Source organism: Albimonas pacifica, assembly GCF_900113695.1.
Lineage (GTDB): Bacteria > Pseudomonadota > Alphaproteobacteria > Rhodobacterales > Rhodobacteraceae > Albimonas > Albimonas pacifica.
On record NZ_FOQH01000009.1, the window covers coordinates 240158 to 281940 of the forward strand.

38 protein-coding genes (1 of these 38 cut by a window edge) are annotated in these 41783 nt (G+C 73.1%); 33 read left to right on the forward strand and 5 right to left on the reverse strand.

Going from position 1 to position 41783, the window contains the following annotated elements; translation table 11 throughout:
- Positions 1-328 carry the 3' portion of an enoyl-CoA hydratase/isomerase family protein gene (locus BM064_RS20015; RefSeq protein ID WP_092862839.1) on the forward strand. Its footprint begins 473 nt before the window's first position, so 328 of the gene's 801 nt are visible here — the last part of the coding sequence; the start codon falls outside the window, past its left edge; its stop codon occupies positions 326-328.
- A gap of 195 nt (positions 329-523) precedes the next feature.
- The gene (locus BM064_RS20020) at positions 524-730 is read left to right on the forward strand and encodes a cold-shock protein (RefSeq protein WP_092862842.1); all 207 of its coding nucleotides are present in this window, start codon (positions 524-526) and stop codon (positions 728-730) included.
- Positions 731-900: 170 nt separating this feature from the next.
- On the opposite strand, the gene BM064_RS20025 is transcribed toward BM064_RS20020, so the two are convergent.
- Positions 901-2364, reverse strand: a complete 1464-nt coding sequence (locus BM064_RS20025; RefSeq protein WP_177236336.1) for a GNAT family N-acetyltransferase — start codon at positions 2362-2364, stop codon at positions 901-903.
- A gap of 42 nt (positions 2365-2406) precedes the next feature.
- Between BM064_RS20025 and BM064_RS20030 the strand changes: the two genes are divergently transcribed.
- The 9 genes from BM064_RS20030 to BM064_RS20070 all read left to right on the forward strand — a co-directional run bounded on the left by BM064_RS20030 (position 2407) and on the right by BM064_RS20070 (position 14093).
- Positions 2407-3741 (forward strand): cobyrinic acid a,c-diamide synthase CobB, encoded by a 1335-nt coding sequence (locus BM064_RS20030; protein ID WP_245779228.1) that lies wholly within the window; start codon positions 2407-2409, stop codon positions 3739-3741.
- A 221-nt stretch (positions 3742-3962) separates the two neighbouring features.
- Positions 3963-5162: a sirohydrochlorin chelatase gene (locus tag BM064_RS20035; protein WP_092862848.1), complete on the forward strand. Its 1200-nt coding sequence runs from the start codon at positions 3963-3965 to the stop codon at positions 5160-5162.
- Positions 5159-6811: a precorrin-8X methylmutase gene (locus BM064_RS28445; protein ID WP_342741383.1), complete on the forward strand. Its 1653-nt coding sequence runs from the start codon at positions 5159-5161 to the stop codon at positions 6809-6811. The genes BM064_RS20035 and BM064_RS28445 overlap by 4 nt, the downstream gene beginning before the upstream one ends.
- Entirely contained in the window at positions 6808-8031 is a 1224-nt protein-coding gene (gene cbiE / locus BM064_RS20045) for a precorrin-6y C5,15-methyltransferase (decarboxylating) subunit CbiE (protein ID WP_092862851.1), read from the forward strand. Before BM064_RS28445 ends, cbiE begins: the two co-directional genes overlap by 4 nt.
- Positions 8028-8729: a precorrin-2 C(20)-methyltransferase gene (gene cobI, locus BM064_RS20050; protein ID WP_092862853.1), complete on the forward strand. Its 702-nt coding sequence runs from the start codon at positions 8028-8030 to the stop codon at positions 8727-8729. Before cbiE ends, cobI begins: the two co-directional genes overlap by 4 nt.
- Before the next feature lie 315 nt (positions 8730-9044).
- Complete coding sequence (cobJ, locus tag BM064_RS20055; protein ID WP_092862856.1) at positions 9045-10907, forward strand: precorrin-3B C(17)-methyltransferase; 1863 nt, start codon at positions 9045-9047, stop codon at positions 10905-10907.
- Complete coding sequence (gene cobM / locus BM064_RS20060; protein WP_092862859.1) at positions 10904-11677, forward strand: precorrin-4 C(11)-methyltransferase; 774 nt, start codon at positions 10904-10906, stop codon at positions 11675-11677. Before cobJ ends, cobM begins: the two co-directional genes overlap by 4 nt.
- A gap of 505 nt (positions 11678-12182) precedes the next feature.
- Entirely contained in the window at positions 12183-13421 is a 1239-nt protein-coding gene (locus tag BM064_RS20065) for an acetyl-CoA hydrolase/transferase family protein (protein ID WP_177236337.1), read from the forward strand.
- Between the two features lie 171 nt (positions 13422-13592).
- Positions 13593-14093, forward strand: a complete 501-nt coding sequence (locus BM064_RS20070) for a hypothetical protein (RefSeq protein ID WP_092862865.1) — start codon at positions 13593-13595, stop codon at positions 14091-14093.
- A 322-nt stretch (positions 14094-14415) separates the two neighbouring features.
- Here BM064_RS20070 and BM064_RS20075 read toward each other — a convergent pair whose 3' ends face one another.
- Complete coding sequence (locus tag BM064_RS20075; RefSeq protein ID WP_092862868.1) at positions 14416-15954, reverse strand: protein adenylyltransferase SelO; 1539 nt, start codon at positions 15952-15954, stop codon at positions 14416-14418.
- Between the two features lie 432 nt (positions 15955-16386).
- Between BM064_RS20075 and rpsB the strand changes: the two genes are divergently transcribed.
- From rpsB to ilvN, 16 genes are all read left to right on the forward strand, one after another.
- Positions 16387-17175 (forward strand): 30S ribosomal protein S2, encoded by a 789-nt coding sequence (gene rpsB / locus BM064_RS20080; protein WP_092862871.1) that lies wholly within the window; start codon positions 16387-16389, stop codon positions 17173-17175.
- Positions 17176-17363: 188 nt separating this feature from the next.
- Positions 17364-18260, forward strand: a complete 897-nt coding sequence (tsf, locus tag BM064_RS20085) for a translation elongation factor Ts (protein WP_092862873.1) — start codon at positions 17364-17366, stop codon at positions 18258-18260.
- A 215-nt stretch (positions 18261-18475) separates the two neighbouring features.
- A complete protein-coding gene (locus tag BM064_RS20090) occupies positions 18476-18904 on the forward strand; it encodes a hypothetical protein (RefSeq protein WP_143103391.1) in 429 nt (142 codons plus the stop codon).
- A 515-nt stretch (positions 18905-19419) separates the two neighbouring features.
- Positions 19420-20160: a UMP kinase gene (gene pyrH, locus BM064_RS20095; protein WP_092862879.1), complete on the forward strand. Its 741-nt coding sequence runs from the start codon at positions 19420-19422 to the stop codon at positions 20158-20160.
- Between the two features lie 39 nt (positions 20161-20199).
- Positions 20200-20763: a ribosome recycling factor gene (gene frr / locus BM064_RS20100; protein ID WP_092862882.1), complete on the forward strand. Its 564-nt coding sequence runs from the start codon at positions 20200-20202 to the stop codon at positions 20761-20763.
- 131 nt (positions 20764-20894) lie between these two features.
- Positions 20895-21680 carry a polyprenyl diphosphate synthase gene (uppS, locus tag BM064_RS20105; RefSeq protein WP_092862885.1) on the forward strand — a complete coding sequence of 262 codons (786 nt, stop codon included), beginning with the start codon at positions 20895-20897 and terminating at the stop codon, positions 21678-21680.
- A 5-nt stretch (positions 21681-21685) separates the two neighbouring features.
- Positions 21686-22513, forward strand: coding sequence for a phosphatidate cytidylyltransferase (locus BM064_RS20110; RefSeq protein ID WP_092862888.1), 828 nt, complete (start codon positions 21686-21688; stop codon positions 22511-22513).
- Complete coding sequence (dxr, locus tag BM064_RS20115; protein ID WP_245779229.1) at positions 22510-23727, forward strand: 1-deoxy-D-xylulose-5-phosphate reductoisomerase; 1218 nt, start codon at positions 22510-22512, stop codon at positions 23725-23727. Before BM064_RS20110 ends, dxr begins: the two co-directional genes overlap by 4 nt.
- 50 nt (positions 23728-23777) lie before the next feature.
- Entirely contained in the window at positions 23778-25145 is a 1368-nt protein-coding gene (gene rseP, locus BM064_RS20120; protein WP_092862893.1) for an RIP metalloprotease RseP, read from the forward strand.
- 715 nt (positions 25146-25860) lie between these two features.
- Positions 25861-26820 (forward strand): PfkB family carbohydrate kinase, encoded by a 960-nt coding sequence (locus BM064_RS20125; RefSeq protein WP_092862895.1) that lies wholly within the window; start codon positions 25861-25863, stop codon positions 26818-26820.
- Entirely contained in the window at positions 26817-27737 is a 921-nt protein-coding gene (locus BM064_RS20130; RefSeq protein ID WP_092862897.1) for a pseudouridine-5'-phosphate glycosidase, read from the forward strand. Before BM064_RS20125 ends, BM064_RS20130 begins: the two co-directional genes overlap by 4 nt.
- Positions 27738-27786: 49 nt before the next feature.
- Positions 27787-28692, forward strand: coding sequence for a tRNA (adenosine(37)-N6)-dimethylallyltransferase MiaA (gene miaA, locus BM064_RS20135; protein ID WP_092862899.1), 906 nt, complete (start codon positions 27787-27789; stop codon positions 28690-28692).
- A gap of 433 nt (positions 28693-29125) precedes the next feature.
- The gene (locus BM064_RS20140) at positions 29126-30550 is read left to right on the forward strand and encodes an MFS transporter (protein ID WP_177236338.1); all 1425 of its coding nucleotides are present in this window, start codon (positions 29126-29128) and stop codon (positions 30548-30550) included.
- 384 nt (positions 30551-30934) lie between these two features.
- On the forward strand, positions 30935-32689 hold the full coding sequence (locus BM064_RS20145) for an acetolactate synthase 3 large subunit (RefSeq protein ID WP_092862904.1): 1755 nt from the start codon (positions 30935-30937) through the stop codon (positions 32687-32689).
- Between the two features lie 31 nt (positions 32690-32720).
- A complete protein-coding gene (locus BM064_RS20150) occupies positions 32721-33365 on the forward strand; it encodes an NADPH-dependent F420 reductase (protein ID WP_092862906.1) in 645 nt (214 codons plus the stop codon).
- A 30-nt stretch (positions 33366-33395) separates the two neighbouring features.
- Complete coding sequence (gene ilvN / locus BM064_RS20155) at positions 33396-33965, forward strand: acetolactate synthase small subunit (protein ID WP_092862909.1); 570 nt, start codon at positions 33396-33398, stop codon at positions 33963-33965.
- Between the two features lie 647 nt (positions 33966-34612).
- Here ilvN and BM064_RS20160 read toward each other — a convergent pair.
- A complete protein-coding gene (locus BM064_RS20160; RefSeq protein ID WP_092862912.1) occupies positions 34613-35428 on the reverse strand; it encodes a DNA adenine methylase in 816 nt (271 codons plus the stop codon).
- 122 nt (positions 35429-35550) lie between these two features.
- Between BM064_RS20160 and BM064_RS20165 the strand changes: the two genes are divergently transcribed.
- Positions 35551-35949 carry a hypothetical protein gene (locus BM064_RS20165; protein ID WP_092862915.1) on the forward strand — a complete coding sequence of 133 codons (399 nt, stop codon included), beginning with the start codon at positions 35551-35553 and terminating at the stop codon, positions 35947-35949.
- Between the two features lie 3 nt (positions 35950-35952).
- Here BM064_RS20165 and BM064_RS20170 read toward each other — a convergent pair whose 3' ends face one another.
- Entirely contained in the window at positions 35953-36894 is a 942-nt protein-coding gene (locus BM064_RS20170) for a S24 family peptidase (protein ID WP_092862918.1), read from the reverse strand.
- A 21-nt stretch (positions 36895-36915) separates the two neighbouring features.
- On the opposite strand from BM064_RS20170, the gene BM064_RS20175 reads away from it, so the two are divergent.
- The 3 genes from BM064_RS20175 to BM064_RS20185 are packed head-to-tail and all read left to right on the forward strand — an operon-like array spanning position 36916 to position 37897.
- A complete protein-coding gene (locus tag BM064_RS20175; protein ID WP_092862921.1) occupies positions 36916-37128 on the forward strand; it encodes a hypothetical protein in 213 nt (70 codons plus the stop codon).
- Positions 37128-37499 (forward strand): hypothetical protein, encoded by a 372-nt coding sequence (locus BM064_RS20180; RefSeq protein WP_092862924.1) that lies wholly within the window; start codon positions 37128-37130, stop codon positions 37497-37499. The genes BM064_RS20175 and BM064_RS20180 overlap by 1 nt, the downstream gene beginning before the upstream one ends.
- Positions 37496-37897 carry a hypothetical protein gene (locus BM064_RS20185; RefSeq protein WP_092862927.1) on the forward strand — a complete coding sequence of 134 codons (402 nt, stop codon included), beginning with the start codon at positions 37496-37498 and terminating at the stop codon, positions 37895-37897. Before BM064_RS20180 ends, BM064_RS20185 begins: the two co-directional genes overlap by 4 nt.
- Positions 37898-37936: 39 nt before the next feature.
- Here the strand turns inward: BM064_RS20185 and BM064_RS20190 are convergent, their stop codons facing one another.
- The gene (locus BM064_RS20190) at positions 37937-38329 is read right to left on the reverse strand and encodes a hypothetical protein (RefSeq protein WP_092862929.1); all 393 of its coding nucleotides are present in this window, start codon (positions 38327-38329) and stop codon (positions 37937-37939) included.
- A gap of 254 nt (positions 38330-38583) precedes the next feature.
- On the opposite strand from BM064_RS20190, the gene BM064_RS20195 reads away from it, so the two are divergent.
- Both BM064_RS20195 and BM064_RS27055 read left to right on the forward strand, forming a co-directional pair.
- Positions 38584-39426, forward strand: coding sequence for a ParB/RepB/Spo0J family partition protein (locus BM064_RS20195; RefSeq protein WP_177236339.1), 843 nt, complete (start codon positions 38584-38586; stop codon positions 39424-39426).
- Complete coding sequence (locus BM064_RS27055) at positions 39426-41588, forward strand: DDE-type integrase/transposase/recombinase (RefSeq protein ID WP_143103392.1); 2163 nt, start codon at positions 39426-39428, stop codon at positions 41586-41588. Before BM064_RS20195 ends, BM064_RS27055 begins: the two co-directional genes overlap by 1 nt.
- Positions 41589-41783: the final 195 nt, after the last annotated feature.

Consider the following 41783-nt stretch of genomic DNA (forward strand, 5'->3'; position numbering starts at 1 on the left):
CGGCGGCTCGGTCGCCGCCGAGCTGATGCTGACCGGCCGCTTCATCCATGCGCCCCGGGCGCTGGCGACGGGGCTGGTCTCGGAGGTGGTCCCCGACGACCGGCTCGAGGCCGCGGCCCAGCCCTATGTGGACGAGATGCTCCATGCGTCTCCGACGGGCCTGCGCCTGACCAAGGAGGGGCTGACGATGGCGGTGGACGCGACCAGCCTCGAGGCGGCGATGGCGGTGGAGAACCGCAACCAGACGCTCTGCGCCCGCTCGGAGGACTTCGCCGAGGGCCGCCGCGCGTTCCTGGAGAAGCGCCCCCCGAGCTGGGCGGCCGGCTGAGCGGGGCGGGCCGGACCCGGCCCGCTCATTTCGATATGGTCCTTGCAATTGGAGGCCCGATGGTCCATATCAGCATGGCTATCGCTTGAAGCTTGACTATCGTCCGTCTCCAGAGGCTGCCGGTTATCTTGTTCTGACCGACTTGCCAGGGCGCGGCCTACTGCGCGCGCCGACCTAGACCAGGAGACCACGGACATGGCCACCGGCACCGTGAAATGGTTCAATTCCACCAAAGGCTTCGGCTTCATCCAGCCTGACAACGGCGGGCGGGACGTGTTCCTGCACATCTCCGCCGTCGAGCGTGCGGGCCTCGCGGCCCCCGCGGACGGCCAGAAGGTGTCCTACGAGGAGCAGTCCGGCCGCGACGGCCGCACCTCCGCCGAGCAGCTCGCCTACGAGTGAGCCTCCGGGCCTTCGGGCCCAGGTGGACTGAATTGGGGAACCCCCGTGGCGCAAGCCGCGGGGGTTTTTCGTTGTGGGGTGGGCCGCTGTCGAACGCGTCCGTCGACCGGAAAGCTCTGCGGCTCTCCCACGCCAAATAAGCGTCTCCAAACCGCACCCAGAGTGCCGCGCTAGTCCTCCGAGCCTGGATACCCCACCACGTAAAGCGACAACATCTCACTCTCGTTTAGGCGAGAAGGAAAGTCTCCGCCAAATTTGGCGAAACCAAGCTTCTTAAGGATCGCCACCATAGCCTCATTGCTGACTCGAGTAGTTGCGAAAACTCTTGCATCCCCAACGCACTCCCAAAGCTCCGCAAGCAAACTCGCCATTTTGCCTTTGCGGCGATGCGCTTCATCCAAGTAAATCCAACCAAGCTCGGATTTGCATGCGTCCTTCGCCAAATAACCAGCAGATACAAAGACGCGCTCTCGATAACTCTTTGCGGGCTTCTTGATCGCAGCCACCCCTACGGGAACATCATCGTGGGTAATTAAACCAAGCCAGTTGGCGCCCATTAGCCGAGCCTTCACACCAACAGCCACCTCCCCACCACGTTCGATCAACTCGGCCATAGAGGCGATCGAGTGCTCATCGAAATCTTCTGGAACGCCAACATAGGTCGTGTAGCGTTTTTGCTCGAAGGCTTCGCGCGCCTCATCAACAGAATCCTGCAAAATCTCCCGCACATCGTCGCGGCTCAAGAACTCAGCCGCCTCCCCGCGAAGTGTAAGTTCCACATTCTTACCGCTACTGATATGCTCCAGAATGCGTTCGTCTTCGGACGCCTGCTGTACAATTGAAGCCTTCAGATTTCGCCTTGCGCGCTCTTTGAGGGGATCGCTGCGACCATCTTGATTAAAAATAGCCTTGAACCGCAGAGCGCTATCACGTTGCAGCTTTATCACTTCCGAAATCTCCATCTTAATGTCGTCAAGGAGGCTTTCAGTGTCATCCAACTTCTGATCAGACCAGCCAAGAGTGTCTGACATGCGCTCTATATGCCCAGCTAGCGAAGACTCAAGTGCGCCCACCTCGCTGGAAATACTATCCGCAGCCGCCGCAAAGCGTGCTGCAAACGCCGCGGACTCGCTGTCTAGAAACAATTTAAGGAGCTCTCCAGGCTGAAGCGGACGGTTTCTACTTCCATCTCTTTGGCAGTAAATGCCCTTAGTGGTGCAATGCGGCTTTGAGGCACTGGCGGGTACGGCCACCTTAAGAAAAGGGGTCGCCGATAAATTTTCGACGTATATTTCGATGGCCACAGGCGGCACGCAGCTCAGCGCTTTATTTGTTACAGCTAACATTGTTGAATCGCTGACATCACAGCCAACGACTTCACCAACCTGCTCACCCATAGGGCCCTCCACCTCATTAACGCCAATTAGAATTATTCCTCCATCAGCGGAATTTGCGAAGCTGACAAAATCTTCTTGCGACACACCCTCTGGCTTGCGCTTGTAATCGACGAGCGCGTTTTCACCATGCGCGAGCAATTCTCTCGTGGCGGCGCTGATAGACTTAAGGCGGCGAGGGGATTTCAAAACGAAAATCCTTCTGCATAAAGGCACCTGTTGGACCAGCAGGCCTGCCACCGTTCCACCACTACCGCCGCCATGCAACACAAGACGATTGCCTTGCTCCCCACCCTCCTCCTCGCCGCCCCCGCCTCCGGCTCCGGCAAGACCCTGCTGACGCTCGGCCTGCTCCGCGCCTTCCGCGACCGGGGGCTCCACGTCGTCGGGGCCAAGTCGGGGCCGGATTACATCGATCCGCGGTTCCATCAGGCGGCCTGCGGGCGGGCCTCGAGCAACCTCGACGCCTGGGCGATGGCGGAGGGGGAGCTGAGGGCGAGGGCCCAGGGGGCGCTCGGGGGGGCGCTCGGGGGGGCCGGGGGCGACGGGCCCTCCGCCCGGCCGCTGCTGATCGTCGAGGGGGCCATGGGGGCGCTCGACGGGGCGCCGCCGGAGGGGAAGGGCTCGGCCGCCGATCTCGCCGCGGCGCTGGGGGCGCCGGTGGTGATGGTCGTGGACGCGGGGCGGATGGCGGGCTCGGCCGCGCTCGCGCCCGCAGGGCTGCGGGCGCTGAGGCCGGAGATCGAGATCGCGGGCGTGATCCTCAACCGCATCGGCTCGCCCCGCCACGAGGCGGCGGCGCGCCGGGCGCTGGAGGGGGCGGGGCTCGCCTGCCTCGGCGCGATGCCGCGGCAGGAGGCGCTCGCCCTGCCCTCGCGCCACCTCGGCCTGGTGCAGGCGCAGGAGCATCCGCAGCTGGAGGCCTTCGTCGCCGCGGCCGGCGCGGCGGCGGCGGCGCATCTCGACCTCGACGCGATCGCGCAGGCGGCGCGGCCGCTGCGGGCGGAGCCGGGAGACGCGGCGGCGCGGCTGGCGCCTCCGGGCCAGCGGGTGGCGGTGGCGCGGGACGCGGCCTTCGCCTTCGCCTACCCCCACCTGATGGCCGACTGGCGCGCGCAGGGGGCGGAGCTGGTCCCGTTCTCGCCGCTCGCGGACGAGGCGCCGGACGCGGCCGCGGACGCGGTCTATCTGCCGGGCGGCTATCCGGAGCTGCATGCGGGGCGGCTGGCGGGCGCCTCGGCCTTCCTGGGCGGGCTGCGGGCGGCGGCGGCGCGCGGCGCGACGGTCTACGGCGAGTGCGGGGGGTTCATGGCGCTGGGGGAGGCGCTGGTGGATGCGGACGGCGCGGCGCACCCGATGGCGGGGCTGCTGCCGGTGACGACCTCCTTCGCCGTGCGGAAGATGACGCTGGGCTACCGGCGCCTGGCGCCGCGGGCGGGGGCGCCGTGGGCGGGGGCGCTGAACGGGCACGAGTTCCACTACGCGACCATCGTCGAGGAGGGCCCGGCCGAGCGGCTGTTCGACGCGACCGACGCGGCCGGCAAGGCGCTCGCCCCGATGGGGCTGCGGGTGGGGCGGGTGATGGGCTCCTACGCCCATGTGATCGCGCCGGGCTGAGGGGTCGCTTGCGGGCCCCGGGGCGTCGGCGGCGCGCTTGCCCGGGCGGGCGGGCGCTGCTACCACCCCGCCAGACGACGCCGCGAGGCTGACCGGAAGGCGCCGCACGCCGACCCAGACCGGGGGCGGGGCGGGGCCGTCGTCGGGACGGGGGGCCGCCGCGGGCGGGCTCCTCCTCCGGTCTTGCGCGCGTCGGGCCCAGGCAGGCGGGAGGACGCGCGATGACCCAGACCTCGACCCAGGAAGCCCCCGTGCTGCGGGACGGCGCGACCGAGAAGATCGGCGTGATGATCTGCGGGCATGGCTCGCGGTCCCAGCGGGCGGTGGACGAGTTCGCGGTGCTGGCCGAGAAGCTGCCGGCGTTCCTGCCCCCGGAGTGGGCGGTCGAGCACGGGTATCTCGAGTTCGCCAACCCGGTGCTGCGCGACGGGCTCGACAAGCTGCGCGAGGCGGGGTGCACGCGGATCCTGGCGGTGCCGGGGATGCTGTTCGCCGCCATGCACGCGAAGAACGACATTCCCTCGGTGCTGAACACCTATGCCAGGACCCATGGCATCCGGGTGGATTACGGGCGCGAGCTGGGGGTGGACCCGAAGATGGTCCGCGCCGCCGCCGAGCGGATCGAGGAGGCGATCGCGAAGGCCGACGCCGAGGACGGCGTGGTGCCGCGGCACGAGACGCTGCTGGTGGTGATCGGGCGGGGCGCCTCGGACCCGGACGCGAACGGCAACGTCTCGAAGGTGGCGCGGCTGCTGTGGGAGGGGATGGGCTTCGGCTGGTGCGAGGTCGGCTATTCGGGCGTGACCTTCCCGCTGGTGGAGCCGGCGCTGGAGCATGCCGCCAAGCTGGGCTACCGGCGGGTGGTGGTGTTCCCGTATTTCCTGTTCACGGGCGTGCTGATCGACCGGATCTACGGCTTCGCGGACATGGTGGCCGAGGCGCATCCCGAGATCCGCTTCGTGAAGGCGGGGTATCTCAACGATCATCCGCAGGTGCTGGCGACGTTTGCGGAGCGGGTGACGGAGATCCTCGAGGGGGCTCCGGCGATGAACTGCTCGATGTGCAAGTATCGCGCGCAGGTGCTGGGGTTCGAGGCCGAGGTCGGCGCGCCCCAGGAGAGCCACCACCATCATGTCGAGGGCCAGGGGGCCTCGGCGCCGGGGTCGAACGTGGCGGACTGCCGGCTGTGCGACGACTTCTGCACCGGGGCCTGCCGGCTGGACCTGGGGCATGGGCATTCGCATGACCATGGGCATCATCATCACGACCACGACCACCCGCACGATCATGGCCACGGGCACGGGCATTCGCACGGGCACGGGCATCCGCACGATCACGACCATCACCACCCGCCCTACCCCCATGCGGACCACCCGCTGGGGCCGGAGAGCGTGCGCAAGCATCTGAAGGACCGTTCGTGAACGCAGCCCCGCTGTTCGACGTCCATGTCGCCGTCGACTGGTCGGCGGCGAGCGCGCCCACGGTCGGCAGGGACTCGATCTGGATCGGCCGGGCGCAGGGCGAGGGGCCGGCGGTCCTCAGCAACCCCGCCACCCGGGCCGAGGCCGTGGAGGCGCTGGCGGAGATGCTGGCGGGCGACCTCGCGGCCGGGCGGCGGGCGATGGTCGGGTTCGACTTCGCCTTCGGCTACCCGGCGGGGACGGCGGAGGCGCTGTTCGGCGCGCCGGGCTGGCGGGCGGTCTGGGCGGGGCTGGCGGAGGGGATCTCCGACGGGCCCGCGAACGCCAACGACCGGTTCGGGTTCGCGGACCGGCTGGCGGCGAAGGGCGCGCCGTTCTGGGGGCATCCGGCGGGGCGGGCGTTCGCGCATCTGCCGGCGAGGAAGCCCGCGGCGGGGGATTTCGAGGAATTTCGGGAGGCGGAGCGGTTCGCGCGGGCCCGCGGCGGGCGGCGGCCGTTCTCGGTCTGGCAGCTCTCGGGCGCGGGGGCGGTCGGAGGGCAGAGCCTGACGGGGATCGCGGCGCTGGAGCGGCTGAGGGCGGATCCCCGGCTGGCGGGCGCGGCGCAGGTCTGGCCGTTCGAGAGCGGGCTGGCGGCGCCCTCGGGGGGCGTCGTGTTCGCGGAGATCTGGCCCTCGCTGATCCCGCCGCATCCGGACGAGGCGGTGCGGGACGCGGGCCAGGTGCGGGCCTGCGCCGAGACCTTCGCCGCGATGGATCGCGCGGGGCGGCTGGCGGAGGTGTTCGCAGGACCCGAAGGGCTGGCCGGCGCGGCGCGCGCGTCGGTGGCGGCCGAGGAAGGCTGGATACTGGGACTGGGCCAGGAGTATCTGCTCGCCCGCTTCGCCGCAGGCGGGGGGGCCGGCGCGTCTGCTGATGCGCCTGCGGGCTCTGGCGGGCTCGCACCGGCGGGGCGGGCGTTCGGCCCGTGGCCGCCGTCGCAGGGCGCCTGGGAGCGGGACGGGGCGGCGATCTACGCCGCGAGTTTCGCGACGGCGCGGGCGGAGTGCGACCTGTCGGGCATGACGCCCGCGATGCAGGAGCTGGCGCTGCGGGTGGTGCACTCCTGCGGGATGCCGGAGGTGGCCTCGGGGCTGGTCTTTTCCGACGGCGCGGTGGAGGCGGGGGTGGCGGCGCTGGACGCGGGCGCCCCGGTGATCTGCGACGTGGGCATGGTGGCGCAGGGGGTCATCCGGCGCGGGCGCTGCGCGGGGGTCGAGGTGGTCTCGGCGCTCGATGCTCCGGGCTGCGCGGAGCTGGCGAAGGCGCAGGGGACGACGCGCTCGGCGGCGGCGATGGACCTGATGGCCGAGAGGCTGGGGGGCGCGGTGGTGGCGATCGGGAATGCGCCGACGGCGCTGTTCCGGCTGCTGGAGCTGATCGACCTGGGCGCGCCCAAGCCCGCCTTGATCCTCGGGTTCCCGGTGGGGTTCGTGGGGGCGGCGGAATCGAAGGCGGCGCTGGCGGAGGACCCTCGCGGCGTGCCTTTCGTGGCGCTGAGGGGCCGGGTCGGCGGCTCGGCGATGGCGGCGGCGGCGGTGAACGCCTTGTCGCTGGGATTGAAAGGGGACGGCCTGGCGGTTCCCGGGCGGGTGGGAGAGAGCGCATGAGCGAGCTTTGGCTGCAGATCGTGGGGCTCGGCGCCGACGGGCTGGAGGGGCTGCGGCCCGCCGCCCGGGCGGCGGTGGAGAGCGCCGAGGTGATCTTCGGCGCCGATCGCCACCACCAGCTGACGCTGGAGGTGGAGGCCGAGCGGGTGGCCTGGCCCTCGCCCTTCGATCATCTGCTCAACCGGCTGGAGGCGTTGCGGGGGCGGCGGGTGGCGGTGCTGGTCTCGGGCGATCCGCTGTGGCGCTCGGCCGGCTCGCGCATCGCGGCGGCGTTCCCGGAGGCGGTCGTGCATCCGCATGTCTCGGCCTACCAGCTGGCGGCGGCGCGGATGCTGTGGCCGGTGAACGGGTGCGAGACGCTGACGTTGCATGGCAAGGGGCCGGAGCGCTCGGTGGCGGCGATGCGGGTCTTCGTGCAGCCGGGCGCGCGGTTGCTGGCGCTGGCGGCCGATGGCGACAGCGCGCGGGCCGTGGGCACGGCGTTGACGGCCTGGGGCTATGGGCAGAGCCCGCTGCGGGCGATGTGGGATCTCGATGCGGAGACGGAGGGGTGGCAGGAGGCCCCTGCCTCCGCCTGGGCCTCGGGGAAGATCCCGCGGCCGGGGGATCTGTGCACGCTGGCGGTGGAGTGCCGGGCGGAGGCGGGGGCGCCGCTGGCGCCGGCGGTTCCGGGGCTGGCGGACGAGCTCTTCGAGCATGACGGGGTGATGACCAAGCGCGAGGTGCGCGCCGCCACCCTGGCGCGGCTGGCGCCGGCGCCGGGGCAGCTGTTGTGGGACGTGGGCTGCGGCTGCGGCTCGGTCGCCATCGAGTGGATGCGCGGCGCGCGCGCGGCGAAGGCCGTGGGGCTGGAGCCGCGGGCGGACCGGCGGGCGATGGCGGCGGCGAATGCGCAGGCGCTGGGGGCGCCGGGGCTGGTGCTGAAGGAGGGCTCCGCTCCGGAGGGGCTGGCGGGGCTGCCGGCCCCGGATGCGGTGTTTCTCGGCGGCGGGCTCTCGGAGGCCTCGGCCGAGGCGGCCTGGTGGGCGCTGTCGCCCGGCGGGCGGCTGGTGGCGAACGCGGTGACGCTGGAGTCGGAGGCGCTGCTGGTCAGGCTCGCGTCCCGCTTCGGGGGCGAGCTGAGCCGGATCCGGATCGAGCGGGCCTCGCCCGTCGGCAAGGGCGGGCCGCTGGCCTGGCGCCCGGCGATGTCGGTGACCCAGTGGAGCGCGCGCAAGTGAGCGGCGTGCTGCATGGGGTGGGGCTGGGGCCGGGCGATCCGGAGCTGATGACGCTGCGCGCGCATCGGCTGATCGCGGGGGCCGGGGTGATCGCCTATCCGGCGCCCGACAGCGGCGAGAGTTTCGCGCGGTCCATCGCGGCCGGGTCGATCCCGCAGGGCGTTGAAGAAATCCCCATCGTGATCCCGATGCGCGCCGAACGGTTTCCCGCGCAGGCGGTCTACGACCAAGCCGCGGGCGCGCTGGCGGAGCGGCTGCGGGCGGGGCGCGACGTGGTGGTGCTGTGCGAGGGGGATCCGTTCTTCTACGGCAGCTTCATGTATCTGTTCGGGCGGCTCGCGGGCGAGTTTCGCTGCGAGATCACGCCGGGTGTGAGCTCGATGGCGGCCGCGACGGCGGCGGCGGCGCGGCCGCTGTGCGCGAGGAACGAGGTGCTGAGCGTGCTGCCGGGGACGCTGCCGGAGGACGAGCTGGAGGCTCGGCTGGCGGCGGGAGGGGCGTTCGCGATCCTCAAGGTCGGGCGGCGGTTGCCGAGGCTGCGGGCGGCCATCGAGGCGGCGGGGCTGGGCGAGGGGGCGATGTATGTCGGGCACGCCTCGCTGGAGCGGCAGGTGGTGGCGCCGCTGGCCGAGGCGCCGCAGGACGCGCCGTATTTCTCGATGATCCTGGTTCCGGGGAGGGATCCGCATGTGGGCTGAGGGTCGCGCGCGCCGGCCCGCCGGGGTCCGCCCGGGCGAGGCTCCCGCCCACCCTCCCCGCCCGGCCCGGGCGGACCCCTTCGCGCAGGGCGCGCGGGGGCGGCGGGCCGGGGGCGCCGGGGGGCCGGGCCGGGGCCGCGCGAGGCTCGCGGTTCGCCCGCCTGCCGAGGGGATGCGCGCGGGGCGGGCCGGGGGCGCCCCGGGCCTGGCCCGGGGCCTCGCGCGGCCTGCCGCCGGGCGCGGCCTTGCCGGGGAGGGCGGAGGCGCGCCCTGCCCCGCCCTCTCTTCTTCCGTTTCCGTCGAGGACCGATCCGCATGACCGACACCCCTGTTTCCCCGGGCCTGCGCGCGCCCGTGTTCGTCGCGTTGACCGACGCGGGCGAGGCGCTGGCCCGGCGCGCGCTGGCGGCGGTGGCGCCGGGGGCGGACCTCGCCTCGGGCGTGGTGCGCTGCGGGCCGGGGGCGGCGCCGGCGGCCGAGACGCTGCGGGCGTTGTTCGCGGCCGGGCGGCCGGTGGTGGGCGTGATGGCGGCCGGGATCCTGGTGCGGGCGCTGGCGCCGATGCTGGGCGACAAGCGCGCGGAGCCGGCGGTGGTGGCGCTGGCCGAGGACGGCTCGGCCGCCGTGCCGCTGCTGGGCGGGCATCGCGGGGCGAACGCCCTGGCGCGGCGCTTGGGCGAGGCGCTGGGAGGGGTGGCTGCGGTGACCACCGCCGGCGACGTCTCGCTGGGGGTGGCGCTGGATGCGCCGCCGCAGGGGTGGCGGCTGGAGGCCCCGGCCGACGCCAAGGCGGCGATGGCGGGGCTGCTGGCGGGGCGGCCCGCGCGCCTGTCGGGCGAGGCGGAGTGGCTGGCGCCGCTGGCCGGGCGGGTCGCCGCGGAGCCCGCGGCGGAGGATGCGCCCGTCGTGCTGACGGTCGAGGGCTGCGCGCCGCTGGTGTATCGCCGCGCCCGGTTGGTGCTGGGCGTCGGCTGCGCGCGGTATTGCGCGCCCGAGCAGATGATCGGGCTGGTGCGCAAGACATTGGCGGAGAACGGGTTTGCGGCGGCAGAGGTGGCGGAGGTCCGGTCGATCGACCTCAAAGCCGACGAGGCGGCGATCCGGGCGCTGGGGGAGGACCTGGGCGTGCCGGTGCGGTTCCACTCGGCCGCCGAGCTGGAGGCGTTGACGCCTCGGCTGGCCAACCCCTCGGAGGTGGTGTTCGCCGAGGTCGGGTGCCACGGGGTGGCGGAGGCCTCGGCGCTGGCGGGGGCCGGCGAGGCCTCGGTGCTGGCGTTTGAAAAGGAGAAGAGCGCGGATGCGACGGTGGCCGGGGCGGTCATCGCCGGGGCCGCGGCGCCGTCGCGGGCGCGTGGGCGGCTCTCGGTCGTGGGGATCGGGCCCGGGGCGGCGGACTGGCGCACGCCGGAGGCCTCGCGCCTGGTCGCGGCGGCCGAGGAGGTGGTGGGCTACAACCTCTACATCGACCTGCTGGGGCCGCTGGCCGCCGGAAAACCGCGGGCGGATTTCGCGCTGGGCGAAGAAGAAGCCCGGTGCCGGCATGCGCTGGAGCGGGCCGGCGAGGGGCGCGACGTGGCGCTGGTGTGCTCGGGCGACGCGGGGATCTACGCGATGGGCGCGCTGGTGATGGAGTTGCTGGACCGGCCGGCCGAGCGGGGCGGCGTCTCGGACGCGGCGCGGCGGGTCGAGGTGGTGATGGCGCCGGGGATCTCGGCCTTGCAGGCCGCGTCCGCGCGGGCGGGGGCGCTGATCGGGCACGACTTCTGCGCGGTGTCGCTGTCGGATCTGCTGACGCCGCGGGAGGACGTGCTGAAGCGGCTGCGGGCGGCGGCTGCGGGGGATTTCGTGACGGCGCTCTACAACCCCGTCTCGCGCCGTCGTCGGGACCTGCTGGACGCGTGTCGCGAGATCATGCTCGAGCATCGCCCGGCGGAGACGCCGGTGCTGCTGGCCCACAGCCTCGGGCGGCCGGAGGAGCGGTTGGAGCTGCGGACGCTCGCGACGCTGAAGACCGACGAGGTGGACATGCTGACGGTGGTGATGATCGGCGCCTCGCGCAGCCGGGCGTTCCGCACCGGCGATGCCGGCGCCGGGGCGCAGGGCTGGCGGATCTATACGCCGCGGGGCTACGCCAAGCGCATCGACGCGGCCCCGAAGAGCACGGAGGAGGTCTCGTGACCGTCTATTTCATCGGGGCCGGGCCCGGAGACCCGGAGCTGATCACCCTCAAGGGCGCCCGCCTGATCGCGGCCTGCCCGGTGTGCCTCTATGCCGGGTCCCTGGTGCCGCCGCAGGTGGTCGAAGGGGTTCCGGAGGGGGCGCGGGTGATGGACACCGCGCCGATGACGCTCGACGAGATCCTGGCGGAGATCGAGGCGGCGGATGCGAAGGGGCTGGACGTGGCGCGGGTGCACTCGGGCGATCCGTCGCTTTACGGGGCGATCGCGGAGCAGATCCGGCGGCTGGACGCGAAGGGCATCGACTGGGAGGTGATCCCGGGCGTGCCGGCCTTCGCCGCGGCGGCGGCGGCGATGGGCAAGGAGCTCACCCTGCCCGAGATCGCCCAGACCGTGATCATCACGCGCACCGCCGGCAAGGCGAGCGCGATGCCCGAGGGCGAGGACCTCGACACGCTGGGCCGCTCCAGGGCGACGCTGGCGCTGCATCTCTCGGTGCGCAACCTGCGCGAGATCGAGCGGCGGCTGATCCCGCATTACGGCGAGGACTGTCCGGTGGCGGTGGCCTACCGGGTGGGCTGGCCGGACCAGGCGTTCCTCTACGGGACGCTGGGGGACATCCGCGAGAAGGTGCGCAAGGCCAAGCTGACCCGCACGGCGCTGATCTTCGTGGGGCGGGTGCTGGGGGACGAGGATTTCCGGGACAGCGCGCTCTACGACGGGGCGCATCCGCATGTGCTGCGGCCGAAGCGGAAGCTGGCCACGGGGTGACGGTCCGCAGGCGCCCTGCGGGCGGGCTTGGCTGCCGGGCGCCTGCGGGGAGGGTGCGAGGGGTTGGAGAGGGGGGAGCCTCCGGCGGGCTCCTGACTCACCCAAGAACAAGGCCCGCGCCTGTTCTCCGGAGCCGTCCATCGCGTCTGATGCCTGAGCGAGTCGGCCGGAGGGGTCAAGGACAAGCCCGCCTGCGGCGGGTCGCTGCGCGATCCTTGACCCCTCCGGCCGACTCGCTCTGATCGGCATCCGCGACGGACGGCTCCGGAGAACAGGCGCTTTGCGAGGCCTGGCCGGCGTCGCGCCCGGGCGCCCGGGCCGATGGGAGCGCGGGCCGGGGATGGCGGGCGGGGCGACGCGCGAAGCGCGAGCGTCCGTCCGCCAGCCCCGGCGGCGGGCTCGCCGGGCGCGCGCCGACGGGGCGGCAGGCGCGGGGGACGCGTTGGCGGGGGGCGGGAGCGGTGATAGTCCTGCCGGCAAGCAAGTTCATCTCCGGAGGATCCCCATGAAAGCCGCAGCCGACGCCTGGTCCCTGTTCAAGCCCGGAGACCGGGTCGCCCTGCATGGCGCAGGCGGCGAGCCGAGGGGGGCGCTGGCGGCGCTGGCCGAAGATCCGGAACGCGGGCGGGGCCTCGCCTTCGTCGGCATCTGGCTGCCGGGGATCAACGACATCGACCCCTCGGCGACGGCGCCCGAGTCGACCGCCGAGGTGATCTTCATCAACCCCGCCCTGCGCGAGGGCTGGGAAAGCGGCCGCGTGAAGCTGCAGCCGATCAACTACTGGCACTCGGAGAAGTGGATCGCGGGCGCCGCGAAGCTGGACGGGGCGGTGATGCAGGTCTCGCCGCCGCGCGACGGGTTCGTGACCGCCGGCATCGCCTGCGACTTCGACCAGGCCCTGCTGCGCGGCGCGAAGACCGTGGTGGGCGAGGTGAACCCCGCCATGCCCACGCCCCCCAGTGCGCCCCGGATCCCCGTCGAGCGCTTCGCCATGCTGACCGAGGCGCAGACCGAGCTGCCGGGCTATTCGGCGGGCGCCCTGCCCGAGGACCTCAAGGCCGTCGCCGCGCAGATCGCGGCGCTGATCGAGCCGGGCGACACCGTGCAGGTGGGCGTGGGCAAGGCGGCCTCGGCGCTGATGGAGGCGTTGGCCGACCACCGGGGCCTGGGCTACCACGCCGGCCTGATCATCGAGGAATTCGCCCCGCTGCTGGAGGCGGGCGTGTTCTCGGGCAGGATCACCACGGGGACGATCATCGGCTCGCGCGATCTCTACGACCGGGTGGCGGAGGATCCGCGGATCGCGTTCCGCGGCGTGGACTTCACCCACCATCCGGGGGTGATCGGGGCGATCCCGCGGTTCGTGTCGGTGAACTCGGCGCTGTCGGTGGATCTGTTCGGGCAGGCGACGCAGGAGTGGCTGGGGGGTCGGCAGATCTCGGGCCAGGGCGGCGCGGGGGATTTCGCGCGGGCGGCGCGGGCCTCGGAGGGGGGCCGCGGCGTGCTGGCGCTGCCGGCCACGGCGCGGCGCGGGACCGAGAGCCGGATCCGCCTGCGGCTGGAGCCCGACGGGCTGGTGACGCTGCCGCGGGTGGACGCGGACGTCGTGGTCACCGAGTTCGGCGTGGCCGACCTGCGCTGGAAGGACGTGGACGCCCGCGCCGCCGCGCTGATCGAGGTGGCGGCGCCGGCGTTCCGCGACGGGCTCGCGAACGAATGGGACGCGCTGCGGCGGACCATGTGAGCGGCGGCGCCCGCGGGGCGGCGGTCCTCGCGCGCCCTGCGGGCGGGCCCGGCGGGGCGCCGCCCTGGAGCCCGGGCGCGCGGCAGCGGGACCGGTCGCCTCGCGCAGGGGTTGCGGTTGCCGCGGCGGCGGGCCGGGGGCACTCTGTCGGGAACGGCAGGGGAGGACGGCATGACGGATCGGAAACGACGGCGGCCGGCGCGGCGGGGCCTGGGGCTTGCGGCGGCGCTGGTCGTCTGGGCGGGACCGGCCGCGGCGGCGGGCTCGGCGGCGCAGGCGGTGGAGCGGGCGCAGGCGCTCTGCGAGGACCTGGGCGGGCGGTTCTCGGTCGGCGAGGGCGCGGTGGGCGAGATCGATCTCGGTCCCGGCCGCGGCGAGGAGGGCGGCGACCGGGGCGAGACGCTCGACTACGCGAAGCTCGTCTGCGAGGGGGCGTATTCGGCCTTCTGCGGCTCCGGCGGGTGTCCGCTGCGGGTGCAGGTCGGGCCCCAGGCCTGGGAGTGGCAGGTCGAGGACTGGTCGATGATCCTCTTCGAAGGGTTTCCAGTGCTGATGCTGGCCCGCGACGGCGGCTGGTGCGGCGGCGCCGGGGCGCAGATCTGCTTCGAGGCGCTGAAGTGGGACGGGCAGCGGTTCCTCACCGTGGGGCCGGCGCCCGACCCGGCGGAGTAGCGGCCCCGGTTCGGCGGGCCTGAGGCGTCCCGCGCGAGGCGCCGCGTCAGGCCGCGCGCCGGGGCGCGCCGCCCGCCCGCGGCGCGGTGCGGCGGGGCGCCTGCGGCCGCCGCCGCCCGTGGCCGCGGTGCGCCCGGGGGGCCGGCGTCGCCGCCCGCGGGACCGCGGCGGCCGGCGCCGCCTTCGCCCCGGGCGCCCGGGCCCCCTGTCCGACGCCGGGACGCGCCGCGGGCGCGACGGCGGCGTCCGGCGCGCGGCCCGACGCGGCGCCGCGCTCCGCCGGCGCGGAGCGCGCGGCGGCCGGCGCGCGCTCCCCTCCCGGTCAGGTGCCGCAGAACGTCGCCGTCACCGCCTCGTCCGGGGTCGCGGGGAGGGCGAGGTCGGCGTGCTCCGGGTGATCGGAGAACGGGTCCGCCAGCACCCCCATCAGCCGGTCGAGCGGCGCGAGGTCGAGACCGTTGGTCGCCGCCGCCAGCGCCGTCTCGACCTGGTGGTTGCGCGGGATGAAGGCCGGGGAGGCGGCGCGCTGGGCCGCCTGCCGCTCCGCCTCCGGGCGGGCCTCGGCCGCGAGGCGGGCGCGCCAGCGCCCCGCCCAGGCGTCGAAGGCAGTGGGATCGACCCAGAGCGCGCGGGCGGGCTCGTCCGTCTGCGGACCGCCCTGCGATGGCAGGGCCGAGAGCGCGCGCAGGCCCAGCGTGAAATCCACCTGGTTCGCCGCCATGGCCGAGAGCAGGTCGTCGACCAGCGCCGCGTCGTCCTCCCGCGCCGTCGCGAGGCCGAGCCTGGCGCGGAACAGGGCCAGGCGCTCGGCCGCGTAGAGGTCGGGGAAGGCGTCGATCGCGGCCTGGGCGGCGGGCAGCGCCTGCTGGGGGTCGTCGGCCATCAGCGGCAGCAGGCACTGGGCGAGCTGGGCGAGGTTCCACTGCGCGATGCCGGGCTGGTTCACGTAGGCGTAGCGCCCGAAGCGGTCGATCGAGGAATAGACCGTGTCGGGGTGATAGGCCTCCATGAAGGCGCAGGGGCCGTAGTCGATGGTCTCGCCCGCGAGGCTCATGTTGTCGGTGTTCATCACGCCGTGGATGAAGCCCAGGCTCATCCAGCGCGCGATCAGCGCCGCCTGCTGGCGCACCACCGCCTGCAGGAGCGCGAGCGGCGGGATCTCGGCCTCCGCCGCCTGCGGGTGGTTGCGGGCCACGACGTGGTCGGCGAGCAGGCGCAGCGCCTCGAGGTCCTGGCGGGCGTAGAAATACTGGAAGGTGCCGACGCGCACGTGGCCGTGGGCGACGCGCACCAGGATCGCGCCGGGCTGGGGCGTCTCGCGCAGCACCGCCTCGCCGGTGCCCACGACCGCCAGCGAACGGGTGGTGGGCACGCCGAGCGCGTGCATCGCCTCGGCGACGATGTACTCGCGCAGCACGGGGCCGAGCGCCGCCTTGCCGTCGCCGGCGCGCGAGAAGGGCGTGGGACCCGAGCCCTTCAGGTGCAGGTCGCGCCGGGCGCCGTGAGGGTCGCGCACCTCGCCCAGCAGCAGCGCCCGACCGTCGCCGAGCTGCGGGCTCCAGCCGCCGAACTGGTGGCCGGCGTAGGCCATCGCCAGCGGCTCGGCCCCCGGGGGCACGTCCTGGCCCGAGAGCAGGCCGAGCCCGGCGGGCGAGCGCAGCCAGTCGACCGAAAGGCCGAGCTCGCGGGCCAGCGGCTCGTTCAGGCGCAGGAGGCGCGGCGCCGGGACGGCGGCGGCGGACTGGCGATGGAAGAACCGCTCCGGCAGGCGGGCGTAGGCGTTGTCGAAGCGCGGGGCGGCGGAGGACGCAGCCGCGGAGGACCGGGCTTGCGGAGCGGGGGCGTCGACAGGCGAGGTCATGGAACCTCCTTTCGGCGGGGGGCGGGGCCGGGCTGTTCCAGAGGTCGGGGCGCGGGCGACGGATGTCAACGCGCGGGGCGCAGAGGGGAGGCCGCTCCTGACCCACCAGAGAACAGGCGCTCCCGGGAGGGGCGGCGTCGCGCCGGGCGCGTGGGGCGGGCGGGAGGCGCGCGGGCGGAAGCCGGGCGGGCCCGGGGCGCAGGGTCCGGGGCGCGCCGCGGACGCGCGGACCGCCCCGAGGCGCGGCGCGCCACGCCGCGCCCGAGAGGCGGCGGGGTTGACGCGGGGCCGCGGAGGGGCTAGAGGCGCGCCACCCAAATCCGCATGCGGGGTTCGGGCCGGTCGGGGAGACATCCCGGCAGGTCCTCCGGTTGGACGCCCTCCGGCGTCTGCACCCCCGCAGAGGCGAAAACCGGAAAGGACAAGCGAACCATGGCCCTGCCTGAGTTCTCCCTGCGCCAGCTGCTCGAGTGCGGCGTTCACTTCGGCCACCAGACTCACCGCTGGAACCCGAAGATGGGCGCCTACATCTATGGCGAGCGCAACGGCATCCACATCATGGACCTGACGCAGACCGTCCCCCTGCTGGACGCCGCCCTGCAGGCCATCCGCGACACCGTCGCCAAGGGCGGCCGCGTCCTGTTCGTGGGCACCAAGCGCCAGGCCGCCCAGCCGCTGGCCGACGCCGCCGAGCGCTGCGCCCAGTACTACATGAACCACCGCTGGCTCGGCGGCACGCTGACCAACTGGAAGACCGTCTCGAACTCGATCGAGCGCCTGCGCAAGCTGGACGAGATCTTCGAGGCCGGCGCCGAGGGCTTCACCAAGCGCGAGCGCCTCTCGCTGGAGCGTGAGCGCAACAAGCTCAACGCCTCGCTGGGCGGCATCCGCGAGATGGGCGGCGTCCCCGACCTGATCTTCGTGATCGACACCAACAAGGAAGACCTGGCCGTCGCCGAGGCGAACAAGCTGGGCATTCCGGTGGTGGCGGTGCTCGACACCAACTCGGATCCGACCGGCATCGCCTACCCGATCCCCGGCAACGACGACGCCTCGCGCGCCATCTCGCTCTACTGCGACCTGGCCTCGCGCGCGGCGCTCGACGGCATGGCGGCCGCGATGGGCGAGAGCGGCTTCGATCTCGGCGAGATGGAGGACCTCCCCGAGGAGGAGTTCGCCGCCGAGGAGACCCCCGCCGAGGGCGCCGAGGCCCAGGCCTGAGGTCTGCGACGGGCGCCCTTCGGGGCGCCCCTCCCCCTCGCGGGGACATATGACGCAAGCATGACGCCCGCGGCGCTTGACCGGCGCGGCGCGGGCGTGGACCCAAGCCCCCGGACGCCCGGGGCCGGCGCGCGGGATTCGCGCGAGGCCCCCTCCCGGGCGGCGCACGACGGACCAGGAGAGAGACGATGGCGATCACCGCTGCGATGGTGAAGGAGCTCCGCGACACGACCGGCGCGGGCATGATGGACGCGAAGAAGGCCCTCGTCGAGAACGACGGGAACATGGAGGCCGCGGTCGACTGGCTGCGCACCAAGGGTCTCGCCAAGGCCGCCAAGAAGTCCGGCCGCACCGCCGCCGAGGGCCTGGTGGCCGTCGCCGCGGGCGAGGGCGTGGGCGTCGCGGTCGAGGTGAACGCCGAGACCGACTTCGTGGCCCGCAACGCCGAGTTCCAGGAGATGGTCTCGAAGATCGCGCAGGCCGCGCTGGGCGCCTCGGACCTCGAGGGGCTGCTGGCCGCGGACCTGGGCGGCAAGACCGTGCAGGCCGCCGTGACCGACAAGATCGCCACGATCGGCGAGAACATGTCGGTGCGCCGCATGGCGCGGCTCGAGGGCGACGTGGTCGCCTCCTACGTCCACAACGCCGCCGCGCCCTCGATGGGCAAGATCGGCGTGCTGGTCGCGCTGACCGGCTCGGACAAGGCCGCGATGGAGGCGATCGGCAAGCAGGTCGCGATGCATGTCGCCGCCACCAACCCGGCGTCGCTGTCCGAGGCCGACCTGGACCCCGCGCTGGTCGAGCGCGAGAAGGCCGTGCTGACCGAGCAGGCCCGGGAATCGGGCAAGCCCGACGCGGTCATCGAGAAGATGATCGTCGGCCGCCTGAACAAGTACTTCCAGGAAGTCTGCCTCCTGAAGCAGGCCTTCGTGATCAACCCCGACCTGTCGGTCGAGAAGGCGGTCGCCGAGGCCGGCGCCGACATCAAGGTCGTGGGCTTCGCCCGCGTCGAGGTCGGCGAGGGCATCGAGAAGGAAGAGGAAGACTTCGCCGCCGAGGTCGCCAAGGCCGCCTCGGGCGCCTGAGCCCCCTTCCCTTCCGGGACCCGACATCGACCGCCCCGCGCCCCCCGCGCGGGGCGCTTCGCGTCTGCGCCCCCCTCGCAGGTCGCCGCGCCTGTCCGCCGGGCGGGACCGCCTGCACCGCCGGACGGGGCGTGGCGGCGGCCCGGCTTCGCCTCGCCGCCGCCACGAAATCGTCGCGTGACAGCCGCGCGGGCTGCGCTACCATGGCGCGCATGATGACCAGAGCACTCCCCCTCCTGGCCGCCGCGGCGGTCCTCGCCCTTTCCGCCTGCGCCCAGCAGGAGCCGCTGAAGGCCCAGCCGGGCGGCGGCGCCCCGCAGGTGAACCGGCATGCGAACGGCTCCTACACCGTGCGCTACGACAACGGCTGCATCGTCACCTACAACCAGGACGGCCGCCGCTCCGGCTCGCAGGCCTGCCGCCCGGGCCAGGTCGAGCGCGCCGACTCGGCCGTGCAGGCCGCGGCCGGCGCCCCCGGCGCCGGCGGGCTGACGGTGAACCGCCACCGCAACGGCTCGGCCACGGTGACCTTCAACGACGGCTGCACGGTGACCTACAACGACAGGGGCCGCCGCTCCGGCTCGCGCGGCTGCACCGCGCGGCAGGTGGAGCGCGCCGACCGCGCCATCCAGAACCGCGGCTGACCCGACGCCCGGCGCCCCTTCCCAGGGGGCGCCGGCCCCGGGCGCCCCCGCCCGCCCCAGGCGCCGCCCGCCACGGGCCCCGCCGGGAGCGCCTGTTCTCCGGAGCCGTCCATCGCGGATGCCGATCAGAGCGACTCGCCCGCCCCGGTCAAGGATCGCGAAGCGACCCCCGAAGGGGGCTCGTCCTTGACCGGGGCGGGCGAGTCGCTCAGGCATCGGACGCGATGGACGGATCCGGAGACCAGGCGCGGCTTGTTCTCTGGTGAGTTCAGAAGCCGCCCCTGCGGGCGCCAGCCCGCCCGCGCCCACCGGGCGCGGCCGGCCGAGCGAGCCCCGCCTCGCGAGGCCCGCCAGGCGCGCCGCGCCCGCCCCCGCGCCGCGGGCGGACCCCTCCCCCCATGCGCCGCGCCCGACGCGGCGCCCGCTTCGGAGGCGTCGCGCCGCACCCGCGGCGCTTGCGCCCGACGGCCCCTTCCGACAGATTGCAGCCGCCCGCCGACAGGAGACTCCCGCGCATGACCGAGGCCGCCCCCACGCCCGCCCCGCTTCTCTACCCGCGCGTGCTCCTCAAGATATCGGGCGAAGCCCTGATGGGCGACACCAGCTTCGGGCTGCATCCCCCGACCGTCGCGCGCATCGCCGCCGAGGTGAAACGGGTCCACGACCTGGGCGTCGAGCTCTGCCTCGTCATCGGCGGCGGCAACATCTTCCGCGGGCTGCAGGGCTCGGCGCAGGGGATGGAGCGGGCCTCGGCCGACTACATGGGGATGCTCGCGACCGTGATGAACGCGCTGGGCATGCAGTCCGCGCTCGAGGAGCTGGGCGTGCAGACCCGGGTGATCTCGGCGATCCCCATGGACCAGATCTGCGAGCCCTACATCCGCAGGCGGGCCATCCGGCACCTGGAGAAGGGCCGCGTGGTGATCTTCGCCGCCGGCACCGGCAACCCGTATTTCACCACCGACACCGCCGCGACCCTTCGCGCGATGGAGATGAACTGCGGGGCGATCATGAAGGGCACCCAGGTCGACGGCGTCTACACCGCCGACCCCAAGACCACCCCCGACGCCAAGCGCTACGACCGGATCAGCTACGACGAGGTGCTGATCAAGAACCTCAAGGTGATGGACGCCTCGGCGATCGCGCTGGCGCGCGACAACAACCTGCCGCTGATCATCTTCTCGCTGCACCAGTCCGGCGGCTTCGCCGAGGTCTTGAGCGGTCGCGGAAAATTCACCATTGTCGAGCAGTCATGACGCAGGGGCCGGACCCCTGCGCCCCGAGGAGACACCCTCATGAGCGATGAGATCGAGATCGACGTCGACGACCTCGAGCGCCGGATGGACGGGGCGCTGGCCTCGCTGAAGCACGACTACGCCTCGCTGCGCACCGGGCGCGCGACGGCCTCGATGCTGGATCCGGTGACGGTCGACGCCTATGGCGTGGACACGCCCCTCAACCAGGTCGCCACGATCAACGTGCCCGAGCCGCGGATGATCACGCTGGCGATCTGGGACAAGGCCATGGTCGGCAAGGTCGACAAGGCGATCCGCTCCTCGGGCCTGGGCCTGAACCCGGTGGTCGACGGCACCCTCGTGCGCCTGCCGATCCCCGAGCTGAACGAGGAGCGGCGGCGCGAGCTCGCCAAGCTCGCCGGCCAGTACGCCGAGGCCGCCAAGGTCGCCGTGCGCAACGTGCGCCGCGACGGCATGGACATGGTCAAGAAGGCGCAGAAGGACGGTCTGAGCGAGGACGACGCCAAGCTCTACTCGGACGAGATCCAGAGCCTGACCGACGCCGCGATCAAGAAGATCGACGCGGCGCAGGAGCACAAGCAGGAAGAGATCATGCAGGTCTGAGCGGCCCGCGCCGTCGGCCGGCCCCCTCCCGGCCTTCAAAGCGCCCGATGCCGGCGCGAGTCACGCGGACGTAACGGACGGCCGGTCACAAGGACAGGGTGCGGAGAGCACCGCACCTTCGGGAGCACCATATGTTCAACTCCTCGCCCCTGACGGCGGCGCAGGCCGCGGAAGAGGTCAAGACGGGAGCCGCGGCGCAGCCTGCCGCCGGCGCAGGGGCCCGGCCGCGCCACGTGGCGATCATCATGGACGGCAACGGCCGCTGGGCGAAGGCCCGCGGCCTGCCGCGCCTGGCCGGTCACCGCCGCGGCGCGGAGACCGTGCGCCGCATCGTCGAGGCCGCCCCCGACCTGGGCGTCGAGTGGCTGACCCTCTACGCCTTCTCGACCGAGAACTGGAAGCGCTCGACCGAGGAAGTGACCGGGCTGATGGAGCTGTTCGCCATCTACATCCGCCGCGAGGGGCGCGAGCTGAAGCGCCGCGGCGCCCGGGTGCGCTTCATCGGCGAGCGGGGGCGCCTGGCGCCCGACCTCGCCACGGCGATGGCGAGGCTCGAGGCCGACACCGCCGGCAACGACAAGCTCAACCTGACCATCGCCATCAACTACGGCGGGCGCGACGAGATCGCCGCCGCCGCTCGGCGCCTGGCCGAGGACGTGGCCGCGGGCCTGCTGGACCCGGCCTGCGTGGACGCGGCGGCGCTGGAATCCCGGCTCGCCACCCACGGCTTCCCGGACCCGGACCTGGTGATCCGCACCTCGGGGGAGATGCGCACCTCCAACTTCCTGCCCTGGCAGACCGCCTACTCGGAATTCGCCTTCGTGGACGACTACTGGCCCGACTTCTCGGTCGAGCGCTTCGGCGAGGCGCTGGCCTCGTTCGGCGCCCGGCAGCGTCGGTTCGGGGCGGTCGGCTGAGCGCGATGGCCCCCGGCGCCCCCAAGGCGCGGAGTTTCGCCGATCTTCGCGCCCGCACCCTCGCCGGCGTCGCCATGGCGGCGCTGGCGGCGCTGGCCCTGGGCCTGGGCGGCTGGATCGCCGCGGCCTTCGCCGCCGCCTGCGCAGGCGGCATGGGCTGGGAGCTCCGGCGCATGGCCGCGGGCCGCTTCGACGGCGCCGGCTGGGCGATCGCGGCCGCGGGGGTCGCGGCCAGCCTCGCCACCCAGGGCGCCTTCTTCCGCTCCGGCCTCGCCGTGGCCGCCGCCTGCCTGATCGCGGCCCTGCTGCTGACCCGGCGCGACGGCGGCTGGGCGCGCTGGACCACCGTGATCGGGGGCGGCTACATCGCCGTCGCCTGCGCGGGCCTGGTGGGCCTGCGCGACGATCCGCTCTACGGCTGGGAGGCGGTGCTGTGGGTGGTGCTGGTGGTGGTCGCCACCGACGTCGGCGCCTATTTCGCCGGCCGCATCATCGGCGGCCCGAAGCTGTGGCCGCGGGTCAGCCCCTCCAAGACCTGGGCCGGGCTCGGCGGCGGCATGGCCTGCGCCACCGCCGTGGGCGCGATCTTCTCCTCGGCCACCACCGGCACGCTGATCCACGAGGTCGCCATCGTCTCGGGCGTGATGGCCGTGGTCAGCCAGGGCGGCGACCTCGCCGAGAGCTCGCTGAAGCGCCGGGCCGGGGTCAAGGACAGCTCGAACCTCATTCCCGGCCACGGCGGCCTGCTCGACCGGATGGACGGGCTGATGGCGGCCGCCCTGGTGGCCGCGATCGTCACCTTCCTGCGCGGCAAGTCGGTGTTCATATGGTGAGCGAGGGCGCCTCCCCCCCGCGCCGGGTCTCGATCCTGGGCGCGACGGGGTCCATCGGCCGCTCGACCCTCGACATCCTGCGCCACGCGGGGCCCGGGGCGGTCGAGGTCGTGGCCCTGACCGGGCGCGACAACATCGCAGGCCTCGCCGAGGCCGCCCGCGAGTTCCGCGCCGAGGTCGCCGTCACCGCCGACCCCTCCCGCTACGAGGACCTCAAGGCGGCGCTGGCGGGCTCCGGCGTCGAGGCCGCGGCGGGGGAGCGCGCGGTGATCGAGGCCGCCGCCCGCCCCGCCGACTGGACCATGGCCGCCATCGTCGGCTCGGCCGGGCTCGCGCCCACGCTGGCGGCGCTGCGGCAGGGGCGCACGCTGGCGCTGGCGAACAAGGAATGCCTGGTCTCGGCCGGCGGGCTCTTCATCGAGGAGGCCGCGCGCGCGGGGGCCGAGCTGCTGCCCGTCGACAGCGAGCACAACGCCATCTTCCAGGTGCTCGACCGCCCCAACCGCGCGGCGGTGGAGAAGATCCTGCTGACCGCCTCGGGCGGCCCGTTCCGCGACTGGCCCGCCGAGCGGATCGCCGAAGCGACGCCCGAGGAGGCCGTCGCCCATCCCAACTGGGACATGGGGGCGAAGATCTCGATCGACAGCGCCTCGATGTTCAACAAGGGGCTGGAGATGATCGAGGCGATGCATCTCTTCGCGCTGCGCCCCGACCAGGTCGAGGTGCTGGTGCATCCCCAGTCCATCGTCCATTCCATGGTCGCCTATGTGGACGGCGCGGTGCTGGCCCAGATGGGCGCGCCCGACATGCGCCACGCCATCGGCCACGCCTTCCACCACCCCGCGCGCGCCCCCCTGCCGGTCGAGCGTCTGGACCTCGCCGCCATCGGCGCGCTGGAGTTCCGCGCCCCCGACCCGGTGCGCTTCCCCGCCCTGCGCCTTGCGCGCGAGGCGATGGAGGCGGGCGGGCTGGCCGGCTGCGCCCTGAACGCGGCCAAGGAGGCGGCGCTGGAGGCGTTCATGGACCGCCGCCTGCCCTTCATGGGCATGGCCCAGGTGGTCGAGGAAGTGCTCTCGGCCCTCTCGCCCTTCGCGCCGGCCGGCTCGCTCGACGACGTCTTCGCGATGGACGCGCTGGCGCGCGCCGCGGCGGGGGAGCGCATCGCGGCCCGGATCCGCGCCTCCGGGCTGGGAAAAGGGGCGGCCTTCGCCTAGATTGACGCCGGTTCATCCGCGCCCGACCGGGGGCGCCGTTCGGAGGTCCCATGGACGCGTTCTCCCTGTTGTCGAACGTCGGCGGCATCGGCTTCGCCATCGCCTCCTTCCTGGTGGTGCTGGGGGTCGTGGTCTTCATCCACGAGTACGGCCACTACATCGTGGCGCGCTGGTGCGGGATCCACGCCGAGGTGTTCTCGATCGGCTTCGGCAAGGAGCTGTTCCACTGGACCGACAGGCGCGGCACCCGCTGGCGGCTGGCGGCGCTGCCGCTGGGGGGCTACGTGAGGTTCCTGGGCGACGGGGACGCGGCCTCGGCCCGCGCGGACCTGCATGAGCTCGAGCACATGAGCGAGGCGCAGCGCGCCCGCTCCTTCCCCGGGGCGGCGCTGTGGAAGCGCGCGCTGGCGGTGGCCGCGGGGCCGGGGTTCAACTTCATCCTCTCGATCGGCATCTACGCCTGCCTCGCGCTCGCCATCGGCACCGGCTCCGACCGGCCGGTGATCGGCACGATGGACGAGACCGCCGCGGTCATGGCGGCCGACATGGACCCGCTGCAGGTGGGCGACGAGGTGCTGGTCGTCGAGGGGACGGAGATCGAGACCTTCTCCGACATCTCGCGCGCCTTCGCCGCCGCCTCCGACGCGCAGCCCGGGCGCGAGCGTTTCGCGGTGACGGTGCGCCGGGGCGGCGAGGTGCTGGATCTGAAGACGGCCGCGGCGATCCCGCCGGTGGTGGGCGCGGTGACCCCCGACAGCCCGGCCGAGGCGGCGGGGTTCCGGGCGGGCGACCGGATCCTGTCGATCGACGGCCAGCCCGTGGGCGCCTTCGCCGACCTGCAGCGGCGGGTGATCGCCTCGGGCGGGGGCGAGCCGGTGACCATGGTGCTCGACGACGGGACCGGCCCGCGCGAGACGGTGCTGACGGCGAAGATGCAGCCCTATCCGACCGCCGACGGGGGCATCGAGATGCGCCCGCTGATCGGCGTGACGGCGATCCCGCGGCTGGCGCCCGAGGTGGTGACGCCGGGGATCCTGCAGGCGGTGGAGATCGGCGCGATCCGCACCTGGCAGATCATCTACTCGTCCTTCGCCTACGTGGGCGCGATCATCGGCGGCGAGGCCGACAGCTCGGGCCTCGGCGGGCCGATCAAGATCGCCTCGCTCTCGGGCCAGGCGGCGGATGCGGGGATCGTGGCGTTCCTGAGCATGATCGCGATGATCTCGGCCTCGATCGGGATGATCAACCTGTTCCCGATCCCGGTGCTCGACGGCGGGCACCTGCTGTTCTACGCGATCGAGGCCCTGCGCGGCCGCCCGCTGGGCGAGAAGGCCGCGGAATACGCGACCGGCGTGGGCCTCGCGCTGGTGATCAGCCTGATGGTGTTCGTGACCTACAACGACCTGATGGGCCTCTGACCCGCCCCGCGGCCCCGCAGCCCCGCCCCGGGGCCGCGGGGTCGCCCTCTCTCTCTCCCTCTTCGCCCGGGTCCGGGGTCCCCGCCTCCGCGCGCCCGGCTCCGGCGCCCCTCCCCCTCGGCCCCTCCCCCTCGGCCCCTCGCCCGGCCCCGCCGCCTTCCCGGTCCCCCCCTCCGCCATCCCGCCTCCCCGGCCCGCCGCCCGGCGCCCGGACAGGCTTCCCCCGCGGAGCGCCTGTTCCCCGGAGCCGTCCGTCGCGGATGCCGGACAGAGCGACTCGCCCGCCCCGGTCAAGGATCGCGCAGCGACCCGGCGAAGCCGGGCTTGTCCTTGACCGGGGCGGGCGAGTCGCTCAGGCATCGCAAGCGACGGACGGCTGCGGGGAACAGGCGCGGCCCTGTTCCCGGGTGAGTCAGGAGCCCGCCGGAGGCTCCCCCCTCCCCCTCCCGGCGCCTCCCTTCCCCGCGAGCGCCCCTGCCAAGCCCGCCCGCAGGGCGCCTCCTCTCCGAATGCCCCTCCAAACGCCCCACCGGCAGCCCCCGCGCCGACCCGTCGCGCGGGGGACGCCGGGGCGCCGATTGACCTTCCCGTCCGGGCGGCGGAGAGTCCGCCCCTCCCGAGATCCGCCCGGAGACAGGATGCTCCCCGCCGCACGCCCTCCCCTCGCCCGCCCCTCCGCCGCGCCCCGGCCCGCGCCCCATACGGGCCGCGGCCGATGAAGGACGACCGCTCCGAGCCGCCCGCGCCGCCCGTGCGCGCCGAGGCGCCTGCGCCCGTGCGCCCCGTTCCGCGCGGCCCTGCGGTGGTGTGCCTGGGCGGCGCGCACTGGGACATGGTCGGGCGGCCCGCGGGTCCGCTCGCCCCGGGCGGCGACATGCCGGGCCGGATGATCCGCCGCCCCGGCGGCGTGGCCCTGAACCTCGCGCTGGCCTTCGCAGGCCTCGGCCGGCCCACGGTGCTCGCCGCCCCGGTGGGCCGCGATCCGGAGGGGGCTGCGCTCGCCGCCCGCCTGTCGTCGCGCGGGGTCAGCCTGCGGCGCATGGGCCCCGAGGCGCCGACCGGCCTCTACCTCGCCATCGAGGACGGGGCCGGCGGGCTCGCCGCCGCCGTCGCCGACCTGCCCGGCTGCGAGGCCGCGGCCCCCGAGCACCTGCGCGAGGTGCTGACCCCCACCGCCGCCAACGCCGCCGCCTGGGTGCTGGAGGCGAACCTGCCCGCCGAGACGCTGGCCGCCGTGGTCGCCGCCCACGCCGCCCTGCCGCCCGAGGCGCGCCCCTGGCTGGTCGCCAACCCCGCATCCCCCGCCCGGGCCGAGCGGCTGGCGGGCCTGCTGGGCGCGCTCGACCTGCTGATCTGCAACCGCGCCGAGGCCGAGACGCTGGCCGGCCGCCGCTTCGAGGGCGCGGCCGAGGCCGCCGCCGGCCTGCGCGCCCTGGGCCTCGCCGAGGTGGCCGTCACCGACGGTCCCGCCCCCGCCGCCGCGGCCGACGCCGCGGGCGTGATCGCGCGCATCCCCCTGCCCGCGCCGGCGCAGCCCAGCCTGCTGATGGCGACCGGCGCCGGCGACGCGCTCTTCGCCGCCTATCTTCACGCCCGCCTGAAGGGCGAGGCCACCGCCGAGGCGCTGGAGGACGGCCTGCGCGCCGCCCGCGCCCGCATGGAGACCGTCGAATGACCCCGCCCCTCTCCTGGTCCCCCGAGGCCGCCGCCGCCCGCGACGCCGGCCGGCCGCTGGTGGCGCTGGAAAGCACGATCATCACTCACGGCCTGCCGCATCCGCGCAACCTCGAGGTCGCCCGCGCCATCGAGGCGACGGTGCGCGAGGCCGGCGCCGTCCCCGCCACCATGGCGGTGATGGAGGGGGCGATCCGCGTCGGCCTGACCTCCGACGATCTCGAGCGGCTGGCCGCGACCCCGGAGGTCGCCAAGCTCTCGCGCGCCGACCTGGCCGCGACGCTCGCCTCGGGCCGCGCCGGCGCCACCACGGTCGCCGCCACGATGATCTGCGCGCGCCTCGCGGGGATCGAGGTCTTCGCCACCGGCGGCATCGGCGGCGTGCACCGCGGCGCGGAGACGAGCTGGGACGTCTCGGCCGACCTCCAGGAGCTCGCCCGCACCCCGGTCACGGTCGTCGCCGCCGGCGCCAAGGCGATCCTGGACCTGCCCAGGACGCTGGAGGTGCTCGAGACCCTGGGCGTCCCCGTCATCGGCTGGCGCACGGACGACTTCCCCGCCTTCTGGTCGCGCGCCTCGGGCCTGCCCGCGCCGCTGCGCATGGACGACGCGGCCACGGTCGCGCGCGCCCACCGCCTGCGCGGGGCCCTGGGGATCGAGGGCGGCCAGCTTCTGGCCAACCCGATCCCGCCCGAGGCCGAGATCCCCGCGGCGACCCTCGCCCCCCTGATCGCCCGCGCGATCGAGGAGGCCGAGGCGCGGGGCGTCGCCGCCAAGTCCGTGACCCCGTTCCTGCTGGGCCGGATCCTGGAGCTGACGGAGGGCGCGAGCCTGGAGGCGAACGTCGCCCTGGTGCTGAACAACGCCCGCCTCGCGGCGGAGGTGGCGGGCGAGCTGGCGGCGCTGCCCCGGACCTGAGGCCGCCCCCCCGCTTGACCGCCGCCGCCGGGCGGGCGATCAGCGGCCCATGGCCCGCATCGACCTCCGCCCCGTTCTCATCGCCGGCCCGACCGCCTCGGGCAAGTCGGGGCTCGCCCTGCGGCTGGCCGAGGGCGCGCCCTCGGTCGTGATCAACGCCGATGCGCTGCAGGTCTACGACGGCTGGCGGGTGCTGACGGCGAGGCCCTCGCCCGAGGAGGAGGCGCGGGCGCCGCATCGGCTCTACGGGCATGTGCCGGTCAAGGAGAGCCATTCCGCCGGGCGCTGGCTGCGGGAGGCGGCAGAGGAGCTGGCCGCCGCGCGCGCAGCCGGGCTGCGGCCGATCGTGGTGGGGGGCACCGGGCTCTATTTCACCGCGCTGACCCAGGGCCTCGCCGAGATCCCCGAGACCCCGCCCGAGGTCCGCGCCGCCGCCGAGGCGCGGCTCGCAGAACTCGGCCCGCAGGGGTTCGCGGCCGAGCTCGCCCGGCTCGACCCCGCCACCCACGCCCGCATCGACGCACGCAACCCCCGCCGGGTGATGCGCGCGTGGGAGGCGTTCCAGGTGGCGGGCCGGCCGCTGGCGGAGCTGCAGGACGCGACGCCGCCGCCCCTGCTGCCCCTGGCGCAGGCCCGCGCGGTGCGGCTGATGCCGGCGCGCGAGACGCTCTATGCCGCGATCGAGGCGCGCTTCGACCAGATGCTGGCCGAAGGGGCGCTGGAGGAGGCGCGGGCGGCGCTCGACTGGCCGCCGGCGCCCGGCGCGATGAAGGCGATCGGGGCGGCGGAGCTGACGGCGCACCTGCGCGGCGAGATCCCCCTCGCCGAGGCGCGCGAGGCCGCGGTGCAGGCCACCCGCCGCTACGCCAGGCGCCAGCTGACCTGGATGCGCAACCGCCTGCCCGACTGGCCCGCCGCCGCCACCCCGCAGGAGGCGCTGGAGCGGCTGGCCTGAGGCCCGGGCCCCAGGGGGGCGGGAAGCCTCCTGCGCGTCCCGCCTCGAGAGCGTCCCGGCCGGGGCGCGCCGGGGTGGGCGGGCGGGAGGCGCGCCCCGGCCGGGACGCGGGCCACCGGCGCGCCGGGCGGGGGAGCGCGACGCCGGCCGCCGCCGAGGCTCCCCCGAGGCCAAAGAGCGGATGCGGCGCCGGCCGGCGGATTCGGGATCATGCAGCCCGGCGGGCCTCGGGGCGGCTTCGTGCCGCGCTGATTGTCCGGGCGCCATCGTATTCTCTGCCCCCCGACGCGCGCCTTCGGGCCGGTCGGTCCTCATCCCCTTCGGGCGTGCCGCGGCTCCGGTCGCGAGGCCCTTGACCTCGAGCGTGGTCGAGGTCGCAGCCTCTGGAGCCTCGCGCCTTGCCCTGCCTGCCCGAAACCGACCGGACCGACCGATGACCGCCGACCCCGCCCCCCTCGCGGCCCCCGAAGACTCGCCCGTCGGCTGGGGCGAGCTGCTGACCCGCGCCTACCTGCCCTCGCTCGCCATGGTCAGCCTCGCGGTCTGGCTGCATGCGGCCAACTCGATGGTCACCGCGACGCTGATCGACGCGATGCTCGACGAGATCGGGGGCGAGGCCTGGGTGGCCTGGTCGACGGCGCTTTATCTGGTGGGCTCGATCTCGGCCTCCTCGGTGGCGGGGCTGGCGGCGCGCAGGCGCGGGCTGAAGCCGGTGATGACGGCGGCGGCGGCGATCTTCGCGCTGGGATGCGCGGTGCAGGCGATGGCGCCGACCATGCCCGTGGTGCTGGGCGCGCGGCTGATGCAGGGGATCGGCGGCGGCGCGCTGGTGGCGCTCGCCTTCGTGGCGGCGGGGCAGCTGTTCCCGCGCCGGTTGACGGCGCGGGTGGTGGCGGTGATCTCGACCCTGTGGGGGATCTCGGCGCTGATCGGGCCGCTGTTCGGGGGCGCCTTCGTGGCGGCGGGAAGCTGGCGCGGCGCGGTCTGGGCCTTCGGCGCGCAGGCGCTGGCGCTGACCCTGCTGCTGGCCTTCGGGATGCGCGGCGTCGGCGGCGCGCGGCCCGAGGCCCCGCTCGCCCAGCGCCCGCCCCTGGTGCGGCTGGGGCTGATCGCGGCGGGGGTGTTCCTGATCGCGGCCGGCGGGGTCGAGGTGACGCCGCTCCGGACCGGGCTGCTGCTGCTCGCGGGCGTCGGCTGCCTGGTGGCGGCCTTCCGACGCGACGCGACCCGGGGCGAGGGGCGCATGTTCCCGCCGGGCGCCTTCCGGCTGTCGGACCGGGCGGGCGCGTCGCTGCTGATGATGTTCGCGCTGTGCTTCGCGACGGTGCCTTACCTGGCCTACGGGCCGGTGCTGCTGGTGCGGCTGCACGGGGTCTCGGCGATCGAGGCGGGGCTGGCGCTGGCCTCGCTGTCGGTGACCTGGAGCCTGGCGGCGATCGTGGTCTCGTCCTGGCCCGAGCGGCGCGATCCGCTGGCGGTGACGCTGGGCGTGTGCCTGGTGGCGGCGACCCCGCCGCTGCAGGCGCTGGCGTTCCCGGTGGGGCCGGTCTGGGCGATCGTCGCCATCGGCATCGTCGAGGGCGCGGGCTTCGGCATGGCCTGGACCTTCGTGCTGCGCCGGGCGCAGGCGCTCTCGGCCGAGGAGGACCGCGCGCGCATCGCCTCGGGCCTGCCGACGGCCGAGCAGCTGGGCTATGCCGCCGGCGCCGCCTTCGCCGGCGTCGCGGCCAACGCCGCCGGCTTCGCCGAGGCGGAGGGTCCGCAGGCGCTGTCCCGCGCGGCCCTGTGGATATTCCTCGCCCCCCTGCCCGCCGCCGTGCTGAGCCTGGTGGCGCTGCGGGCCTTCGTGCGGCGCTGACGGGCGCCCGCGCAGGCCGGCGGGAGCGCGCCGGGCCTGCCCTGCGAGCGGGCCGGATGCACCCCGCGACGTTGCGGGAGAGGCACGGAAAATTGCGTGCGGACGGGGCGGCGCGCAATTTTCTCCGCCGGCGGCGGGTTTCGGGGTTGACCGACCGCCCGGCGGCCGGTAGTCACCCGCCTGCGGAAAGACGGAAGGCGAAGAGTTGGATATGGCTCTCATCGTACTTAGGGACGGGCGCGACTGACGGCGGACGAGGTTTCTCGTCCCCCAAGCGCCCGCATGCCCCCCTCGACCGGGGGTTTTTTTGTGCCCGGCGCGACCAGAGCCCCGACCGAAAGACCCCCTTCCGCCCGACCCCGACAACGCCAGAGGAAAGCACCGATGCCCCGTGAGATGACCGGCGCCCAGATCGTCGTCCAGGCCCTGAAGGACCAGGGCGTGGACACCGTGTTCGGCTACCCCGGCGGCGCCGTGCTTCCGATCTACGACGAGATCTTCAAGCAGAACGACATCAAGCACATCCTGGTCCGCCACGAGCAGGGCGCGACCCATGCGGCCGAGGGCTATGCCCGCTCGACCGGCAAGCCGGGCGTGGTGCTGGTCACCTCGGGCCCCGGCGCGACCAACGCGGTCACCGGGCTGACGGATGCGCTGATGGACTCGATCCCGATGATCGTGCTGACCGGCCAGGTCCCGACCTTCCTGATCGGCTCCGACGGCTTCCAGGAGGCCGACACCGTCGGCATCACCCGCCCCTGCACCAAGCACAACTGGCTGGTGAAGGAGACCGACCACCTGGCCGACACCCTCCACCAGGCCTTCCATGTCGCCATGGCCGGCCGGCCGGGCCCGGTGCTGGTCGACATCCCCAAGGACGTGCAGTTCGCGACCGGGATGTACAACTCGCCCGAAGAGGCCGAGGAGCTGCCCTACAACCCCCGGCGCGAGCCGGAGGACGACGCCGTCATGGCCATGGTCGAGATGATCGAGACCGCCGAGCGGCCGATCCTCTACACCGGCGGCGGCGTGATCAACTCGGGCGACCGCGCCTCGGCCCTGCTGCGCGAGCTGGCCGAGGAGACCGGGTTCCCCGTCACCTCCACCCTGATGGGCCTGGGCTGCTACCCGGCGTCGGGAAAGCTGTGGCTGGGGATGCTCGGCATGCACGGCATGTACGAGGCGAACATGGCCATGCATGGCTGCGACGCGATGTTCTGCATCGGGGCGCGCTTCGACGACCGCATCACCGGGCGGCTGGACGCGTTCTCGCCGGGGTCGAAGAAGGCGCATATCGACATCGACCCCTCCTCGATCAACAAGAACGTCCATGTCGACGTTCCGATCCTGGGCGACGTGGCCGAGACGCTGGAGCGGGTGCTGGCCAAGTGGCGCGCCCGCGGCGCCCAGACCCGCCGCGACCGCCTGGCCGGCTGGTGGACCCAGATCGAGGCGTGGAAGGCGATCAAGTGCCTGACCTACAAGCCCTCGAAGTCCGTCATCAAACCCCAGTACGCGCTGGAGCGGCTGGAGGCGCTGACCAGGGGGCGCGACCGCTACATCACCACCGAGGTCGGCCAGCACCAGATGTGGGCCGCCCAGTTCCTGCGCTTCGACGAGCCCAAGCGCTGGATGACCTCCGGCGGCCTGGGGACGATGGGCTACGGCGTGCCCGCCTCGATCGGCGTGCAGATCGCCCATCCCGAGGCGCTGGTGATCAACGTCGCCGGCGAGGCCAGCTTCATGATGACCATGCAGGAGCTCTCCTGCGCGGTTCAGTACATGGCGCCGGTGAAGCAGTTCATCCTCAACAACGAGCGTCTGGGCATGGTGCGCCAGTGGCAGCAGCTGCTGCATGGCGAGCGCTATTCGCACTCCTATTCCGAGGCGCTGCCCGACTTCGTGAAGATGGCCGAGGCCTTCGGGTGCAAGGGCATCCGCTGCACCGATCCCGCCGATCTCGACGACGCGATCCAGGAGATGCTGGATTACGACGGCCCGGTGATCTTCGACTGCCTGGTCGAGAAGCACGAGAACTGCTTCCCGATGATCCCCTCGGGCAAGGCGCATAACGAGATGCTGCTGGGCGAGGCCTCGACCGAGGGGGCGATCGACGTCTCGGGCTCGGTGCTCGTCTGAGCGCCCTCGCGCCGGCGGGGAGGCCGGAGGGATGACGCGCATCGCCATTCTTGGAACCGGGCCGGTGGGGGCCGCGCTGGGCGCGCGGCTCGCCGCGGCGGGTCACGCGATCGTCTTCGGCTCCCGCGAGCCGGAGGGCGCGAAGGTCCGCGCCCTGCTGGCGCGGATCCCCGGGGCGGAGGCGGCCGCGCCCGCCGCCGCCGCCGCGGGCGCCGAGGCCGCGATCCTGGCGCTGCCCTGGGACGCGGTCGAGACCGCCCTGCCCCCGCTCGCCGGGGCGCTGGCGGGCAAGCCGCTGCTCGACGCCACCAACCCGCTCCGCCGGGCGGCGGACGGGCCGCATCTCGCGCTCGGCTTCGACGCCTCGGGCGGGGAGCGGGTGCAGGCGCTGGCGCCGGGGGCGAAGGTGGTCAAGGCCTTCAACACCACCGGCTTCGGCGCCATGGAGGCGCCGGAGTTCGAGGGCCGGCCCTCGGTCATGTTCTACTGCGGCGACGACGCCGGCGCCTGCGAGACGGCCCGCGCGCTGATCGCCGACGTGGGCTTCGAGGCGGTGCACGCCGGCCCGCTCTCGGCGGCGCGCCTCACCGAGGCGCACGCCATGTTGTGGATTCACCTGGCCTATCGCGGCGGCATGGGCCGCGACTGGGCCTTCGCTCTTCTCCGCCGCGGCTGACGGCCCGGCGCCCGCTCGGACGGACACCGCATGAACGCGCTCAACATCCCGCAGGGCTCGACCGCCCATTCCGCCTATTCGCTTCGCCCCACCCTCCCCGAGGGGGAGGAGCGCCGCACGCTCGCGGTGCTGGTGAGGAACGAGGCGGGCGTGCTCGCCCGCGTCATCGGCCTGTTCTCGGGCCGGGGCTACAACATCGAGAGCCTGACGGTCTCGGAGACGGACCACGCCTCGCGCCGCTCGCGGATCACGGTGGTGACCACGGGCGAGCCCGCGATCATCGAGCAGATCAAGGCGCAGCTCAGCCGGATGGTGGTGGTCATCGACGTCCACGACCTGACGATGGAGGGCCCCTCGGTCGAGCGCGAGCTGGCGCTGATCAAGGTCGCCTGCACCGGCGAGGCGCGCGTCGAGGCCCTGCGCATGAGCCAGGTGTTCCGCGCCTCGGTGGTCGACACGACGCTGAAGAGCTTCGTCTTCGAGCTGACCGGCGCCCCCGACAAGATCGACGCCTTCGTCGAGCTGATGGCCCCCCTGGGCCTGGTCGACGTCTCCCGCACCGGCGTCGCCGCGATCAAGCGCGGCCCCGACCCGATGTGAGCGCAGGCCGGACGCGCCACGCACCGACGAGGGCGGGGGACCACCCCCCGCCCTTTCGCGTATCCGCCTCCGCCCCCGAGCTCCGCCCTCCGCCTCCCCCATCCGCGCCCGCCGCGACCGCTCCCGGCGCCTCGCCCGCGCCCCGGGCCCCGGCGCGCCGCCTGCGGCCCTCGCCGAGCGCCTGTTCTCCGGAGCCGTCTCTCGCTGATGCCGATCAGAGCGACTCGCCCGCCCCGGTCAAGGATCGCAAAGCGACCCGCGTGTAAGGCGCAGGTAATGGTGGCAGTGGGGACGTATTTCCGAGATTAGGCGAGCACAGGCCGGCACAGCCGAGAACCGTTGAGCGCCAAAGCGTTAGAGGGCGCGCGGCGAGCGGCGGCGGTGGGGCGAGCGTCAGGCAGCGCGAAAGGAAATGGTGGCGCGACGCCCGGCGACGGCCGTGGCTGGCGGCGAAAAGGCCAATGAAGTCAGTAGAGGCCGTCCGGAAGGTGGAAACCGAACTCGGCAGGGAGGCTCCGAGTTTCCACCTGACCTATGCGCATGATCTGACGCGGAAATCCGGCGCAAGTGCCATCCGAGGGGGAGATCGAGGTGGAAACTCGGAACGGCCTCTCCTTCACGCCTGGAACGGGCCTTGAACCGGGCCTTCAGGCGGCGCTCGATATCAGCAGCTCGCGGCGCAGGGCGGCCTTCGCGGCGGCCTGGCGGCTGATGCCATAGGTGGTCTCGACGGGCTGCTGATCGAAGGCCCCGAACAGCTCGCGGATCTCCGGGACGTCGTTGATCGAGAGCAGGAAGCGGCCCTGGAGTCCGGCGAGCTGATCGGCGAGCCGGGCGAAGTCGTCGGGGGCGAAGAGCGCGCGGCCGTAGTCGTCCTCGGAGCCCCAGTAGGGCGGGTCGAGGTAGAACAGGGTGCCCGGCGCATCGTAGCGGCGGATGAAGTCGCCGAAGTCCAGGCACTCGATGATCACGCCGGCGAGGCGGGCGTGCAGGTCCTCCAGCATCGGCTCCAGAGTGGCGAGGTTGAAGCGGCCGGGGCGATCGCGGGAGACGCCGAAGGTCTGCCGCGCCACGTGGCCCCCGAAAGCCGTGCGCTGGAGATAGAGGAACCGGGCGGCGCGCTCCAGGTCGGTGAGCGTGTCGGCGCGGGTGGCGACCAGGCGCTCGAACTCGGCGCGGGTGGTGAGCTGGAAGCGCAGCGTCTCCAGGAACTGCGGGTAGTGGCGCTGGAGGATGCGGAACAGGTTGGCGACGTCCCGGCCGCGGTCGTTGATCACCTCGGCCTTGGGCCTGGCGGAGCGGCGCAGGAACACGCCGCCCATTCCGACGAAGGCCTCTGCATAGGTGTCATGCGGGATCTCGGCGATGCGCGCGACGATGCGCTTCGCCAGGTTGCGCTTGCCGCCGAGCCAGGGGGCGACGGGGCGGACGGGATCCACGGGGGAGAGGGCGGCGTCGGGCATCGGTCATCCAGGCGAAGCAAGGGGCAGAATAGAACATACAAGGAACACTAGCGACGGGAAACCGGCTTCCGCAGCGACGGCGTCCGTGCGAGGATGGCGGGGTCATTTGGAGGACGAAAGCCATGAGATCCGCCCTGCTCGCCGCCTGCGCCCTGGTCGTCGCCGCGCCCGCCTGGGCGCAGGAGCCGCTCGATCCGAAGGACGCCGAGACCCTCCGCACGATGGCCGAGCAGCTGGAGCGGATGAAGATCATCCGGTGCGAGCATTCGTCCGGGCTCTACGACCACTTCCTCTTCTGGAAGTCGGCCGACGGCACGTTGGATCCTGTGCTGAAGTGGCCCGCGGAACAGGTGAAGATCGAGAAGGACCGCGTCACCTTCATCACGGCGGAATCGGTGCTCGTCGTCACGCCGCGCGAGCGGATCGAGGTTTCCGGAGATCGCGTCGAGCGAACGCCGTGCACCGAAATTGCCGAAGACCTCGCCTGGCACTTCCGCGACACTGTGGGACCGGTGGACTGAGCTTCAGCCTCGGACCGTGTGGCACCACCACACGACATGCCCGATGATCCGCATCTCGTCGATCTCCGACCGCAGGTAGAACTCGGGCCGATAGGCGACGCTGTTCTCCGAGAAAATCACGAGCGTGTCGTCAGCTGGGCGCTCGGCCCATTTCACCCTCGCTTCTCCGTTGCGCTCAAAGGCGACAAGGTATCGGGAATGCTCTCCGGACGCTCGCTTCCGGCCGGCGGGGACGTCGGTTCTAGAGGTGTCGAGAAGCACGACGTCCGAGTCGAAAAGCATAGGCTCCATGCTGTCTCCGCGCACGCGGACGAGCCGTGCATCCTTGGTCCCCACACCGACCTTCTGCATCCAGTCCCGGCGGAAGAGCAGATGCGTGCCTGCCTCCTCGCTGTCATTCGTGAAGCCCGATCCGGCCGCCAGTTCGACGTCGTGGAGCGGCACCATCGCGAAGTCTGAGCCCGGGTCGAGGGAGCGGTGGGCTTCTCCCGAGGGACCGACGCCGGGGCCGTAGGCTTTCTCGAACAGCCGGCGAAGTTCGCGGGGCTCCATCTCACGAAGCTGCGCGGCTCGCTCCTCGTCGTTAGCGACGCGTTGTTGCGGTGGCCGCGCCCCGGTCTTCGAGAGGCGCTCTACACGCGGCGGACCGAAGTAAAACTCGAGCCCTAGAACCCCGGCAAGTTTTTGAAGCGCCGGCAGATTGTACCGCTTCTCGCCGGAGCGCGGGAGCCGCATGTTCTTGATCAGCGATGGATGTCCGACGGCGAGACGCGACGCAGCAGCGTCGGTCAGCCCCTTCTCCCGAAGCGCTTCGTCGATGACGTCCAGAATCGGATCCATGCAGGACCATAGCCAAAATTGGCTAATGGGGAAATGAATAGCCACAAGAGGCTTGCGAAATAGCCTAAACCGGCTATCATGCTGCCCATGGATCAGCGTCAGCATATCGTTTCGCTCGCAGAGCGAATGGCCGCCCACCAGGGTGTGACGCACTTCGCGATCTCCATGCGGATCTTCGGGAAGGGCGACTTCTTCAAGGGGCTCATCGACGGGCGCGATTGCCGGACCAAGACGGCGAGCCGCGCTCTGAGCTGGTTCGCTCTGAACTGGCCCAACGACCTGGAATGGCCGCGGGAGATCCCCCGACCGAAGGTCAAAGCGGTGCGGAGGGCGTCCTGATGTTCGCCTTCCTCCGCCGCCCCGCTGGCGCCGCCGCTCACCCCGACGATTGGGTCGCCCGTCTCTTCGCGAAGTTCGCGGCCGCCGAGGCGCGCGGCGGAGAGCCCGTTCGGGTTGCCGCCGATCTGGTCGCCAACCCCGAACGTCTCCTGTCAGAACAGCTGCGCGAGCTGGTGCGGGCTCAGATGACGGCCGAGGGCATCGGCGCTCGCGCGTTCGAAAAGAAGCATGGGATCAAGGCCTGGGCTCTGCGCGGCTTCCTCGATCCCGCGCGCCACCAGGAGCCGGGTCTCGACCGTGCCGGCGAGTTTTGCGCCGCCCTCGGGCTTGAGCTGGTCATCCGCCCCAAGACCCCCGAGGCCCCCCGATGACCGCCCCCCGCCCCACCCTCGGCGAGGCCGCCCGCCCCATCGCCGCCGCCAGCGTCTGGTGGCAGGGCCGCCCGCTGGACGTGACCGCCCGCCATTTCGCGACCGCGACCGCGCAGGCCGCCGGCGTCTCCGAGATCGACGTGCTGAGCCCGCGCCGCGAGGGCGGCCTGGCGCGCTGGCGGACCTTCGGTCTCGCCGCCGCGGGTCGCTGCGGTCACCTGACCTGCGCCGCCGTGGCCGAGGCCTTCGAGCGCGACCCCTCGGCGGTCACCCACGCGATGACGACGACGGCCCGGGCCGGCGCGAGCGACCCCGAGGTCGGCCGGCGCATCGCCGAGATCCAGTGGCGCGCCATGGAACTGGCCGTCCGAGACCTGATGGAGGGCGCCGCGGCATGACGATCTTCCGCCACCCCCAGCTGCGTGACGAGATGTTCTTCAGCCCTGGTCTTCTTCGGGCTCTGAAGGCCGGCTCGCTAGTCGAAGCCTCTGCCTTTCAAAAGCAGCAGTTTCGTGCCTTTCTAGCTCAGGAAGAACTTCCCCCGGAAGCAATCGAAGATCTTCTAAAGCCTTACGGAAGTGCCCGAGCGCTAGAAGGGCCACTTCGACGTCTGCGACGTCAGGGTCGACGTCTGCGGAGGCGATCCCGATGACCGCATCCGTGATCTTGAGCAAGGCTTCCTTGTCGATCAGCCCCTTGTCGAGCAGCGCAGCGGCGACCGCGAACGCTGGCCAGTGCGAGTGGGTGGCCAAGGTCATGGTGTCGGTCAATTCGGCATCCAAGCATTCGAAGTCGCGCTTCCAGTCGGGCTCGGGCTTCGGTTCCACCAAGATCGTCTCCTTTTGCTTGTTTCAGAAGGGGATGACAGGCGTCGAGGGGCGTTCCCCCGCCTCTCGACGCCGCCACTTTACCACGGGCCCGACGTTGCGGAAGTCCCGCCGCCAGACCTTGTGCCGGAGGGCTGCCTGATGGCCCGCGTCCGCGCGTTCCTGCGCCGCCTTGAGGACGAGCCCCTGGCCGACGCGCTCGGCCTGGCCTGCCTGATCCTCCTCGGCCTCGTGCTTCTCACCATCGGAGACCTGCTGTGAACGACCTGCTGCGCATTCCCGTCGACCTGATCGACCTGGGCGACCGTCTGCGTCCGGTGAAGCCGGAGCCGGTGGAGCTGCTGGCGGCCGACATCGAGATGCAGGGCCTGCTGCAGCCGATCGTGGTGACGCCGGCGGGCGAGCGGTACGTGCTGGTGGTTGGCGCCTACCGGCTGGCGGCGGTGCGCGAGCTGGGATGGTCGGAGATCCCGGCGACGGTGGTCCGCGACCTGGACGAGGCGCAGCTGCGCTTCGCCGAGATCATGGAGAACGTGGACCGGCAGGAGCTGTCGAAGCTGGAGCGGGCCGAGTTCCTGGCCGAGCTGGACGCGGTGTGGAAGCGCCTGAACCCCAGCGCGCGCCACGGCGGCGACCGCCGGAGCGCCAATGTTCGGCAGGTTCGGGAGCGGGAGACCGACGGCTCCGATCAAAGTCCCATTTTGGGAATTTGTTCCGACGTCGCCGAGACCGTCGGGCTTTCCCGGGCGGCGTTCTACAGGGCGCTGGAGATCGCGAAGAAGCTGACGGCGGCCACGAAAGCCCGCGTCCGCGGCACCCGGTTCGAGGATCACCAGGGCGAGCTTCTGGCCCTGGCGAAGCTCGACGCCGAGATGCAGACGGCGGTCTGCGACCTGCTCTTCGCCGACCCGGCGAAGGCCGGCTCGGTCGCCGAGGCGGAGCTGATCGCCCGCGGTCAGGAGCGCCGGGCGGCCGCGAAGAACCTGGTCTCGCGCCTCAACGCCAACTGGGGCCGGATGAACCGGACCGACCGGCTGCAGTTCGTGCGCAGCCACAAGGCCGAGATCATGGAACTGGCCCATGCGGAGGGCTGGATCTGATGCTCTGGCTCTCGGCCCGGGAAATCGCGGAGGCGGCGGCGGCCGGGCTGATGCCCGGCATGCCGACCACCAAGCAGGGCGTGAACGTCCTCGCCGACCGCGAAGGCTGGGCCGAGACCTCGCGCGCCCGCCTGCGCGGCGGCCGGGAGGGGGGCGGCGGGCTCGAGTACCACGTCGACCTCCTGCCGCCTGCCGCGCAGCTCGCCTGGCTTGGGCATCACCTGACGGTCGAGGAGGCCGACCTCCGGCTTGAGGTGCTGGACGGGCCGATCGATCCCGCGCTCGACGCGCGCCGGGTGATCGTGGGGCTGGCCGACAAGTTCCGGCGGCAGGTCCTGATGACCCAGTCGGCCGCCGACACGCTGTTCTGCGCCCTGTTCAACGGCGGTTCAGTGGCCGTTCCGGCGTGGGTCTCCGAACAGGCGCAGAGCCTGTCGCCCCGCACGCTGGCGCGCTGGCGCAAGGCTGTCGCCGAGGGCGCACGGTCCGGTCGGCGCGGGCGGCCGAAGGGCTCGGGCATCCTCGATCGCGCCGACGGCGGCGAGGTCCGCAACCTGGTCCTCGCCCTGATGGCCAAGCACCCCCTGATGAACGCCCGGCAGCTGCGCGAGCGCGTCGAGCGCGTCTACGGCGCCTCGCTGGAGGTGATGGACGATGCGACGGGCGAGCTGAAGCGCGTGCCGCTACCGAGCCTGCGCATGTTCCAGATCGCGTTGGGCGAATGGAAGAAGACCCATCGCAACGTGCTGATGCGCCTGACCGATCCGGACGGCTACCGCTCCAAGGTCGAGTTCGTGGCGACCGGCACCCAGCGCGCCGACCGGCTGAACGAGGTCTGGCAGATCGACGCCTCGCCGGCGGACGTGATGCTGATCGGCGGCCGCCACTCGATCTACATGGCGATCGACGTCTTCTCGCGGCGCGCCATCGTGCATGTCACGCGCACGCCCCGGGCGGAAGGCGTCGGCGAGCTGATGCGCAAGAGCATCGACAGGTGGGGGGCGCCCGAGCGCATCCACACCGACAACGGCTCCGACTTCAAGGCGCGGTGGACGCAGGCCTTCTTCAACCACATCGGCACGAAGATCGAGCTGTCGAAACCCTACGAGCCGCGCTCGAAGGGGATCGTCGAGCGGGCGATCAAGACCTTCCAGCACGAGCTGCATGGGGTGCCCGGCTTCATCGGGCACAACGTCGCCGACCGGAAGCGGATCGAGAGCCGCAAGGCCTTCGCCGCCCGCCTGGGCGCCAGCGACGTCGAGCTGTTCGACGTGCAGATGGACCTTGCGCAGTTTCAGGCCTGGGCCGACGACTGGGCCGAGAACCGCTACGCCCACACGCCCCACCGCGGTCTGGGCGGGCGCACGCCCTTCATGATGGCGGCCTCCTACGCGGGGCCGGTGCGTCGGGTCTCGGATCCCAGGGCGCTGGACATCCTGCTGGCGCCGGTCGCCAGCAACGGCGGTCTGCGCCGGGTGACCAAGCAGGGCGTGCGGATCGACGGCGCGCACTACCTGCCGATGGGCGCCCAGCCCGGGACCGACGTCCTGGTGCGCATGGACCCGGCCGACCTCGGCCGCGTGATGCTGTTCAGCCCAGCGGGCGACGAGTTCATCTGCGATGCGATCTGCCCGCAGCTGGCCGGCCGCGATCCGGCCGAGGTCGTCGCCGCCGCCCGACGCGTGCAGAAGGCGCAGGAGTCGCCGGACGTCGCCCGCGTGCGGACGAAGAAGAGCGTCCTGCGGGATCTCGCCCTGATCGAGATCGACGGCGCGGGGCGCGCCTCGGCCGAGCTGGTCGCCTTCCCGCAGCGGGGCGCGCCGCACACCACGCCGGCGCTGGAGGCCGCGTCCGAGGCCGCCGGCCGCCGCCGGGCGCCGGAGCCTTCGCGGCCCGACCCGGACGAAGAGGCGAAGCACGCGGCGTTCGTCGCGGAGGTCCGCTCCATCAAGCCCCAGCCGAAACCCGAGAGCCCCAAGCAGCGCTACCTGCGCGCCCGGGCCCTGCAGAAGCGGATCGAGGCGGGCGGCGAGGCCACCCCCGACGAGCGCTTCTGGCTCGGCGGATACCAGGACACCGCCGAGTGGGAGAGCTTCGAGCACCTGGTCGACGCCTTCGGCTTCGACACGGTCTTCCCGAACCAGGCCCGTCAGAGCGGGTGAACCGGCCGCCGGCCCGAGGCGCAACAGCGGGCCGGCGGCGCACCAAGAAGAGGCGAGAGCAATGTTGGACGACACCCCGACCTACGGCAGCATCGCGCCCCTGCGCAACGTGCAGGCGCTGACGGAGTTGATCAGCCGCGTTCAGGCACGCCTGGACGGTCTGCCGGGCATGGCCTGTTTCCATGGCCCCTCGGG

Coding starts and splice junctions, on each gene's coding strand:
- BM064_RS20020 (WP_092862842.1), top strand. CDS start 524: ATGGCCACCGGCACCGTGAAATGGTTCAATTCCACCAAAGGCTTCGGC.
- BM064_RS20035 (WP_092862848.1), top strand. CDS start 3,963: ATGACCCAGACCTCGACCCAGGAAGCCCCCGTGCTGCGGGACGGCGCG.
- cbiE (WP_092862851.1), top strand. CDS start 6,808: ATGAGCGAGCTTTGGCTGCAGATCGTGGGGCTCGGCGCCGACGGGCTG.
- cobJ (WP_092862856.1), top strand. CDS start 9,045: ATGACCGACACCCCTGTTTCCCCGGGCCTGCGCGCGCCCGTGTTCGTC.
- BM064_RS20065 (WP_177236337.1), top strand. CDS start 12,183: ATGAAAGCCGCAGCCGACGCCTGGTCCCTGTTCAAGCCCGGAGACCGG.
- BM064_RS20070 (WP_092862865.1), top strand. CDS start 13,593: ATGACGGATCGGAAACGACGGCGGCCGGCGCGGCGGGGCCTGGGGCTT.
- BM064_RS20075 (WP_092862868.1), bottom strand. CDS start 15,954: ATGACCTCGCCTGTCGACGCCCCCGCTCCGCAAGCCCGGTCCTCCGCG.
- rpsB (WP_092862871.1), top strand. CDS start 16,387: ATGGCCCTGCCTGAGTTCTCCCTGCGCCAGCTGCTCGAGTGCGGCGTT.
- tsf (WP_092862873.1), top strand. CDS start 17,364: ATGGCGATCACCGCTGCGATGGTGAAGGAGCTCCGCGACACGACCGGC.
- BM064_RS20090 (WP_143103391.1), top strand. CDS start 18,476: ATGACCAGAGCACTCCCCCTCCTGGCCGCCGCGGCGGTCCTCGCCCTT.
- pyrH (WP_092862879.1), top strand. CDS start 19,420: ATGACCGAGGCCGCCCCCACGCCCGCCCCGCTTCTCTACCCGCGCGTG.
- frr (WP_092862882.1), top strand. CDS start 20,200: ATGAGCGATGAGATCGAGATCGACGTCGACGACCTCGAGCGCCGGATG.
- uppS (WP_092862885.1), top strand. CDS start 20,895: ATGTTCAACTCCTCGCCCCTGACGGCGGCGCAGGCCGCGGAAGAGGTC.
- BM064_RS20110 (WP_092862888.1), top strand. CDS start 21,686: ATGGCCCCCGGCGCCCCCAAGGCGCGGAGTTTCGCCGATCTTCGCGCC.
- rseP (WP_092862893.1), top strand. CDS start 23,778: ATGGACGCGTTCTCCCTGTTGTCGAACGTCGGCGGCATCGGCTTCGCC.
- BM064_RS20125 (WP_092862895.1), top strand. CDS start 25,861: ATGAAGGACGACCGCTCCGAGCCGCCCGCGCCGCCCGTGCGCGCCGAG.
- BM064_RS20130 (WP_092862897.1), top strand. CDS start 26,817: ATGACCCCGCCCCTCTCCTGGTCCCCCGAGGCCGCCGCCGCCCGCGAC.
- miaA (WP_092862899.1), top strand. CDS start 27,787: ATGGCCCGCATCGACCTCCGCCCCGTTCTCATCGCCGGCCCGACCGCC.
- BM064_RS20140 (WP_177236338.1), top strand. CDS start 29,126: ATGACCGCCGACCCCGCCCCCCTCGCGGCCCCCGAAGACTCGCCCGTC.
- BM064_RS20145 (WP_092862904.1), top strand. CDS start 30,935: ATGCCCCGTGAGATGACCGGCGCCCAGATCGTCGTCCAGGCCCTGAAG.
- BM064_RS20150 (WP_092862906.1), top strand. CDS start 32,721: ATGACGCGCATCGCCATTCTTGGAACCGGGCCGGTGGGGGCCGCGCTG.
- ilvN (WP_092862909.1), top strand. CDS start 33,396: ATGAACGCGCTCAACATCCCGCAGGGCTCGACCGCCCATTCCGCCTAT.
- BM064_RS20160 (WP_092862912.1), bottom strand. CDS start 35,428: ATGCCCGACGCCGCCCTCTCCCCCGTGGATCCCGTCCGCCCCGTCGCC.
- BM064_RS20165 (WP_092862915.1), top strand. CDS start 35,551: ATGAGATCCGCCCTGCTCGCCGCCTGCGCCCTGGTCGTCGCCGCGCCC.
- BM064_RS20170 (WP_092862918.1), bottom strand. CDS start 36,894: ATGCTGACGCTGATCCATGGGCAGCATGATAGCCGGTTTAGGCTATTT.
- BM064_RS20175 (WP_092862921.1), top strand. CDS start 36,916: ATGGCCGCCCACCAGGGTGTGACGCACTTCGCGATCTCCATGCGGATC.
- BM064_RS20180 (WP_092862924.1), top strand. CDS start 37,128: ATGTTCGCCTTCCTCCGCCGCCCCGCTGGCGCCGCCGCTCACCCCGAC.
- BM064_RS20185 (WP_092862927.1), top strand. CDS start 37,496: ATGACCGCCCCCCGCCCCACCCTCGGCGAGGCCGCCCGCCCCATCGCC.
- BM064_RS27055 (WP_143103392.1), top strand. CDS start 39,426: ATGCTCTGGCTCTCGGCCCGGGAAATCGCGGAGGCGGCGGCGGCCGGG.